Origin of the sequence: Arthrobacter sp. R4 (genome assembly GCF_051365025.1) — a bacterium.
Taxonomy (GTDB): Bacteria; Actinomycetota; Actinomycetes; order Actinomycetales; family Micrococcaceae; genus Arthrobacter.
This window is the reverse complement of the sequence record NZ_JBLWIJ010000026.1, coordinates 54,968-110,409: the sequence shown is the minus strand read 5'-3', so window position 1 is coordinate 110,409 and position 55,442 is coordinate 54,968. Positions and strand designations below refer to the sequence as shown.

The 55,442-nt window shown below is 64.9% G+C and carries 54 protein-coding genes and 1 tRNA gene (2 of these 55 running past the window's edge); 30 read left to right on the top strand and 25 right to left on the bottom strand.

The genetic code is table 11. The features are described 5' to 3' along the window. Both ACLKOZ_RS16570 and purU read right to left on the bottom strand, forming a co-directional pair. A protein-coding gene (locus ACLKOZ_RS16570; RefSeq protein WP_337352262.1) for a GcvT family protein crosses the window boundary here: on the bottom strand, positions 1–1,333 show its 5' portion. The gene continues 1,160 nt to the left of window position 1, outside the view; 1,333 of the gene's 2,493 nt are visible here — the first part of the coding sequence; it begins with the start codon at positions 1,331–1,333; its stop codon lies off the left edge, out of view. Between the two features lie 54 nt (positions 1,334–1,387). Beyond that, a complete protein-coding gene (gene purU, locus ACLKOZ_RS16565; protein WP_436476607.1) occupies positions 1,388–2,302 on the bottom strand; it encodes a formyltetrahydrofolate deformylase in 915 nt (304 codons plus the stop codon). Positions 2,303–2,440: 138 nt separating this feature from the next. Between purU and ACLKOZ_RS16560 the strand changes: the two genes are divergently transcribed. The 9 genes from ACLKOZ_RS16560 (at position 2,441) to ACLKOZ_RS16520 (ending at position 14,063) form a co-directional block, all read left to right on the top strand. Continuing rightward, a complete protein-coding gene (locus ACLKOZ_RS16560) occupies positions 2,441–3,118 on the top strand; it encodes a GntR family transcriptional regulator (protein WP_436476605.1) in 678 nt (225 codons plus the stop codon). 167 nt (positions 3,119–3,285) lie between these two features. Beyond that, positions 3,286–4,584, top strand: coding sequence for a serine hydroxymethyltransferase (gene glyA / locus ACLKOZ_RS16555; RefSeq protein WP_337352263.1), 1,299 nt, complete (start codon positions 3,286–3,288; stop codon positions 4,582–4,584). Beyond that, the gene (locus tag ACLKOZ_RS16550) at positions 4,581–5,801 is read left to right on the top strand and encodes a sarcosine oxidase subunit beta family protein (protein WP_436476603.1); all 1,221 of its coding nucleotides are present in this window, start codon (positions 4,581–4,583) and stop codon (positions 5,799–5,801) included. The genes glyA and ACLKOZ_RS16550 overlap by 4 nt, the downstream gene beginning before the upstream one ends. 14 nt (positions 5,802–5,815) lie before the next feature. Further along, the gene (locus ACLKOZ_RS16545) at positions 5,816–6,235 is read left to right on the top strand and encodes a sarcosine oxidase subunit delta (protein WP_337349136.1); all 420 of its coding nucleotides are present in this window, start codon (positions 5,816–5,818) and stop codon (positions 6,233–6,235) included. Continuing rightward, complete coding sequence (locus ACLKOZ_RS16540; protein ID WP_436476601.1) at positions 6,232–9,192, top strand: sarcosine oxidase subunit alpha family protein; 2,961 nt, start codon at positions 6,232–6,234, stop codon at positions 9,190–9,192. Before ACLKOZ_RS16545 ends, ACLKOZ_RS16540 begins: the two co-directional genes overlap by 4 nt. Further along, entirely contained in the window at positions 9,185–9,817 is a 633-nt protein-coding gene (locus ACLKOZ_RS16535; RefSeq protein WP_436476599.1) for a sarcosine oxidase subunit gamma, read from the top strand. The genes ACLKOZ_RS16540 and ACLKOZ_RS16535 overlap by 8 nt, the downstream gene beginning before the upstream one ends. Beyond that, positions 9,817–11,190, top strand: a complete 1,374-nt coding sequence (locus tag ACLKOZ_RS16530; protein ID WP_337349139.1) for an L-serine ammonia-lyase — start codon at positions 9,817–9,819, stop codon at positions 11,188–11,190. Before ACLKOZ_RS16535 ends, ACLKOZ_RS16530 begins: the two co-directional genes overlap by 1 nt. A 103-nt stretch (positions 11,191–11,293) precedes the next feature. Further along, positions 11,294–12,208 (top strand): pyridoxal 5'-phosphate synthase lyase subunit PdxS, encoded by a 915-nt coding sequence (gene pdxS / locus ACLKOZ_RS16525; protein WP_436476597.1) that lies wholly within the window; start codon positions 11,294–11,296, stop codon positions 12,206–12,208. Positions 12,209–12,341: 133 nt separating this feature from the next. Next, the gene (locus tag ACLKOZ_RS16520) at positions 12,342–14,063 is read left to right on the top strand and encodes an alkaline phosphatase D family protein (protein WP_436476595.1); all 1,722 of its coding nucleotides are present in this window, start codon (positions 12,342–12,344) and stop codon (positions 14,061–14,063) included. On the opposite strand, the gene ACLKOZ_RS16515 is transcribed toward ACLKOZ_RS16520, so the two are convergent. The 3 genes from ACLKOZ_RS16515 to ACLKOZ_RS16505 all read right to left on the bottom strand — a co-directional run bounded on the left by ACLKOZ_RS16515 (position 14,060) and on the right by ACLKOZ_RS16505 (position 16,538). Beyond that, complete coding sequence (locus ACLKOZ_RS16515) at positions 14,060–14,884, bottom strand: PhzF family phenazine biosynthesis protein (RefSeq protein ID WP_337352268.1); 825 nt, start codon at positions 14,882–14,884, stop codon at positions 14,060–14,062. The genes ACLKOZ_RS16520 and ACLKOZ_RS16515 overlap by 4 nt on opposite strands. 81 nt (positions 14,885–14,965) lie before the next feature. Then, positions 14,966–16,216: an NYN domain-containing protein gene (locus ACLKOZ_RS16510; protein WP_436476592.1), complete on the bottom strand. Its 1,251-nt coding sequence runs from the start codon at positions 16,214–16,216 to the stop codon at positions 14,966–14,968. A gap of 109 nt (positions 16,217–16,325) precedes the next feature. After that, positions 16,326–16,538 carry a hypothetical protein gene (locus ACLKOZ_RS16505; protein ID WP_436476665.1) on the bottom strand — a complete coding sequence of 71 codons (213 nt, stop codon included), beginning with the start codon at positions 16,536–16,538 and terminating at the stop codon, positions 16,326–16,328. A gap of 394 nt (positions 16,539–16,932) precedes the next feature. Between ACLKOZ_RS16505 and ACLKOZ_RS16500 the strand changes: the two genes are divergently transcribed. Then, positions 16,933–17,196, top strand: a complete 264-nt coding sequence (locus ACLKOZ_RS16500; RefSeq protein WP_337349168.1) for a hypothetical protein — start codon at positions 16,933–16,935, stop codon at positions 17,194–17,196. Between the two features lie 76 nt (positions 17,197–17,272). On the opposite strand, the gene ACLKOZ_RS16495 is transcribed toward ACLKOZ_RS16500, so the two are convergent. The 6 genes from ACLKOZ_RS16495 to ACLKOZ_RS16470 all read right to left on the bottom strand — a co-directional run bounded on the left by ACLKOZ_RS16495 (position 17,273) and on the right by ACLKOZ_RS16470 (position 25,137). After that, positions 17,273–19,762, bottom strand: coding sequence for a glycoside hydrolase family 2 TIM barrel-domain containing protein (locus ACLKOZ_RS16495; protein ID WP_436476591.1), 2,490 nt, complete (start codon positions 19,760–19,762; stop codon positions 17,273–17,275). Positions 19,763–19,988: 226 nt separating this feature from the next. After that, complete coding sequence (locus tag ACLKOZ_RS16490) at positions 19,989–20,285, bottom strand: winged helix-turn-helix domain-containing protein (protein WP_436476589.1); 297 nt, start codon at positions 20,283–20,285, stop codon at positions 19,989–19,991. Positions 20,286–20,298: 13 nt separating this feature from the next. Continuing rightward, the gene (locus ACLKOZ_RS16485) at positions 20,299–21,609 is read right to left on the bottom strand and encodes a dicarboxylate/amino acid:cation symporter (RefSeq protein ID WP_436476587.1); all 1,311 of its coding nucleotides are present in this window, start codon (positions 21,607–21,609) and stop codon (positions 20,299–20,301) included. 166 nt (positions 21,610–21,775) lie between these two features. Next, the gene (locus tag ACLKOZ_RS16480) at positions 21,776–23,221 is read right to left on the bottom strand and encodes an aspartate ammonia-lyase (protein ID WP_436476585.1); all 1,446 of its coding nucleotides are present in this window, start codon (positions 23,219–23,221) and stop codon (positions 21,776–21,778) included. A gap of 121 nt (positions 23,222–23,342) precedes the next feature. Next, positions 23,343–24,071: a FadR/GntR family transcriptional regulator gene (locus ACLKOZ_RS16475; protein WP_436476583.1), complete on the bottom strand. Its 729-nt coding sequence runs from the start codon at positions 24,069–24,071 to the stop codon at positions 23,343–23,345. 67 nt (positions 24,072–24,138) lie between these two features. Continuing rightward, complete coding sequence (locus ACLKOZ_RS16470; protein ID WP_436476581.1) at positions 24,139–25,137, bottom strand: LacI family DNA-binding transcriptional regulator; 999 nt, start codon at positions 25,135–25,137, stop codon at positions 24,139–24,141. A 126-nt stretch (positions 25,138–25,263) separates the two neighbouring features. Between ACLKOZ_RS16470 and ACLKOZ_RS16465 the strand changes: the two genes are divergently transcribed. The 3 genes from ACLKOZ_RS16465 to ACLKOZ_RS16455 all read left to right on the top strand — a co-directional run bounded on the left by ACLKOZ_RS16465 (position 25,264) and on the right by ACLKOZ_RS16455 (position 26,872). Continuing rightward, positions 25,264–25,596: an ArsR/SmtB family transcription factor gene (locus tag ACLKOZ_RS16465; protein WP_436476579.1), complete on the top strand. Its 333-nt coding sequence runs from the start codon at positions 25,264–25,266 to the stop codon at positions 25,594–25,596. 12 nt (positions 25,597–25,608) lie between these two features. Next, a complete protein-coding gene (locus ACLKOZ_RS16460) occupies positions 25,609–26,106 on the top strand; it encodes an SRPBCC family protein (protein WP_436476577.1) in 498 nt (165 codons plus the stop codon). A gap of 181 nt (positions 26,107–26,287) precedes the next feature. Continuing rightward, a complete protein-coding gene (locus tag ACLKOZ_RS16455; protein WP_436476663.1) occupies positions 26,288–26,872 on the top strand; it encodes an adenylate kinase in 585 nt (194 codons plus the stop codon). Positions 26,873–26,935: 63 nt separating this feature from the next. Here ACLKOZ_RS16455 and ACLKOZ_RS16450 read toward each other — a convergent pair whose 3' ends face one another. Further along, positions 26,936–27,667 carry a GntR family transcriptional regulator gene (locus ACLKOZ_RS16450; RefSeq protein WP_337349159.1) on the bottom strand — a complete coding sequence of 244 codons (732 nt, stop codon included), beginning with the start codon at positions 27,665–27,667 and terminating at the stop codon, positions 26,936–26,938. A 149-nt stretch (positions 27,668–27,816) separates the two neighbouring features. On the opposite strand from ACLKOZ_RS16450, the gene ACLKOZ_RS16445 reads away from it, so the two are divergent. The 6 genes from ACLKOZ_RS16445 to ACLKOZ_RS16420 all read left to right on the top strand — a co-directional run bounded on the left by ACLKOZ_RS16445 (position 27,817) and on the right by ACLKOZ_RS16420 (position 35,207). Continuing rightward, entirely contained in the window at positions 27,817–29,199 is a 1,383-nt protein-coding gene (locus ACLKOZ_RS16445) for an MFS transporter (protein ID WP_436476575.1), read from the top strand. Between the two features lie 12 nt (positions 29,200–29,211). Further along, complete coding sequence (manD, locus tag ACLKOZ_RS16440; RefSeq protein WP_436476573.1) at positions 29,212–30,423, top strand: D-mannonate dehydratase ManD; 1,212 nt, start codon at positions 29,212–29,214, stop codon at positions 30,421–30,423. A 44-nt stretch (positions 30,424–30,467) separates the two neighbouring features. Continuing rightward, on the top strand, positions 30,468–31,406 hold the full coding sequence (locus ACLKOZ_RS16435) for a PfkB family carbohydrate kinase (protein WP_436476661.1): 939 nt from the start codon (positions 30,468–30,470) through the stop codon (positions 31,404–31,406). After that, positions 31,394–32,863, top strand: coding sequence for a mannitol dehydrogenase family protein (locus ACLKOZ_RS16430; protein ID WP_436476659.1), 1,470 nt, complete (start codon positions 31,394–31,396; stop codon positions 32,861–32,863). Before ACLKOZ_RS16435 ends, ACLKOZ_RS16430 begins: the two co-directional genes overlap by 13 nt. Continuing rightward, positions 32,856–33,485: a bifunctional 4-hydroxy-2-oxoglutarate aldolase/2-dehydro-3-deoxy-phosphogluconate aldolase gene (eda, locus tag ACLKOZ_RS16425; protein WP_436476571.1), complete on the top strand. Its 630-nt coding sequence runs from the start codon at positions 32,856–32,858 to the stop codon at positions 33,483–33,485. Before ACLKOZ_RS16430 ends, eda begins: the two co-directional genes overlap by 8 nt. A gap of 168 nt (positions 33,486–33,653) precedes the next feature. Beyond that, on the top strand, positions 33,654–35,207 hold the full coding sequence (locus tag ACLKOZ_RS16420) for a DUF222 domain-containing protein (protein WP_436476569.1): 1,554 nt from the start codon (positions 33,654–33,656) through the stop codon (positions 35,205–35,207). Between the two features lie 20 nt (positions 35,208–35,227). On the opposite strand, the gene ACLKOZ_RS16415 is transcribed toward ACLKOZ_RS16420, so the two are convergent. After that, a tRNA-Cys gene (locus tag ACLKOZ_RS16415) sits at positions 35,228–35,301 on the bottom strand. 305 nt (positions 35,302–35,606) lie between these two features. On the opposite strand from ACLKOZ_RS16415, the gene ACLKOZ_RS16410 reads away from it, so the two are divergent. The 3 genes from ACLKOZ_RS16410 to ACLKOZ_RS16400 all read left to right on the top strand — a co-directional run bounded on the left by ACLKOZ_RS16410 (position 35,607) and on the right by ACLKOZ_RS16400 (position 37,812). Then, the gene (locus ACLKOZ_RS16410) at positions 35,607–36,125 is read left to right on the top strand and encodes a flavin reductase family protein (protein WP_436476567.1); all 519 of its coding nucleotides are present in this window, start codon (positions 35,607–35,609) and stop codon (positions 36,123–36,125) included. Between the two features lie 343 nt (positions 36,126–36,468). Continuing rightward, a complete protein-coding gene (locus ACLKOZ_RS16405; protein ID WP_436476565.1) occupies positions 36,469–37,068 on the top strand; it encodes a DUF1992 domain-containing protein in 600 nt (199 codons plus the stop codon). Positions 37,069–37,200: 132 nt separating this feature from the next. Beyond that, positions 37,201–37,812 (top strand): PadR family transcriptional regulator, encoded by a 612-nt coding sequence (locus ACLKOZ_RS16400; RefSeq protein WP_436476563.1) that lies wholly within the window; start codon positions 37,201–37,203, stop codon positions 37,810–37,812. A gap of 52 nt (positions 37,813–37,864) precedes the next feature. Here ACLKOZ_RS16400 and ACLKOZ_RS16395 read toward each other — a convergent pair whose 3' ends face one another. From ACLKOZ_RS16395 to ACLKOZ_RS16380, 4 genes are all read right to left on the bottom strand, one after another. Beyond that, positions 37,865–38,404, bottom strand: coding sequence for a GNAT family N-acetyltransferase (locus ACLKOZ_RS16395; RefSeq protein ID WP_436476561.1), 540 nt, complete (start codon positions 38,402–38,404; stop codon positions 37,865–37,867). Between the two features lie 41 nt (positions 38,405–38,445). Continuing rightward, positions 38,446–40,620 (bottom strand): transglycosylase domain-containing protein, encoded by a 2,175-nt coding sequence (locus ACLKOZ_RS16390; protein WP_337348814.1) that lies wholly within the window; start codon positions 40,618–40,620, stop codon positions 38,446–38,448. Between the two features lie 129 nt (positions 40,621–40,749). Beyond that, a complete protein-coding gene (locus ACLKOZ_RS16385) occupies positions 40,750–42,069 on the bottom strand; it encodes an ammonium transporter (RefSeq protein WP_436476559.1) in 1,320 nt (439 codons plus the stop codon). A gap of 616 nt (positions 42,070–42,685) precedes the next feature. Continuing rightward, positions 42,686–43,480, bottom strand: a complete 795-nt coding sequence (locus tag ACLKOZ_RS16380) for a carbon-nitrogen hydrolase family protein (protein WP_436476557.1) — start codon at positions 43,478–43,480, stop codon at positions 42,686–42,688. Positions 43,481–43,511: 31 nt separating this feature from the next. On the opposite strand from ACLKOZ_RS16380, the gene ACLKOZ_RS16375 reads away from it, so the two are divergent. Beyond that, on the top strand, positions 43,512–44,168 hold the full coding sequence (locus ACLKOZ_RS16375; RefSeq protein WP_376048484.1) for a GntR family transcriptional regulator: 657 nt from the start codon (positions 43,512–43,514) through the stop codon (positions 44,166–44,168). 69 nt (positions 44,169–44,237) lie between these two features. Here the strand turns inward: ACLKOZ_RS16375 and ACLKOZ_RS16370 are convergent, their stop codons facing one another. Further along, positions 44,238–45,629: an MFS transporter gene (locus tag ACLKOZ_RS16370; RefSeq protein WP_436476554.1), complete on the bottom strand. Its 1,392-nt coding sequence runs from the start codon at positions 45,627–45,629 to the stop codon at positions 44,238–44,240. A 150-nt stretch (positions 45,630–45,779) separates the two neighbouring features. Here ACLKOZ_RS16370 and ACLKOZ_RS16365 point away from each other — a divergent pair, with 150 nt between their 5' ends. Together ACLKOZ_RS16365 and ACLKOZ_RS16360 are read left to right on the top strand one after the other, a co-directional pair. Beyond that, positions 45,780–46,466 (top strand): DUF2848 domain-containing protein, encoded by a 687-nt coding sequence (locus ACLKOZ_RS16365; protein ID WP_337348820.1) that lies wholly within the window; start codon positions 45,780–45,782, stop codon positions 46,464–46,466. A gap of 33 nt (positions 46,467–46,499) precedes the next feature. After that, positions 46,500–46,898: a DUF3592 domain-containing protein gene (locus ACLKOZ_RS16360; RefSeq protein WP_337348821.1), complete on the top strand. Its 399-nt coding sequence runs from the start codon at positions 46,500–46,502 to the stop codon at positions 46,896–46,898. A gap of 19 nt (positions 46,899–46,917) precedes the next feature. On the opposite strand, the gene ACLKOZ_RS16355 is transcribed toward ACLKOZ_RS16360, so the two are convergent. From ACLKOZ_RS16355 to ACLKOZ_RS16345, 3 genes are all read right to left on the bottom strand, one after another. Next, positions 46,918–47,256, bottom strand: a complete 339-nt coding sequence (locus tag ACLKOZ_RS16355; RefSeq protein ID WP_337348822.1) for a DUF202 domain-containing protein — start codon at positions 47,254–47,256, stop codon at positions 46,918–46,920. 3 nt (positions 47,257–47,259) lie between these two features. After that, complete coding sequence (locus ACLKOZ_RS16350) at positions 47,260–47,664, bottom strand: YidH family protein (protein ID WP_337348823.1); 405 nt, start codon at positions 47,662–47,664, stop codon at positions 47,260–47,262. Positions 47,665–47,746: 82 nt separating this feature from the next. Beyond that, positions 47,747–48,106: a YnfA family protein gene (locus ACLKOZ_RS16345; RefSeq protein ID WP_436476552.1), complete on the bottom strand. Its 360-nt coding sequence runs from the start codon at positions 48,104–48,106 to the stop codon at positions 47,747–47,749. Positions 48,107–48,160: 54 nt separating this feature from the next. Between ACLKOZ_RS16345 and ACLKOZ_RS16340 the strand changes: the two genes are divergently transcribed. The 4 genes from ACLKOZ_RS16340 (at position 48,161) to ACLKOZ_RS16325 (ending at position 52,001) form a co-directional block, all read left to right on the top strand. Next, positions 48,161–49,195: an LLM class flavin-dependent oxidoreductase gene (locus ACLKOZ_RS16340; protein ID WP_436476657.1), complete on the top strand. Its 1,035-nt coding sequence runs from the start codon at positions 48,161–48,163 to the stop codon at positions 49,193–49,195. A gap of 100 nt (positions 49,196–49,295) precedes the next feature. Beyond that, complete coding sequence (locus ACLKOZ_RS16335) at positions 49,296–49,499, top strand: hypothetical protein (RefSeq protein ID WP_436476550.1); 204 nt, start codon at positions 49,296–49,298, stop codon at positions 49,497–49,499. Positions 49,500–49,720: 221 nt separating this feature from the next. Then, the gene (locus ACLKOZ_RS16330; protein ID WP_436476548.1) at positions 49,721–50,818 is read left to right on the top strand and encodes a ferredoxin reductase; all 1,098 of its coding nucleotides are present in this window, start codon (positions 49,721–49,723) and stop codon (positions 50,816–50,818) included. 13 nt (positions 50,819–50,831) lie between these two features. After that, positions 50,832–52,001, top strand: a complete 1,170-nt coding sequence (locus ACLKOZ_RS16325; protein ID WP_337348827.1) for a fatty acid desaturase family protein — start codon at positions 50,832–50,834, stop codon at positions 51,999–52,001. 79 nt (positions 52,002–52,080) lie between these two features. Here ACLKOZ_RS16325 and ACLKOZ_RS16320 read toward each other — a convergent pair whose 3' ends face one another. Together ACLKOZ_RS16320 and ACLKOZ_RS16315 are read right to left on the bottom strand one after the other, a co-directional pair. Then, positions 52,081–52,917, bottom strand: a complete 837-nt coding sequence (locus ACLKOZ_RS16320; protein ID WP_436476546.1) for an alpha/beta fold hydrolase — start codon at positions 52,915–52,917, stop codon at positions 52,081–52,083. 107 nt (positions 52,918–53,024) lie between these two features. After that, positions 53,025–53,222, bottom strand: a complete 198-nt coding sequence (locus ACLKOZ_RS16315) for a hypothetical protein (protein ID WP_337348829.1) — start codon at positions 53,220–53,222, stop codon at positions 53,025–53,027. A 144-nt stretch (positions 53,223–53,366) separates the two neighbouring features. Here ACLKOZ_RS16315 and ACLKOZ_RS16310 point away from each other — a divergent pair, with 144 nt between their 5' ends. Continuing rightward, entirely contained in the window at positions 53,367–53,915 is a 549-nt protein-coding gene (locus tag ACLKOZ_RS16310) for a DUF488 domain-containing protein (protein ID WP_436476543.1), read from the top strand. A gap of 88 nt (positions 53,916–54,003) precedes the next feature. On the opposite strand, the gene ACLKOZ_RS16305 is transcribed toward ACLKOZ_RS16310, so the two are convergent. Together ACLKOZ_RS16305 and ACLKOZ_RS16300 are read right to left on the bottom strand one after the other, a co-directional pair. Continuing rightward, the gene (locus tag ACLKOZ_RS16305; RefSeq protein WP_376048469.1) at positions 54,004–54,639 is read right to left on the bottom strand and encodes a methyltransferase; all 636 of its coding nucleotides are present in this window, start codon (positions 54,637–54,639) and stop codon (positions 54,004–54,006) included. 2 nt (positions 54,640–54,641) lie between these two features. Continuing rightward, positions 54,642–55,442: the 3' portion of a Bug family tripartite tricarboxylate transporter substrate binding protein gene (locus ACLKOZ_RS16300; RefSeq protein WP_337348831.1), read on the bottom strand. 210 nt of this gene lie beyond the right edge of the window; the window shows 801 of its 1,011 coding nt (coding positions 211–1,011); its start codon lies off the right edge, out of view — the gene reads right to left on this strand; it ends in the stop codon at positions 54,642–54,644.

Sequence of the window (55,442 nt, the reverse complement as noted above, 5' to 3'; positions counted from 1 at the left end):
AGCCGCCCAGCTGCTTGTGGCGGGCGTGGAAGGGGCTGACGCGAAGGTTGCGCGGAGAGAGCTTTGGCTGCAGTGGGTGCAGGACATCGTAGATTTCCACGAAGTTCTGCTGGGAGGTCTCGCTGACGTACTCGGGGGTCAGCTGGACCTCTTCGAAGCGGTGGATATCGCAGTCGCCGAGGTCAATCTGCGACTTTCCGTCCACGAGGAGCTCTGCCACGGCGCGGGCGATGCCGGCGGAGTGGGTGACCCACACGGCCTCGGCAACGAAGAAGCCGTCCACTTCCTTGGACTCGCCCACCAGGGAGCCGCCGTCCGGGGTGAAGGAGAAGATGCCGTTGAAGCCATCCTCGATTTCGCTTTCACGCAGTGCCGGCAGGATCTGCTTGGTTGCTTCCCACGCGGGAAGGAAGTCCTCCAGGGTGAAGTCCAGGCGGGAAGGCATGTTGTGTTCGCTGATGCTGCTGGGCTCGTAGCTGCCCAGTTCGTCCAGGTCCACGGGCATGGGTCGGTGTGCGTAGGAGCCGATGCCGTAGCGCTCGCCGTGCTCGCGGTAGTAGAGGTCCTGGTCCTGGTGGCGCAGGATGGGGAGCTGAGCGCCGTTGGGCAGTTCGTTCTTTCCCTTCTGGGCGGGAACCGGCGTGGTCTTGACGTACTGGTGGGCCAGCGGGAGGAGCGGGACGGACATCCCGATCAGCTCGCCCACCTTGGCGCCCCAGAAGCCTGCGCAGGAAACCACGATGTCCGCCGGGATCACGCCGTCGGCGGTTTCGACGCCGGTGACGCGGCGGTTGGATTGTTCGATACCGGTCACTTCGGTGTTGCCGATGTACTTTACGCCGGCCGCTTCGGTGCGCTTGATGAGCAACTGGACTGCGCGGGCAGCCAGGGCCAGGCCGTCGGTAGGTACATGGAGGCCGCCCAGGATGTCTTCCTCGTTGATCAGCGGGTAGAGTTCCTTGCACTCTTCGCGGGAGAGGATTTTGCCGTCGATGCCCCACGCCTGCGCGTAACCGAGCTTGCGCTTGAGGTCTGCCAGACGGGTTTCCGTGGTGGCAACTTCAAGGCCGCCCACCTGGTTGAAGCAGCTTTGGCCGTCCTCCGTGAGGGACAGGAGCTTTTCCACCGTGTACTTGGCGAAAAGTGCCATGGACTTTGAGGGGTTCGTCTGGAAAACGAGGCCGGGGGCGTGGGACGTGGAGCCTCCGGGCATATTCAGGGGGCCCTGGTCCAGGACAGTGATGTTGTTCCAACCCCGCGTGACCAGTTCATCGGCCAGGTTCGTGCCGACGATTCCTGCTCCAATAATGACAATGCTTGGCGTCGAAGCCATGTGGTTTCTCCTGCTGATTTTCGTGTGTTGTCTGTGCTGATGTGGTGGTCGTGCTTACCGGAACACGACAGTGCTGGTTTGGTCCAGCAACACACGGTGCTCGCAGTGCCAGCGCACGGCGCGGGACAGTGCCAGCGCTTCCGCGTCCCGCCCGACCGTGGACAGTGCGGTGGGGCCGTAGCTGTGATCGACCCGGATGACTTCCTGTTCGATGATTGGCCCCTCATCCAGCTCCGCAGTCACGTAGTGGGCTGTGGCGCCTACCAGCTTGACGCCGCGGTCGTACGCCTGGTGGTACGGGCGTGCTCCCTTGAAGCCAGGAAGGAAGGAGTGGTGGATGTTGATGGCCCGGCCCTCAAGGGAGCGGCAGAGGTCATCGGAGAGCACCTGCATGTACCGGGCGAGCACCACGAGGTCGATGTCATATTCGTCGATGAGGTCCAGCAGGCGCTGTTCGGCGTCGGCCTTCGTCTCGGGCGTCACCGGAACATAGAGGAAGGGGAGGCCTGCAGCCTCGGCCATCGCCCGGTGGGTTTCGTGATTGGAAACGATCAGGACAATATCGCCGCCGAGGCTGCCGCCGCGCCAGCGGAAGAGCAGGTCATTCAGGCAATGGCCGAACTTGGACACCATCACCAGGATGCGCTGCTTGGTCTGGTCATGGAAGCTGAATTTCATCTCGAAGCGGTCCGCAATGGCGCTGAACTCCTCCTGGAGCCGCTCCGGCGTGTACTCGGGGGAACCAGAGAATGCGGTGCGCAGGTGCAGCGTCTCGCGGAGCCCGTCGTCGAATTGCTGGTGCTCCTCAATGTTGAAGCCACGTTCGAAGAGAAAGGTGGTGACCGCCTGGACAATACCGGCACGTTCGACGCACGACAGTGTGAGTACGAACTTCTGGGCCTTGTCCTTCGCGCGGGGGTCGTTCTGGGTCAGCGTGCTGGTTGATGAGTCTGTTGCCACTAGGGTCATGTCTCCTCCTTTAGGGTATCTTCCCGTTAGATATATTCTCAGATCATGAACTGATATATTAGGGCTGGGAATCAGCGTATACTGGTCAGTGGGCGAGGTCAATAGCCTGTTTGGCTTGAATGGAAAGGGGTCCAGGTTATGGCAGTTGAGGCTTTGGCGATCGTGGATGATGCAGTCAAGAAGTCGTTGGCGGACGTGGCGTACGAGCGCATCCGCGACCGGCTGCTCATACTTGACATCAAACCCGGCGATCTCCTTAACGACGACCACCTCGCCAGGGACCTCGGCATGGGGCGGACTCCGGTGCGGGAAGCGTTGAAGCGGCTTGAGCTTGACCGCCTGGTGGTTTCGTATCCGCGCAGGGGCACCTTTGCCACCCGCGTGGAGGTGACAGACCTGGCTTTCATTTCGGAAATCCGGACGCAGCTTGAACCGCTCGCAGCGTCCCGTGCCGCCCGGGTGGCCACGGAACGGCAGCGCGAGCAACTGCGGGCCGTGATGCGGGCTGTTGAATCGTTCGATACCCAGGCGGCCTCCGTCGTCGAAACCCTGCGCCTTGACGCGCGCGTCCACCAAGGCATCTATGCAGCTGCGGCAAATCCCCACCTCGAGGACGTCCTGATCCGGTACGACAACCTCGCCACCCGCATCTGGTGCATGGTGCTGGATCGCCTTCCGGATCTTTCCCGCCACGTACATGAGCACCTGGACCTTCTCGGCGCAGTGATTGACGGCGATGAGGCGCGGGCCGCTGACTTGGCGAGGAGCCATGTCAGTGGCTTCGAGGATGCCGTCCGCAAGGCGCTCTTCGCCTGATCTGAGCCCCTCCTCCCGATGTGTCACCAAAAGCGCGGCCCTTGCAGCCGCGCTTTTGGCGCCTCTGGGGCGGCCTGAAAAATCTGTTGACACCCACAGGCCCGGATAGCATACTTGAGTCACGAAACTAATATATCAACAGGATATTAGATAGCAGAGGAGAAAAGATGGTCGACGTTCTGACCCGTACGCTCGCAGAGACCGATCCTGCGATCCACGCAGCCGTTCAGCAGGAGCTCCTGCGCCAGCAGGGCACGCTGGAGATGATCGCCTCCGAAAACTTTGCGCCGACTGCCGTCATGGAGGCACAGGGATCCGTCCTGACCAACAAGTACGCCGAAGGCTACCCGGGCAAGCGTTACTACGGCGGCTGCGAACACGTTGATGTGGTCGAGCAGCTCGCCATCGACCGTCTTAAGTCCTTGTTCGGCTCCGAATTCGCCAATGTGCAGCCCCACTCAGGCGCCCAGGCCAACGCAGCGGCGATGTTCGCCCTGATCCAGCCCGGCGACACCATCCTGGGGTTGAACCTCGCCCACGGTGGCCACTTGACGCACGGGATGCGAATCAACTTCTCCGGCAAGCTCTACAAAGTGGTCCCGTACGGAGTCGGCGAAGACACCATGCTGATTGACATGGCTGAAGTCGAGCGCCTGGCGGTTGAAAACAAGCCGAAGCTGATCGTCGCCGGCTGGTCCGCCTACTCCCGTCAGCTGGACTTCGCCGAATTCCGCCGGATCGCTGACCTGGTAGGCGCCTACCTGATGGTGGACATGGCCCATTTCGCAGGCTTGGTAGCCGCAGGGCTGCACCCCAACCCCGTGCCTCACGCCCACATCGTCACAAGCACCACCCACAAGACCCTTGGCGGCCCGCGCGGCGGTGTGATCCTGACCAACGACGCCGACATCGCCAAAAAGGTCAACTCCGCGGTGTTCCCCGGACAGCAGGGTGGCCCGCTGGAGCACGTCATTGCCGCCAAGGCTGTGGCATTCAAGCTCGCCGCTGAGCCGGCGTTCCGCGAGCGCCAGGAACGCACCCTGGAAGGCGCCCGCATCATCGCAGACCGCATGCTGTCTGCCGATGTTGCAGAGTCCGGCGTGACGGTCGTCAGCGGTGGTACCGACGTGCACCTGGTCCTGGTGGATCTGCGCAACTCGGAACTGGACGGCCAGCAGGGCGAAGACCGCCTGCACCGGATCGGCATCACCGTCAACCGCAACGCCGTGCCGTTCGACCCGCGTCCCCCGATGGTCTCTTCCGGCCTTCGAATCGGCACGCCGGCACTGGCCACCCGTGGGTTCGGAAAGGCAGAGTTCACCGAGGTTGCGGACATAATCGCCGCAGCACTCAAGCGCGAGTTCAGCGACGAGACCGTGGCGGAACTGCGGCAGCGGGTTGAAATCCTGGCCGGAAAGTTCCCGCTCTACCCCAACCTCTCCTCTGACACGAACGAGGTGGCATGATGGCCGATCTGCTTCCGGAGCACCCGGAATTCCTCTGGCACAACCCGGACCCGAAGCCTTCCTATGACGCAGTCATCGTTGGTGGCGGCGGGCATGGCCTGGCCACCGCCTACTTCCTGGCCAAAAACCACGGCATGACCAACATCGCCGTCCTCGAAAAGGGCTGGCTGGCCGGCGGCAACATGGCCCGGAACACCACCATCATCCGGTCCAACTACCTCTGGGACGAGAGCGCGGCTATCTATGAGCACGCCCTTAAGCTCTGGGAAGTCCTGCCGGAGGAGCTCGAATACGACTTCCTCTTCAGCCAGCGCGGCGTGATGAACCTCGCCCACACGCTGGGTGATGTCCGTGAAAGCATGCGGCGCGTGGGTGCGAACAAACTCAACGGAGTGGACGCCGAGTGGCTGGACCCGCAGCAGGTCAAGGAACTCTGCCCCATCCTGAACATCAACGACAACATCCGCTACCCCGTCATGGGCGCCACGTACCAGCCGCGGGCCGGTATCGCCAAGCACGACCACGTGGCCTGGGCCTTCGCCCGCAAGTGCGACGAACTGGGCGTGGACATCATCCAGAACTGTGAAGTCACCGGCTTCGTCAAGGACGGCAACCGCGTGGTGGGTGTCCAGACCAACCGAGGAACCATCAACACCGAAAAGGTGGGCCTGTGCGCCGCCGGGCACAGCTCGGTCCTGGCCGAAATGGCCGGCTTCCGGCTCCCTATCCAGTCCCACCCGCTGCAGGCGCTGGTTTCCGAATTGCATGAACCGGTCCACCCCACAGTCGTCATGTCCAACCATGTGCACGTGTACGTTTCCCAGGCCCACAAGGGCGAGCTGGTCATGGGCGCCGGAGTGGACTCCTACAACGGTTACGGCCAGCGCGGCTCGTTCCATGTGATCGAGCACCAGATGGCGGCCGCCGTCGAGCTCTTCCCGATCTTTGCCCGTGCGCACGTGCTCAGGACGTGGGGCGGCATCGTTGACACCACCCTGGACGCCTCTCCGATCGTGGGCACCACCCCGGTGGAGAACATGTTCGTGAACTGTGGCTGGGGCACCGGCGGCTTCAAGGGCACGCCGGCCGCGGGCCTTACCTTTGCGCACACCATCGCCACGGGAACGCCGCACGAACTGAACAAGCCGTTTGCGCTGGAGCGGTTCGAAACCGGCGCCCTGATCGACGAACACGGCGCAGCCGCCGTGGCCCACTAGAAGAGAGTCCGGACATGCTCCTCATTTCATGCCCCAACTGCGGCTCCCGCGACGAGACCGAGTTCCACTACGGCGGCCAGGCCCACGTGGCCTATCCGGAAAACCCGAACGAACTGAACGACCGCGAATGGGCCGAGTTCCTGTTCTACCGGGACAACACCAAGGGCGCCTTTGCCGAACGCTGGCTCCACAGCACTGGCTGCCGCCAGTGGTTCAACATGCTCCGCGACACGGTCACCTACGAGATCCAGGCGATCTACCCCATGGGCGCGCCCCGGCCTGACAAAGCTGCCCCGGCGCCTGAGTCCGGCACTGCCAGCACCGCCCCGGACAGCACCACCACCGGCACCGCGGCTCCCAGCATCGCTGCAACCAGCATTGCCCCAAGCACCGCCCCCGCCAGCACCACCGCCCCGGAAGGAGCAACCAAGTGACTTCCCAGAACGCCCGCCTCGCCGCCGGCGGACGCATCGACCGCACCATCTCCTGGCGTTTCACCGTGGACGGCGAGGAATTCACGGGCCACCCCGGTGACACGCTGGCCTCCGCCCTGCTCGCCAACGGCCGGATCGCCGTCGGCAACTCGCTCTACGAGGGCCGGGCCCGCGGCATCATGTCCGCCGGCGTAGAGGAAGCCAACGCGCTGGTGAAAATCGCGCCACGGTTCCCGGGCCACGTGGCTGAGTCCATGCTCCCCGCAACCACCGTCACACTGGTGGACGGCCTGAAGGCTGAACTGCTTAACGGCCTGGGCCGCCTGGATCCCGAGGAGGACCGCGCGGAGTACGACAAGAAGTACGTCCACACCGACGTCCTGGTGATCGGCGGCGGCCCCGCCGGCCTGGCCGCAGCCCGCGAAGCCGTCCGCACCGGCGCCCGCGTCATGCTGCTGGACGATCAGCCCGAACTGGGCGGATCCCTGCTGTCCGGTTCCACGGCCCCCGAGCTCGCGCAGACCATCGAAGGCAAGCCTGCCCTGGAATGGGTGGCGGATATCGAAGCTGAGCTCGTCTCCGGCGCGGAATCCACGGTCCTGAACCGCACCACCGCCTTCGGCGCCTATGACTCCAACTACGTCATCGCCGTCCAGAACCGCACCGACCACCTGTCCACCCCGGCAGCGTCCGGCGTGTCCAGGCAGCGTATTTGGCACATCCGTGCCAACCAGGTGGTGCTGGCTCCTGGCGCCCACGAACGCCCTCTGGTCTTCGAAAACAACGACCGGCCCGGCATCATGCTCGCCTCGGCAGTCCGCAGCTACCTGAACCGCTATGCGGTAGCCCCCGGACAGCGTGTTGTCATCAGCACCACCAACGACAGCGCCTACGCCCTGGCCGCGGACCTGCGCGCCGCCGGTGTCAAGGTCGCCGCCGTCGTCGACGCCCGCCCCAAGCTGACCGAGGTGGCCGCTGCCGCCGTCGAAGCCGGCACCCGGGTACTGGTCGGCAGCGCGGTGGCCAACACCGCCGCCGGAACCGATGCCGCCGGAACGGACGACGGCCGGCTGAACGCCGTCACCGTCCGCAGCATCAACGACGACGGCGAACTCACCTCTGGCATCGAAGAGATCGCCTGCGACCTGCTGGCTGTCTCCGGCGGCTGGAGCCCGCTGGTGCACCTCCACTCCCAGCGCCAGGGCAAGCTGCGCTGGGACGATGACCTGGCGGCCTTCGTGCCAAGCACCGTGGTCCCCAACCAGCAGACCATCGGCTCCGGTCGGGGCAGCTTCGAACTCGCCGACTGCCTCGCCGAAGGCATCTCGGCCGGGGCTGCGGCTGCCATCGCCGCCGGCTTCACCTCGGAAACCGAACCCGCCGTCATCGGCGAGCCGAAGGCGTCCGCCCCAACCCGCCAGCTGTGGCTGGTGCCCGGGCAGACCGGAACTCCGGACGACTGGCACCACCATTTCGTCGACTTCCAGCGGGACCAGAGCGTGGCAGACGTCCTTCGGTCCACCGGAGCCGGCATGCGTTCCGTGGAGCACATCAAGCGCTACACCTCCATCAGCACCGCGAACGACCAGGGCAAGACCTCCGGCGTCAACGCGATCGGCGTCATCGCCGCCGCGCTCCGCCAGGCAGGCGAAGCGTCCCGGGGTATCGGCGACATCGGCACCACCACCTACCGGGCTCCGTTCACTCCCGTAGCGTTCGCGGCTCTCGCCGGACGCCAGCGCGGCGAACTGTTCGACCCCGCCCGCGTCACCTCCATCCACCCCTGGCACGTTGCCAAGGGTGCCCTGTTCGAGGACGTCGGACAGTGGAAGCGTCCCTGGTACTACCCGCAGGGCAGCGAGGACATGGACGAGGCCGTGCTGCGTGAATGCGCTGCCGTCCGCGAATCGGTTGGCTTCATGGACGCCACCACGCTCGGCAAGATCGAAATCCGGGGCAAGGACGCCGGTGAGTTCCTCAACCGGATCTACACCAACGCCTTCAAGAAGCTCGCGCCCGGTTCCGCCCGCTATGGCGTGATGTGCCAGGCAGACGGCATGATTTTCGACGACGGCGTGACCCTGCGCCTGGACGAGGACCGCTTCTTCATGACCACCACCACCGGCGGCGCCGCGAAGGTGCTGGACTGGCTGGAGGAGTGGCTCCAGACGGAGTGGCCGGAACTGGATGTGCACTGCACTTCGGTGACCGAACAGTGGAGCACCATTGCCGTCGTCGGGCCTAAATCCCGCGCGGTCCTGGCCAAGGTGGCACCGGAGCTCGCCGCCAACGGCGGCCTGGAAACCGAAGCCTTCCCGTTCATGACCTTCCGCGAAACCACCCTCGCCTCGGGCGTCCGTGCCCGGGTCTGCCGGATCTCCTTCTCCGGTGAACTGGCCTACGAGATCAACGTGCCTGCCTGGTACGGGCTGAACACCTGGGAAGCTGTTGCCGCGGCCGGCGCCGAATTCAACATCACCCCGTACGGCACCGAGACCATGCACGTGCTCCGCGCCGAGAAGGGCTACCCGATCGTTGGCCAGGACACGGATGGCACCGTCACCCCGCAGGACGCAGGGATGGAATGGATCGTCTCCAAGGCCAAGGAATTCATCGGCAAGCGCTCCTACGCCCGTGCCGATGCCCAGCGCGGTGACCGTAAGCACCTGGTCAGCGTGCTGCCCATCGACGGCACCATCAGGTTGCCGGAAGGAACCCAACTGGTGGAAAAGGGCATCCCGGTGAACTCCGCCTACGGCCCGGTGCCCATGCAGGGTTTTGTCACCTCGAGCTACCACAGCGCCGCACTGGGCCGCTCCTTCGGCCTGGCACTGATCAAGAACGGCCGCAACCGGATCGGCGAGACCCTGGTGGCCGTCGCAGGAAACCAGGTGGTTGACGTTGTTGTCGCAGAAACCGTACTTTTTGACCCCGAAGGGACCCGCAAAGATGGCTGAAACAGCAGCACCCGCAACCAAGAAGAACCTCTCCCTCCGGACCAGCCCGGCTGCACTGCTCCGGGCGGCATTTGAAAGCGGCTCCGTCCGCGGCACCGTGGAACTGAGCGAAATCACGTTCCTGACCATGGTGGGCATTCGGGTTGGCCGGAACACCGAAGCCGGGCAGCGGATCGCCTCTGTCACGGGCGGCCTGCCCGCAACGTGCGGTGACGTGAGCGGTGCCGGAGACACCTCCGTGCTGTGGCTCGGGCCCGAGGAATTCCTGGTGGTGGCACCCCTGGAAGCCCACGAATCCCTCGGCGGTGACCTTCTCCAGGCGCTCCGGGAAGCCCTCGCGGACGGCGAAGGCCAGGTAGTGGACCTCTCCGCCAACCGCACCACGTTCGAACTCACCGGGCCGCGGTCCCGGGCCGTCCTGGAAAAGGGCTGCTCGCTGGACCTCCACCCCCGCGCGTTCAAAACCGGAACCGCGCTTTCCACGGAAATCGGAAACATCCCGGTGGTCCTGTGGAAAACCGGCGACGAGAGCTACCGGATTTTCCCGCGGGCCTCCTTCGCAGAGTTCCTGGGCCGCTGGCTCCTCGATGCCATGCGGGAATACGCCTCCCCTGAGGTCCCTTAATGGCACTTAGCGTCCTGGATCTGTTTTCCGTTGGCATTGGGCCGTCGTCGTCACACACGGTCGGCCCGATGCGGGCAGCGAAGCTGTTCGCCGACGGGCTCAAAAGCGAAGGACACCTGAGTTCCACCAGGCGCGTGCAGGCCGAACTGTTCGGCTCCCTCGGGGCCACCGGGCGGGGCCACGGCTCGGATAAGGCCGTGGTCCTGGGCTTTAAGGGGCTGGACCCCGAAACCGTGGATACCACAACAGCTGATGACCAGGTGGCCGCAGCGGCCCTCGACGCCGAACTTTGGGTGGGCGGGGTCCACCGCGTGGATTTCAATTGGGACGAAGACGTGGTGCTGCACCGGCGCAAGTCCCTCCCTGCGCACCCCAACGGCATGACATTCCGCGCCCTGGACCACGCCGGGACCGTCCTCAGCGAGCGGAGCTTCTATTCGATTGGGGGCGGCTTCGTCGTTGACGGCGACGCCGACGCCAGCGACCGGGTGGTGGCCGACGCCACCGTCCTGCCCTACGAGTTCAGTACGGCCGACGAACTCCTGGCGATCTGCCGCCGGGAAGGCATGTCCATCTCAGACGTCATGCTCGCCAACGAGCTGACCTGGCGCACCGAAGCGGAGCTCCGGGAGAAGTTGCTGGGCCTCTGGGCGGTGATGCGCGAATGCGTGGACAACGGCTGTGCGGCGGAAGGGATTCTTCCAGGCGGTCTGAACGTGAGGCGCCGGGCGCCGTCGTTATTCCAGACCCTCACGGCGGACACCGGGGTGACCGACCCGCTCCGGGCGATGGAGTGGGTCAACCTGTTCGCCCTTGCCGTCAACGAGGAAAATGCTGCCGGCGGCCGGATCGTCACCGCACCCACTAACGGCGCGGCCGGCATCGTCCCCGCGGTGTTGCACTACTACGTGAAGTTCGTTCCCGGCGCCAACGACGACGGCGTGATTCGCTTCCTGCTGGCGGCTGCCGCCGTCGGAATCCTGTTCAAGATCAACGCCTCCATTTCCGGAGCCGAAGTAGGATGCCAGGGTGAGGTGGGTTCCGCCTGCTCCATGGCCGCCGCCGGCCTCTGTGAAGTGCTGGGCGGCACGCCTGCGCAGGTGGAGAACGCCGCCGAAGTGGGGATCGAACACAACCTCGGCCTGACCTGCGACCCCGTGGGCGGGCTGGTGCAGATCCCCTGCATCGAACGGAACGCGATCGCCAGCGTGAAAGCCATCAACGCCGCCCGCCTTGCACTGCACGGCGACGGCAGTCACAAGGTATCCCTCGACAAGGCCATCAAGACCATGAGGGAGACCGGCGCCGACATGATGTCCAAATACAAGGAGACCTCACGGGGCGGCCTCGCGGTAAACGTCATCGAATGCTGACTCGGTGAAGTACCTCTAGCCCCGGGTGTGCACACGCACCCGGGGCCTATCCCATTACTCGAATGCCTGGCTTCACAGGCGCCCTGTCTCTTTGGAGCAAGAAGTGACCCTAAAACGACTCCCTTACGAAAATGTCGCCGTCGCGGGCAGCAGCCGTGTGAAGCGCGGCATGGCTGAGATGCTCAAGGGCGGCGTCATCATGGACGTCGTCAACGTCGAACAGGCCCGCATCGCCGAAGACGCCGGTGCCGTGGCAGTGATGGCGCTGGAACGCGTTCCGGCCGATATCCGTGCCCAGGGCGGCGTGTCCCGCATGTCCGATCCTGACATGATCGAGGCGATCATTGACGCCGTGTCCGTGCCGGTCATGGCCAAGGCCCGGATCGGCCACTTCGTCGAAGCCCAGGTCCTGCAGTCCCTGGGCGTGGACTACATTGACGAGTCCGAGGTCCTGACCCCGGCCGACTACATCAACCACATCGACAAGTGGAACTTCACCGTTCCCTTCGTCTGTGGCGCCACGAACCTGGGTGAGGCGCTGCGCCGCATCAACGAGGGCGCGGCAATGATCCGGTCCAAGGGCGAGGCCGGCACCGGAGACGTCTCCAACGCCACCGGGCACATGCGCCAGATCCGCGCCGAAATCGCCAAGCTCGCTGCCCTGCCCGAGGATGAGCTGTACGTCGCGGCCAAGGAACTGCAGGCCCCGTACGAACTGGTCAAGGAAATCGCGACCACCGGCAAGCTTCCGGTGGTGCTCTTCACCGCCGGCGGCATCGCCACCCCGGCGGACGCGGCGATGATGATGCAGCTCGGCGCCGACGGCGTGTTCGTCGGTTCCGGCATCTTCAAGTCCGGCAACCCGGCCCAGCGCGCCGCCGCCGTCGTCAGGGCTACTGCCTACTATGACGACCCCGACGTCATCGCCAAGGTCTCCCGCGGGCTCGGCGAAGCCATGGTGGGCATCAACGTGGACGACATCCCGCAGCCCCACCGCCTCGCAGAGCGCGGCTGGTAACGCTCCGTTCACGCGACGCCGGTCCCTCACCTCTCTTGGGTGGGGGACCGGCGTCGTGCTTTAACTTGAGTTATATCCTCGGCTCCTGGCGGCCCGTGTGGTTGGCGCGGTCCGGAACGGGTACAACTAAGGCATGACGACTTCCCTGGTGCTTGGTCCCATGATGCGGTACGTGGATGAGACCTCCGCCAGCATCTGGTTGGAGACCCGGAACGATTCCCGCGTCACCGTCCGGGCCGGCCATCGCAGCTGGGAGGCCCGCACCTTCGCCGTTCACGGCCACCACTACGCCCTGGTGGAGGCCGATGGGATTGAGCCAGGGTCCGTGCTTCCCTACACTGCTGAAATCGACGGCGTCCAAGTCTGGCCCGAGCCAGCATCCGGGTTTCCGCCCCCGGTGATCGCCACCTTGAAACCCGGCAAGCCACTGCGCATGGCCTACGGCTCCTGCCGCACCAGCGTCCCGCACGATGCGACCGGCAACCGGACACACGGCGTCGACTCGCTCCGCGCCTACTCACTGGCGATGGCCTCCCGTGGAGGCGTGGCATGGCCGGACCTGGTGGTTTTCCTGGGCGACCAGGTGTACGCCGACCTGACGAGCGAGCAGATGCAGGATTTCATCCGGAGTCGCCGGGACATGGAGGAACCGCCGGGGGAGGAGCTGAAGGACTATGAGGAGTATGCCCACCTCTACAACCTCGCCTGGTCCGACCCTGCGAACAGGTGGCTGCTGTCCACCCTGCCCAGTGCCATGATCTTCGATGACCACGACATCCGCGACGACTGGAACGCCTCACTGAGCTGGAAGAAGGAAATGGAAGCCACCTCATGGTGGCATCAGCGGATTGTCGCCGGACTGGCCTCCTACTGGGTCTACCAGCACCTGGGCAACCTCTCGCCCCAGGAGCGGCTGGGCGATGCCATCTGGCAGCGGATCATCCGGCACCGGGATGAAGCCGAACTCGACCTCAGCGCCGACCTGGACAGTTTCGCGGATCGTGCCGATCAGGAGCCGGAATCCTACCGGTGGAGTTTCTGCCGGGACTTCGGAGACACCAGGCTGATCGTAGTTGACTCCCGTGCCGCCCGGAACCTGGCACCGGAGGACCGCGCCCTGCTCGATGGTGCGGAAATGGCCTGGCTTGACGGCCAGATGCGCGGCGGATTCCGTCATCTGCTGGTGGCTACGTCACTGCCTTTCCTGCTGCCGATGGGCCTGCACCACGTCGAGTCGTGGAATGAAGCTGTCTCCGAGGGCGCGTGGGGAAAGCGCCCAGCCCGGGCCGGCGAGAAGCTGCGCCAAGCGGTGGATCTCGAACACTGGGCCGCGTTCCAAAAAAGCTTCCGGGAGGTGGCATCCATGGCGGCCGAGGTTGCCGATGGCGAGCGCGGTGCGTCCCCGGACACCGTCATGTTCCTGTCCGGGGACGTGCACTTCTCCTACGTCGCGGAGGTTGAACGTTCCTCGGGCAGCCGGATCATGCAGGCGGTCTGTTCCCCGATCCGCAATCCCCTTCCCCGGCTGATGAGATACTTCGGGGCCATCATGGCCTACGGACTCGCTGCCCCGGTAGGGGCACTGGTAGCGCGATCAGCGCGCGTGCCGGAGCCGCCTTTCCGCTGGAAACGCGTCAAGGGGCCCTGGTTCAACAACAACCTTGCCAGCCTGGAGGTCGCGCCTGACGGCCTGAAACTGTGGTGGCAAACGGGGGTCGTGGAAGAAGGCGACGAACTGCACCCACGGCTCGAGACGGTGGCAGCCCTTACCGTGGCTCCCCGGAGCTCCCGGGATCGCGCGGCGGAAAGCGGACGAACATTGCCTAAAAGCCGTGTGCCGCCGGAGCGTGGCTAGGCCGCGAGCCAGACAGTGCCCTCGAGGTACCGGACGCACGTGCCGGAGAGCAGGGTGCGCTCCCCTTCCACACGGCAGAGCACAGTTCCGCCGCGGGCCGAGAGCTGGCGGGCAGAAAGGACGTTAGTGCCCAACCTGCCGGCCCACAGAGGTGCCAGTTGGGAGTGTGCCGAGCCGGTTACCGGGTCCTCGTCGATGCCCGCCCGGGCACCAAAGAACCGGGAGACGAAGTCGTGGCCGGTTCCGTCACCCGCAGCGGTGACGACGACGCCGCGAACCGGCAGCTTTGCAATGGCCCCAAAGTCGGGGGTCAGGGTGCGCACCGTCTCGGCATCCTTCACGATATGGATGAGGTCCGTTGCCAGGAAGGCCTCGAGTGCCCGAACGCCGAGGGCTTGGGCGACCGAGGGGTCCACGGCCACCGGTTGGGGCATTTCGGAAGGGAAGTCCAGGATGAAGCCGTCGCCGTCGCGCTCGACAAAAAGCCAGCCGCTGCGGCTCCAGAACTGCAGCCGCTTGGCGTCCGGGTGGACATCGGTGAAGAGGTACGACGCCGTGGCCAAGGTCGCGTGTCCGCAGAGGTCAACCTCAATGGCCGGCGTGAACCAGCGGAGGTGGTACGCGGGTTGCGAGGAGTCGAAGGGTGGGGCCTCAGCCGGGATCTCGGCAACAACGAAGGCTGTCTCGGAAAGGTTGTTCTCCTCGGCGAGCTGCTGGAGGACGTCGTCTTCCAGCCAGGCCTGCAGAGGCATCACGGCTGCCGGATTCCCTTCGAACAGCTGTGTGGCGAAGGCATCGATGTGGATCAGTGGTATGTGCATACCTCTCACCGTAGTGGCAAACTGGACTGGAAAAACAGAGCCAGTTAGAGAAAATGGCCTGCTGGGCGGCGGCTCAAACCCTTAAGCGCTCAGGAAGCCGCCGCTTGCCCAGCGCCGCAGCGACTGCCGCTCGCCGTCGTCGAACTCCATCAGTGCCACCCGGCACAGCTCTTCGACGTCGTCGGTCCAGGCCGCTGCCAGCGCTTCCGCCGTGGCGGTCTCATCCAACTGGAAATTGACATAGCCCAGGCCCTGGATCACGAAGTTCACCGCACCACGCGATACCGGTTGGCCTGCCGTGACACAGTCATCCCTGACCAGCCGGGAAAGGTCGCTGCGGTTGACGGGCTGCTCCTGAAGCCTTGCCGCCATCGCCTGGAACAACTGCCGGAACTGGGCTTCCGAGAGCGCGGGCACGTCGGTCACCCTCGTCACCCGCTCCTCGATGCCGGGCTCGGCCTCGGCTTCGACGGGCAGGTCGTCACTGGAGAACCGTTGCCCGTCCCACACCCAGCCGCCGCGTGAAGGCGAGTATTCAACGCCTTGGCCGATCTGCGCCACCCACGTCCCGAATTTCCCAAAGCCGCCCCAGTCAGTCTTCAGTGAAGGATCCACCGTGAGAGCCCTATGGGCGACCATGGCCCCCACAACCGGGCCGGGTGCGGTGCGGACGAGGTCGCAGACTTCCCGAATCGCGGCGGAAACGGGCTTGGATTTTGTTTTCGGCTTTGTCTTCGCCGCTCCTTGCGCCTCACGCTGGGGCTGGACGGAGGCCACGGCGTGGATGGGCTCCGCGGTGGTGCCGTTGAGGATCGCCACAAAGTCGTGGGACTCCACCACGCTGTCCGCCATCTCGCGGTACGCGAAGGCCACGGCGCCGGCGGCAATGACTGTGGTCAGCTTGTCCGCGGCCCGGAAACGCTGGATCAGGGACGTGAAATCGGCGTCGGCCGAAGCGATGAAGAACTCATCGATTTCGCTGACACCCGTCAGTGTGTCCATCGCGTCCAGTACGAGGTTGATATCCGTGCTGCTCTTGCCCCGCTGCGTCAGCGACGGGCAGTCGATGACCCGAAAGCCCGCCCGGGTCCAATAGGTGCGGTACTTCGAGAACGCCACTGGGTTCAGGTAGCAGTTGCGGATCAGGAAGCGGCGCGAATCCTCTCCGGGTCCGCCGGCGGACAGCGCATCAGCCCAGTGCTTGGGGTCTTCGGCAAACCTCCTCGCCGCCTGCGGATCCAGTGCCTGCAGGCCCAGGTAGACGTTGTCGAAATCGACAAACATGGCTGCCCGGAGCCCTGGCCGACGGGTGGTGGTGCGTGCCTCATCCATTGGCTTAGTGTGCCAGCAATTTGCGGCCCTGTGGCGTTTTTGGGGGACATCAGGCTTAACGCAAGAGGTCGACGGCGGGTGGTCCCGCCGTCGACCCCTGCCTTGGTTCCTAGCGGGTGACTTCCTCGAACGTGGCTCCCTGCGGAACGTTGCGGCTCAGGCCAACCGTGAAGGTGTTGGGTCCGCTGCGGGTGACGGCGATTCCGCATTTGGCGGCCTTGGCGCGGGGAGTCAGGTCCTGGATGGCGGCGTCGATGGTGTGATCGATGGCCGAGCGGTCCCAGATTTTCAGCGTTACGGAATCAGTGGTTTCAAACATCATTGTCAGTACTTTCACTCATGCAGTCGACGGCCCCACGTCGTTGTTTGGAGCCGCATCCTCGTCGGTGAGGATTGCTGGTTCAGGTAGGCGGGAAACGAATTCCCTCATTCATGGTTCACGGTTGCAAGAGGGGTTGACAACCGAAATGCCCAAAGTGTGACCGATTACACGCCCGCCATGGACGCAAAAATTCAACGGCGGTAATCTTTCCCAAGGGCACGCCGAACCGGTGCCCTGTCTGCAAAGGCGCCGCCGTAGCGGCGGGCGCCGCGTTTCGGCCCACGCCCTGGGGGCAACGGTCAGGCCATCCTGCGCCGAGCCGGCGAAGCCGCGGCCCGGCCGCACAAACTGCCACACATCCTTTGATGGAAACCGATCTTTCCAGGGGCAAACAATGAACACTTACGTCCGTCGATTCGCCATGTTGTCAGCAGCGACGCTTGTCGCCCTCACGATGGGGCTGCCGGCAGCGCAGGCAGCCAACCACCACGCCAGTTGTGTAGGGCTCATCGTCTCTGCGGAGGCCACCGCCGGTGTGCTCGACGTCAACACCTACAAGGCCATCGCCGAAGCTGGCGGGTTCGCCACATTCGGGGAGTTCGTCAAAGGCGGAGCGCAAATCCACCTCGGCTCCGCGGAGGCCTGCTTCCCGCAGTAGGCCCTCCCATGGAGATTGACGACGGCGGGAATATCCCGCCGTCGTCCCGTTCCGGTTCGCCTAGTGGCCCGGTTTCTCAGGCGAGGGCGCCCACCTCGTCGCCGAGGACGGCGGCTTCGCCGGCGTCAGCTGCGGAGGCAAGCAGGCTGACGGTGACGGGCTCAAATCCATCTGCGCTGACGTGCACGGTAATCGCGCCCGCCATCGTGGGCCGGACGACGGCGAGCAGCCGGCCGTCGAATGACGTGTGGCTCGTCCCGGTGTAGGTTTCGGTAGTGTCGGGCCGGGCGCTGCCCAGCCCCTGCAGCACGCCGGCGCCCTCCACCGTCACAGCGACTCGATGTTCAACGTTCGTGGCCAGGATCCCGTTGGCATCACGGAACTCGATGGCCACATAGCTGAGGTCCGAGTGATCGGCGCGGAGCTCGGTGCGGTCGGCATTGGCGGTCAGGCGGACATCCGCGGTGGCCGTGCAAAGCATGGTGCGGCCCTGCTCGGCACCGCCGACGTAGCCGACTGCCACCAGTTCGCCGGGCTCATATGTGAGCTCGAAGTGCGCCCGGAACCGGTGGTCCGGTCCGGCCGGGACGCGGCCCACGGGGCTTCCGTTCAGGAGCAGCTCCACCTCGTCGGCATCGCTGTAGACCTCCACCTTGACGGGTGAGCCCGCCGGGACATCCCAGCTCCAGCTGGAGATGCTGTCCGTCCACGTCCAGGGGCCCATGCCGTGTTCGCGGGCGTAGTTCCCGGGGCGCTGGACGGCAATGTAGGGCTCGTGGCGCAACCCAAAGACCGTCTGGCGGTAATAGGAGGCGGGCCGGCGGTAGCCGGTGATGTCGATGTCACCGCACCAGGCCAGCAGCCACGGATAGGGCGCTCCCAATGCGGGTGCCCCCGCGCTCTCATCGGTGTACTGCACCCGGCCGATGCCTGCTTCGCCGAGGTAGTCCCAACCGGTCCAGGTGTAGTCGCCGATCACGTGCGGGTTCTCCTCCACAAGCTTCCAGAGGACGTCGATGCGGTCCGGGAACGTTTCGGTTCCAACGATGATCCTGTTGGGGAAGAGTTCCTTGTCCTGGACATAGCGCCCGTCGCCGTAGTTGATGCCGGCAACATCCACCGCCGCGTGCGATTCCGCGGTCCGTTCCGAGACGAGGGCAGAGGCGCTGATGCGGCCCATCGCTTCGCCGGCCTCGCTCATCATGGCGTTAACGCCCTGGCTGTCGTCTCCTGCTCCAGCCTGCTTCATCATCTCCGCAGCATCCGCGATGACCGATACGAAACCGTTGATGCCGTTGGTGGTGTACCGGGTGGGATCGAGGGACCTGATCTTCTCGGCGATCCGGCGTCCCCAGCCGGAGCCCAGTCCGCTGCCGGTTTCCGGGATCTCGTTGCCGATGGAGTAGAGCACCACGGACGGGTGGTTGAAGTCTTTGGCCACCATGGCCTCGACGTCGCGTTCCCACCATTCGGGGAAGGATAGCGAGTAATCGAAGGAGGACTTTCCTTCGGTCCACACGTCGAAGGATTCGTCCATGACCAGCATGCCGTGCTTGTCGCAGGCGTCCAGCATCGCTTGGCTGACCGGGTTGTGGGCGCTCCGGATGGAGTTGAAGCCGGCCTCCTTGAGCAGCTGGATCCGGCGCTCCTCCGCGCGGGCGATGGTGGCCGCGCCGAGGACGCCGTTGTCGTGGTGGATGCAGGCGCCGCGCAGTTTGACGGTCTCGCCGTTGATCTGGAGGCCGTTGAACGGGTCAAGCTGGAGGGACCGGATGCCGAAGATGGTGGTGTCTTCCTGCAGCACCTCCAGGACGTCGCGCAGTTTGGTCCGCGCCGAATAAAGATGCGGGGTGTCCACGCCCCACAGTTTTGGTTCGGTGACGTAGAGGCGTTGGCGGACGACGGCGGTGCTGCCCGCCTTCAGCGTCACGGGTGCGGAGCCGACGGCGACCACCTTGCCGTCGCCGTCGTGCACTTCCGTTCCCACCGTCACGGTGGCGGTAGACAGTCCCTCGTTCTCCACCGTGGTGGCGACCTCGACGACGGCACGCCCGGCCGTGATGTCCGGCGTCGCGATCCGGACCCCGTTAGGCGCGAGGTGCACCAGTTCGGTCACTGACAGGAACGTGTCCCGGTAGATGCCGGCGCCGGAGTACCAGCGTGAGTCCTGGTGGACGCGCGCATCAACGCGGATGGTGTTGGGCTGGCCGTACCTCAGGAAAGGGTCCAGCCGGATATTGAACGTGGAGTAGCCGAAGGGGCGCTGGCCGGCGAAGTCCCCGTTGACGAAGACCATCGCATCCCGGTAAACGCCCTGAAACTCGAGGGCGATGCGCTTTCCCCGGTAGTCCTCGGGCACGTCGAAAGTCTTGGAGTACTCGAAGGTGCCGTCAGGGAAGTAGCCGGTGTGCGAACCCTGGGCGGAATCGGCCGAACGCGGCAGCCCGATCAGCGCATCGTGCGGCAGCGTGACAGGCTGCGGCGGGGCGAGGGGGCCCGAAAACTCAGCGAAGAGGCTGACCTTCGGCCGTACGGCCCATCCTGCATTGAACGAAGCGCGGGTCATCGGTTTCTCCCTTGTAAGCGATGTGGGTCCAGCCCGCGGGAAGCAGGTGGAGGTCCAAAGTCTGTTTCGGTGATTCCTGGATTTAGTATCACGTGTCAATGAAGAAGATCATTGATTGGTATCACGTGTCAACCATCCGGAAAGAGAGTCTGGCGTTTCGGGACATACCTCCGGCGGTCCCCAAATCAGATGAGCTGCCAGCAACCGCTGGCAGCTCATCTGGGGTCTAGGTGGACGTCTTGTCCGCAACCCGGTTTCCCGGGACCAGCGCGTAAAAGGGGGTGCAGCCCTCCCGGGTCCCGGGGGAGATGTTGGAACGGACGATGGCTGCGCGTTCCAGCGCGGCCAGGTGGTACCTGACGCAGTTCCGCGAAGCCGTGACTGCGGCGCTGATATCGGCCACCTTGCTGGCCCCGTTGCTTGCAAGGTAGTCGATGATGAGGGATCTGACCGTGGCGCGCCGCCCATCGTTGCTGCTGTCGGCGGGGCGTACCAGTGTTCGGGTCTGAACTTCGAGGGACATGTGCCGCAGCCTTTCAGCGAACTGTCGCGTGCTCGCGTTCCTGGTGCTCTGCCGCCGTATCGGTGGGAGGGGCGCCGCCGGCGGATGCCGCCGTCGTGCTGTCCACGAGTGCGGATTCCCGATCATGGTTCCGGCCGATCACCGCTGTGGCGATCGCGTTGCCCAGGATGTTGGTGGCCGTGCGGCCCATGTCCAGGAGCTGGTCGATCACCAGCAGGACGCCGATGCCTGCTGCGGGAATGCCAAAGGCGGGCACGACGGCGGCAACCACCACGAGTGAGCCGCGCGGCACGCCGGCCATCCCCTTGCTGCTGAGCAGCAGCATGGCGGTCATCGCGATCTGCTGGCCCAGGTCCATGTCGATGCCGTAGGCGTTGATCAGGAAGACCGACGCGAACGTCATGTACATCATGGAACCGTCCACGTTGAAGGAGTAGCCCAGGGGCAGCACAAAGCCGGTAGTGCGCTTCTCGATGCCAAACCTGGTGAGGCCCTCGATGAGCTTAGGCAGGGCGGCCTCGCTGCTGGAGGTGGCGAACGCGATGACCATCGGTTCGCGAACAATTCGGACCAGCCGGAAGGCGGCCTTACCCAGGAAGCCGACTGCCACGGCGATCATGACCACCCAGAGTGCGGAGAGCGACACGTAGAAGCCGCCGATGAACGACGCGTACGTGGCGAAAGCGTCCAGGCCCTCGGCGGTGAAGGCCGCTGCGATACCGGCGAAGACACCCACAGGGGCCGCCTTCATCACGTAGCCGGTGACCTTGAGCATGACGCCCATCAGTTCATCGATGGCATCCGCGATCGAGGAGCGGCCCTTCTTCCGGAGGTTCAGCAGGGCGATGCCAAAGAGCGCGCCGAACACCAGGATCTGCAGGGGGTTGTTGGCCGTCAGGGCCGCGAAGACGCTCGTGGGGATGATGTTGGTGACGAACTCCGCGTAATCGAGGGTCTTCGTTTCCATCCCGGCATCGCCGCCCGCCACGAGGTTGAGGCCGTGGCCCACATTGAGCACGTGCGCGGTGATGAAACCGAAGGCGCCCACCAGGACGGAGGCGGAGAGGAACCAGATCATCGACCGGCCGAAGAGCTTCCCCACTCCGGCGGACTTGGCAGCGCCTGCGATGCCGGAGACCAGGGTGGCGAAGATCAGCGGGGCGATGATCATCTTGATCAGGTTCAGGAACATGTGGGTCACGGTGTCCAGGACAGACACCACCGATTCGCGGGTGGCATCCGGCAGTAGCCAGTGGAACACGAGCCCGGTGATGATTCCGATAACGAGTGCTGCCAGGATCCACATGGTTGATTTGTTTTTCATGATCACTCCTTGGGTGAGGCCGGGCTGGTGGCCCGGTAGCGGAACGGCCTTCATCATTGAGTGCCGCTTTCTCTCTGGCCGGTCCGGGAATCCGGGCACGTCGGTGTGCCCCTGCTCCCTGGACGGGCGGGTGGTGATGGGTGTTGTTCCTAAGCGGGCCTGCGGGTTAGCGGGCGGTTGGGGACTCTTTGCTCAGGTTGGCGAGGCGTTCGGGGCTGAGGAGTTCCAGAAGTTGGGTGTGGGTGAGGAGGCCGTGTTCGAGGACGAGTTCGGCGACGCCTTTGCCGGTGGCAAGGGCTTCCTGGGCGATCGCTGTGGCGGTGGCGTAGCCGAGGTGGGGGTTCAGGGCGGTGACCAAGCCGATGGATTGTTCGACCGTGCGGCGGAGGTGATCGGTGTTGGCGGTGATGCCGCGGATGCAGCGTGCGGTGAGGGTGCGGCTGGCTGCTTCCAGGTGCGAGATGCTCTTGTGGAGGCTGTGGACGATGATGGGTTCGAAGGCGTTGAGCTGGAGCTGCCCGGCTTCGGCGGCCATCGTGATGGTGACGTCGTTGCCGATTACCTCGTAGGCCACCTGGGAGACCACTTCCGGGATGACCGGGTTGATCTTGCCGGGCATGATCGAGGAGCCTGACTGCACGGCCGGGAGGTTGATTTCGCCGAAACCGGCGCGGGGGCCGGAGGAGAGCAGGCGCAGGTCGTTGCAGATTTTGGAGAGCTTCACGGCGACGCGTTTGAGGACTCCGGAGAGGTGGACGAAGGCGCCGACGTCCTGGGTGGCTTCGATCAGGTCCGGGGCGGTGAGCAGCGGCAGGCCGGTGATGTGGGCCAGGTGCCGGCAGGCGGTTTCGGCGTAGCCGGCGGGGGCGTTCAGGCCGGTGCCGATGGCGGTGGCGCCAAGGTTGATCTCATGGATAAGGAGCTCGGCTTCGGCGAGGCGCAGGCGGTCTTCGCCGATAGTGACGGCGTACGTACCGAATTCCTGGCCCAGGGTCATCGGGACGGCGTCCTGGAGCTGGGTGCGGCCCATCTTGACGACAGTGCGGAATTCCAGGGCCTTTGAGGCACAAGCTTCCTCAAGTTCCGCGAGGGCGTCGAGCAGTTCCCGGGCGGCGAAAATGGTGCCCAGTTTCACGGCGGTCGGGTAGACGTCGTTGGTGGACTGGGAGAGGTTGACGTGGTCGTTGGGGTGCAGGCGTGCGTAGTCGCCTTTGGGGTGGCCAAGGATTTCCAGGGCGCGGTTGGCGATGACCTCGTTGGCGTTCATGTTCGAGGAGGTGCCGGCGCCGCCTTGGATGACGTCGACGACGAATTGGTCGGCCAGGTGCCCGTTCATCACGTCCGTGCAGGCGGCTTCGATGGCGGTGGCCCGTTCGGTGTCGAGGAGGCCAAGTTCGTGGTTGGTGCGGGCGGCTGCAAGTTTGACGGCGGCAAGGCCGCGGACCAGGTGCATGTTGGAGGACAGCGGCTGGCCGGTGATGGGGAAGTTTTCGACGGCGCGCAGGGTGTGGACACCCCAGTAGGCGGTGGCGGGGATATTGCGGTCACCGAGGAGATCGTGTTCGGAGCGGGTCTCCGGAACGGCATCAAGGGTGGGCAGGTCGGTGGTCATGGGGGTCCTCACAGGGCTTCGTTGACGGGCGTGGACGGCATGGCGGGAGCCGTTTTGGGGCGTAGTTGATGGCACCGCGGGATGGCGGAGGCACGGGTGGACTGCGGAATAGCGGGCGAATTTAGCCGGTACGGCCTGCCCCGGTGGGACCACCGCCAGGGACGATGGTGCCGAGGGCACACTCCACCCCGTGCAGGTGCATGGTCATGGCCTGGGACGCATCTTCGGCGGAGCCGCGCTCAATGGCCTCGAAGATTCGGGCGTGTTCATCGCCTGATTCCTTGCGCCGGTCGGCAACGAGGTTGAGGGTGTTGGACTGGTTCGCCATCGCCTCACAGATGTCCGAGAGGAATGATTCGAAGACGCCGTTGCCGCTGGACCGGGCGATGGTGACATGGAATTCGGTGTTAAGCTGCACCCACTGTTGCAGGTTCTCAGCTTCCGACATTTCGCGGAGAATTTCCCGGAGGGCTTCCAGGTCCTCGTTGGTGCGGCGTTGGGCGGCCAGGCCTGCGGCCGGAACCTCTACATGGGGGCGGGCCTCAACGAGGGCGCTGGCGGAGTACTTGCCGAGCTTGAGGTCCTGGGCCACTTTGTCGGCGATGACAAAGGTGCCCTTGCCGGTGTGGGTGGCGGTCAGTCCGAGGGCTGTGCAGGAACGCAGGGCCTCGCGGACCATGGTGCGGCTGACTCCGTATTGCTTGGCCAGGGAGGCCTCTGAGTCCAACCGCGTACCGACAGGGATTTTGCCGCCTTCGATGGCACCGCGGAGCGAAGCAAAAACCGCTTCGGCCGCACCGACGCGTACCACCCGGTCTTGTCTAGCTGTCCAGCTGTCCAACAGGTCCATGTAACGAGCATGTCACTAGTAACACTGCGTGTCAACGCACCGCCGGAGTGTTGCCGAAAATAAGGCCTCAGGTGGTCTCGCCCTGGACGATCCTGACCATCGGCCGCGGGTCATGCACCTGCTGCGTTGCCTCTTTCTGGTGCAGCTCAGCCAGGTCTGCCGCGATCTGCTCCATGAGTGCGTCGTCCTGCATGAGCACAGTCGTCAGTCGGGGGGAGACGAGCTGTCCCACCTCCGTTGCATCCACGCCAACCACCGAGAGATCGCCCGGGGTCTTGAGCCCGAGAGCCCGGCCGGCGGCCAGAACGGCGATGGCAACGTCGTCGTTGTAGCAGCCAACCCCCATCGGCGTGCCCTGCGCTGCGAAGGCTTCGAGGGCCGCCTTCGCCCCTGCCAGCTTGAGTGGAATGTCCAGCCGTTCCGGCGTTGGCAGTCCCCGGGCGCGCACCGCAGCTTTCATCCCCGCATAACGTGGTGGCCCGAAGGGGTCCTGCCGTTCGTCAACCAAGGCGGCGAAGGCCAGCCGGCGGGGTCCGTCGCGAAGCAGTTCCTCCGCCATGGCCCTGCCCACGAGGAAGTTGAGGTCCCCTTCAGGTTCCCGTGAGTGCCTGTACCGCGGAATGGCCACCGCTCCGGTCGCCTCCAGCGTTTCGCGGTCTTCGGGGGTCAGGACTCCAATGTCCACCACGGCCACCGGCCGGAAGTGCAGGATGGCGGCAAGGGTTTCCGCCGCATCGCGCCCGGCGAAGCGCACCACCACGCTCAGGCCGTGGCGGGCAGCCTGGGCGCTGACGCCGTCCACGAGATCCTGCAAGTTGGTACCGAACGTCGCGTTGGGGATGAGTACCACAAGGATGTCGCTGCGTCCGGTCACCAGGGCTCGTCCGGCGGGCGACGGTTTGTACTGAAGCTCAGCTGCGGCCTTGAGTACTTTTTGCTGGGTCTGCTCCGGGAAGCGGGAACCCTGGCCGTTCAGCACGTGGCTGACTGTAGCGCGGGAAACCCCGGCCCTCTTGGCGACATCAAAGCTGGTGGGTCGCTTGGTGGGTTTCGTCTCCGCGGTCACAGTCCGATCATCGCACAGATCCCATTGACACGTGATACTCGCGCATGCCGCTGCCGGAGCCAGGTTCCACCACGGAACAAAAACATCCGTTGACACCCCTCAGCGGCCGGCGTATCGTACAACCAAATGGTTGTAGATCAGATGAGTGATGCCGACGTCGACCGCCTCTTCCAGGCGTTCGCGGACTCCACCCGCCGGGACATTGTCCGCAGGGTCACGGTGGCGGAGTATTCGGTGTCCGGCCTCGCGGCCCTCTACGCCATGAGTTTCGCCGCCGTCCAAAAGCATGTGGCGGTGTTGGAGCGCGCTTCCCTGGTCACCAAGGAGAAGCGCGGAAGGGAGCAGATCGTGCGGGGTAATCACGAAGGTTTGGCAAAGGCCCGCCGGCTGCTAGATGAGTACGAGACGATCTGGCGGCAGCGTGCCGAACGGATCGCGGACATCCTGGCTGAAGGATAGGAAGGTACGGTAATGCCTGTTATCAGTTCCACCACGAATCTCGAGGCACTCAGCCTCACCCTCGTTGCCGAGTTCGATGCCGCCGTCAAACGCGTCTGGCAGATCTGGGAAGACCCCCGGCAGCTCGAGCGCTGGTGGGGGCCTCCCGGCTACCCCGCCACGTTCGAGGGCTTTGATTTCCAGCCCGGCGGGAAGGCCAGCTATTACATGACCACTCCTGAAGGGGAGAAGCCCAGGGGCTGGTGGAAATTCACCGCCATCGACGCGCCCCGGAAGCTTCAGTTCGATGACGGTTTTGCCGACGAGTCCGGCGCTCCGATAGATGCCCTGGGCAGCGCCCATGCCAGCGTTGACCTCGAAGACATCGGCGGCCGCACGCGGATGACCATCATGTCCACCTTCGAATCCGAAGAGCAGATGGAAGAAATGATCAAGATGGGCATGGAGGAAGGCATGAAGGAGGCAGTCGGCCAGATCGATGCCGTCCTCGCCGAGCACGCCCGGACCTGACCGCCCACTGCGCCAGGACTACCGGTAACAGCACAAAAGGAAAGAGTACGACGGCGGGTGCGTCCCGCCGTCGTACTCTGCTCTCAGGTGCCGATGCAGCCCGTTCGCAACCTTTGGATCCGTAGCATCGGGCCAGGACGACGACGTCCCATAACCCAGTGAGGGGTACTGAATGACGAGAATGCTGATTATCGGGCCGCCCGGTTCGGGCAAGGGAACGCAGGCCGAAAGGATCTCCGAGCGCCTTGGTGTTGCCGCGATCTCCACCGGCGATATCTTCCGCGCCCACGTCAAGGGCGGGACCCCGCTCGGGATCGAGGCTATGAAGTACATGGACAATGGCGATTTCGTACCGGACAGCGTCACCAACGAAATGGTCCGAAACCGCCTTTGCCAGGACGACGTCGGGAGCGGCTTCCTACTGGACGGCTACCCGCGCACAACCGCCCAGGTGGACTACCTCGACGGGCTCCTGGCCGCCCGCGAGCAGGAACTGGGCGTAGTGCTCCAGCTGACGGCCGACGACGAGGAACTCGTCCAGCGACTCCTGTTCCGGGCCAAGGAAGCTGGCCGGAGCGACGACAACGAAAGCGTCATCCGCCACCGGCTGGACCTGTATCACCAGCAGACCGAAGCTGTGGTGGCCAGGTATGCCGGGCGCGGGATCCTGGCCCAGGTGGACGGAATTGGCGGAATCGAGGAGGTTACGGACAGGATCCTTGGTGCCCTGGCGAAAATGCTTGGCGTGCCCGTCAACGGACGGTAAGCAACGGCAACTGCAACAGCGCACGGCTGAAGGACGACGGCGGGACTTCCCGCCGTCGTCCTCTTACGTCAGGCGGGCGACGCTCCGCCGCGTGGGGCGACGTACTGCGCCGTCGGAAAAGAGCTCCGGAGTTTTCTCCTGGATGCGCTGAACGTCCTCGAAGACGCCCCGCAGGTGGAGGCGCAATGAGCTGTCCGCGTCCGTCAGGTTGTTGGCTTCCAGCGCGTCCACCACGGCCGTATGCTGCTCAATCAACGTGGCCACAGGCCTGGTATCCAGTAGGCTCAAGCGCCGCGCGCGGTCCAGGTGGGCCTTGGCCGAGTTGACGGCTGCCCAGGCGGACTCATGACCCGCCAGTCGCAGGAGTTCGCGGTGGAAGTCCTCGTCCAGGCGGAAGAATTCCTCAACATCTCCGCTGGCTTCTGCATCTGATTGGCTCCGCAGTATTTCGCGGAGGCCCGCGAGGCCGGCCGCATCCACGGCAACGTCCTTGAGGGACGCACATTCGATAGCCTCCCGGACGAACTGGGCCTCCGAGACCCGTCCAAGATCCACCAGCGAGACGAATGAGCCGATCTGGGGGAAGACCTGAACCAGCCCTTCCTCCCGAAGGAGTATGAGGCTTTCCCGCACCGGGGTCCGGCTCACGCCCAGTTCCTGCGCCAGTTCATTCTCTGAGAGCGGCTCACCCGGAGGGAGTTGCAGGGAAATGATGCGACGCCGAAGTGTTTCCAGGGTCTGATCCCTGACGGACAGTCGCGGTTGCTGTTCCTTGCCGCGTTTCTCGGTTGCCATGGCTTCAGTCTATTACTGTTGACACACTAGAATGGTAGTGCTTGTATGGTAGTAGTAACGAGGTGCAGCCGCGAGTCAAGAAGAGCGCCGGCTCTCCCTCGTTTTCTCCCCTCCCCTTTCATTCTTCATCGCCTGCAAAGGAGCAACTGATGAGCGCAAGCATCGCGCCGCCGTCATACGATTTGAAGAAGGTCCGCAAGACTGCGGGTGCCTCCTTCATTGGGACTATGGCTGAGTATTATGACTTCTTCATTTACGGGACAGCCTCGGCCCTGGTTTTCAACAAGATCTTCTTCCCGGACATCGATCCGCTGCTGGGCACGCTTGCCGCGTTCTCCACGTACGCCGTGGGATTCTTCGCCCGTCCGCTCGGCGGGATTGTCTGGGGACACATCGGTGACAGGATCGGCCGCAAGAAAGCCCTCGTCTGGACGCTCCTGCTAACGGGGCTCGGGACCTTTGCCATCGGCCTCATGCCGACCTACGAAACCATCGGCCTGTGGGCCGCGGTCATCCTGGTGTTCGTCAGGCTCATCCAAGGATTCGGCGTCGGCGGTGAACAGGGCGGTGCTGTGCTGTTGACGGCGGAGGCAGCTCCGCCCAACAGGCGCGGATTCTTTGCCAGCCTCGTCCAAATGGGCTCGCCGGCTGCCTACCTTGTGCCCTCCGCGCTCTTTGCCTACCTGACCACCGCGCTCTCCGAAGAACAGTTCCTTGCCTGGGGCTGGCGCGTGCCCTTCCTGCTGAGCATCGTGGTCGTCGCCGTCGGGCTCTGGATCCGCCTTCGGATTGACGAATCGGACGTATTCAAGGAAGTGAAGGAGAATGCCAAGGCCCAGCAGGCGCCCGTCAAGGTGGTCTTCCGTGAAAGCCGCCGCGAAGTCTTCCTCGGAATGGGCTCCAAGTTTGTCGAAGCCGCAGTTTTCCCGTTCTACACCGTCTTCCTGGTGGCCTACTCCAAGAACCTTGGAAACGACTCTGCCTTTGTGCTGCAGGCGATCATCATTGCCATCCTTGTCGAGCTGGCCATGATCCCGGTCTGGGGCTGGTTGACGGACAAGATCGGCCGCAAGAAGGTCTTCCTGGGCGCCGCGATCCTCAACCTCGTCCTCATCTGGCCGGCCTTCGCTGCCATCGCCAGCGGCGACACCCTTCCCATCGTTGCCATCCTCGTTGCTGGCCTGGCTCTGGGGCACGCCGGAACGTACGCTCCGCAGGCTTCCTTCTACCCCGAGCTCTTCCCGGTCCGTGGCCGTTACACCGGTGTCTCGATCGTCTGGCAGTTCGGCGCCATGATCGCCAGCGGTCCGTTCACGGTGGTTGCGACCGCGTTGCTCGTCGCAGCAGGTGGATCAATTACGGGAGTCGCAATCTACGTCTCAGCCCTGATCCTCATCAGCATTGTTTGCCTCGCCCTCCTGCCGGAAACGGCGCCGGGACAGCGCGGCGGTAAGGAATACGCCGAATGGCACACCCATGAGAGCGTTTCCACCGGTGCCAGCGCAGACCCCAGCCACACTTCGCGGAAGTAAGAAGGACCCACAGTGAAGATCACCGACGCACGGGTGGTGGTTTCGTCGCCCGGACGGAATTACGTCACGCTCGTTATTGAAACCGAGGACGGCATCACCGGCATCGGCGACGCCACACTCAACGGCCGCGAGCTGGCCGTGGCGTCATACCTGTCCGAGCACCTCTGCCCGCTGCTGATCGGCCGCGACGCGCGCCGGATCGAGGACGCCTGGCAGTACTTCTACAAGGGCGCCTACTGGCGCCGCGGACCGGTGACCATGACAGCGATCGCGGCCATCGACGTCGCACTTTGGGACATCAAGGGCAAGGCCGCCGGCATGCCGGTGTACGAGCTCCTCGGCGGGGCCGCCCGCGAGGGCGTGATGGTCTACGGCCATGCAAGCGGGTCCACGCTGGCGGACCTCAGTGCCGACTTCCAGCACCACCTGGACCTTGGCTACAAGGCCATTCGCGCCCAGGCGGCTGTCCCGGGCCTGGAAAAGACCTACGGAATCGCACCGGTGGACGGGAAGATGTACGAGCCCGCCAGCGGCAACGTCCCTCAGGAGGACACCTGGGAGACTTCGGCGTACCTGGACTTTGCGCCGAAGATGATGGCCCATGTCCGCGAAGAGTTCGGCTATGGGGTGCACGTCCTCCACGACGTGCACCACCGCCTTTCGCCGATCGAGGCGGGCCGGTTGGGCGCTTCGCTGGAGCAGTACCGGCCGTTCTGGATCGAGGATCCGACGCCGGCTGAGGATCAGTCGGCGTTCCGCCTGATCCGCCAGCACACCACCACCCCCATCGCCGTGGGCGAGGTGTTCAACTCGATTTGGGACTGCCAGCAGTTGATCACCGAGCGGCTCATCGATTACATCCGCACCTCCGTTTCGCATTCGGGCGGCATCACGCACCTGCGCCGGATTTTCTCCCTGGCGGACCTGTACGGAGTGCGTTCCGGGTCGCACGGCGCGGGCGATCTCTCGCCGGCCTCGTTCGCGGCAGCCCTGCACGTGGACATGAGCATCCCCAACTTCGGCATCCAGGAATATATGGGCCACCGGGAGCCGGCGAACGAGGTTTTTACCGCGTCTTACAGCTTTAACGACGGGTACATGCACCCCGGTGACGCCCCCGGCATCGGCGTAGAGTTCAACGAGGAAGCCGCCGCCCGCTTCCCGTTCGACCCGAAATACCTGCCCATTAACCGGCGGCTCGACGGATCGGTGCATGACTGGTGAGCAACACGGACCACAAACCTTCCGCCCCGTTCGACGTTGTGGTGATGGGCGAGATCCTCGTTGAAGTTGCCACGGACGTGGCCTTCGCCCATGGCGTGCCGGCCCAGCTCGGCATTTCCGGCGACGCCCTCAACGTGGCGGCGGCCGCGGCTGCCGCCGGCGCCCGCGTTGGCCTGCTGTCCGTGCTGACCGACGACGACCTCGGCAAGGCGATCGCCGCCCGAATCGTTGAACTCGGCGTTTCCCCCGATCTGTTGGCGTTCCGGACCGGACAGCAGGGCGTTTACCTGGTGCACTGCGACCCCGACGGGCAGCGCGAGTTCTCCTACGCCCGCAGCGGCAGCGTTGGATCCAGCCTTGGCCCCGACGACGTCGACCCGGCAGTGTTCTCGGCGGCCGGTGCCGTGGTGGCCGGCGGCATCGCGTGCGCCATCTCGGAGTCGTCCCGCGCCGCAGTCATGAAGGCAGCCGCGCTGGCTAAACGCTTTGTGTTCGATCCCAACTTCCGCCCCCGGCTCACGTCCGTAGAGGATGCGACGGCGGCACTGCTGCAGCTCGCGCCGCGCACCTTCCTGGCCACACCGTCGTTTCCCGGCGAAACCTCCGCACTCCTGGGCTGCGGCACGGCGGCGGAGGCTGCGGCCAAGTTGCGCAGCCTCGGCGCCGTGAACGTTGCGGTGACGTGCGGAGCAGACGGGATCCAGCTGGAAGGCAAAGGCCAGGACAGCACCTGGATTAAATCCATCCCGGCACCCGCGGTTGTGGACCAAACCGGGGCAGGCGACGCGTTCGTCGGCACCCTGACGGCCCGGATGGTCCTGGGTGACACCCTCCCCGTGGCTGCCCGCTATGGCGCCGCGGCGGCGTCGCTGGTCGTCGGCGGTAAGGGCGGCACCGGCTTCATCCCCACGCTGGAGCAGACCCGAGCCCATGCGGGTGCCTCCGGACTTTCCCCCGAAGGAGTGCAGCCATCGCACGCCTAAGCGCAGCATCTCTCGCGGCGAACGGCAAACACCGCCCCCTGCTGGCCCCCGGAACGCTACGTCCCGGCATCGTCCATCTTGGCCTGGGCGCCTTCGTCCGCGCCCACACGGCGGTGTTCACCGAAAACGCCATGCTCGCCACAGGTTCCCAGGACTGGGGCATTGTGGGGGTTACCCAGCGTTCGGACACGGTCGCACGCCAGCTGACGCCGCAGGATGGACTGTTCACCGTAACGGAACGGGGCAGCGGAGCCGCGCCGCTTCGGGTGGTCTCCAGCGTTGTGGAAGCCATCTCCGGCAGGGACCACCCGGAAAGCGTCGTGAACCGGATCGCCGCCGCCACCACTCAGGTGGTGACGCTAACGGTCACTGAGAAGGGCTACCGGATTGATCCGCACACAGGATCCCTCAACATCGGCGATCCGCAGGTGCAGGCCGACCTCGCCGGCCACCCGCCGCAGACCGCCATTGGACAGATCACCCGGGGAATCCAGCAACGTGCCCGTACTGGCGCTGGACCGCTTACCGTTGTTTCGTGCGACAACCTGCCGGGCAACGGGGAGCTGACCGGAACCCTGGTCCGCGCGTTCGCCACCGCCCTCCCTTCCGCCGAGTCCGGGCAGCTCTTGGCCTGGCTGGATGCAAACGTGACGTTCCCGTCCACCATGGTTGACCGTATGGTGCCAGCCACTACCGACGGCGACCTTGCCGCCGTCGAACATGAACTGGGACTGCGCGATGATGCCGCCGTGGTGGCGGAACCGTTTATGCAGTGGGTCATCGAGGACAACTTCGCCGCGGACCGCCCAGCCTGGGAGGAAGCCGGCGCGCTGTTCAGCACCGACGTCGCCGCATGGGAGGCGGCCAAGCTCCGCCTGCTTAACGCCAGCCATTCGATGCTCGCTTACCTTGGCCTGGCCACGGGCAAGGAGACCATCAGCGACGCCGTGGGGGAGGACGCCTTCCGCACGGCTTGCAGCCTCATGCTGGCCCACGATGCCCTCCCCACCATTAGCCTGCCCGCTGGCTTGGACGGTGCATCGTACTGCGCCCAGATCCTGGAGCGTTTCGCCAACCCCGCCCTGGGACACACCACGGCCAAAGTGGGCAGCGACGGATCGCAGAAGGTCGGGCTGCGCCTGCTGACCACCATCCGCGCAAACCTCGACGCCGGACGCGAACCAAAGTGGGCCGCGCTCGCCGTGGCCGCATGGATGCACCACGTAGCCACCACACCCGCGGCCGGACTGAACGATCCGCTGGCCGCCGAACTCCAGTCCGTCCTTCCGGCGGAGCGTACTGCCGCCACCGTCGTCCCGGCGATGCTCGGCGTGCGGAGCATTTTCGACGCCGGACTCGCGGCCAGCACCACCTTCGCGGGGCTGCTCATGCACTGGTACCGCACCATCGAAACCGACGGGCTGGACGGCCTGAGAAAAGAGATCACCCATGGCTGACGCAACCAGCGTGCTGCACGTTTCACCGGTCATCCCCGTCGTCACCATCGAGGACCCGCAGCATGCCGTCCCAGTGGCCAGGGCACTGGCCGACGGCGGCGTGCGGATTATCGAGCTGACGCTGCGCACGGACAGCGCCCTCGAATCGCTGAAGCTCATTGCCAACGAAGTGCCGGACATCCTTGTGGGCGCCGGCACCATCCTCACGCCCGGCCAGGCCGACGCCGCCGCGTCCGCAGGTGCCCAGTTCCTGGTGAGCCCCGGAATGACACCGTCCCTGCTGGACCACATGCTGCAAGTTGGCATCCCCGTGCTTCCAGGGGTGGCCACCGTCGGCGAAGTGATGGCGGTCCTGGAGCGGGGCCTGACGGCCATGAAGTTCTTCCCGGCCGGCCCGGCTGGCGGACCAGACTATCTCTCGGCCATCGGAGCGCCCATCCCGCAGGTGCAGTTTTGCCCGACGGGCGGGGTGACCCTTGACTCCGCGCCGGGCTACCTGTCGCTGGCGAATGTCACCTGTGTGGGTGGCAGTTGGCTTACTCCCCGCGCAGCCGTTGAAGCCGAGGACTGGCAGCGGATTACCCGCCTGGCCCAGGGGACAGCCTCGCTCCGCCAGCACTGAGGAGCCGGAATTCCGGCCCTGTGAAGGGGGCGGGGCATCTGGTCTTCGGCTGACCCGGTTCTCTGGCCCGGCCGGAAACATTCCCGAGGTTCGGGTAGCGGGTCGGGGTTATCCACATAGGCGATGTGCTGGGCTGTTTTTGTTGGCGGGTCGCTGGATGATGGGGGTATGGGGATCCCGGGTGTTGACGAGGCGGTTGAGGCTTTCGAGGCTGCTGCGGCGGAGTTTGCTGCCTTTGTGCGCCGGGGGCTGGATGGCCAGGGTTCCGGGACGGGTTCCGGGGGTGGTGATCCTTTGCGGGGGCAGGCCGATGCGTGCTTGGACGGGCTGGGCGGTTCGGTCCGGGTGGACGCGATGGTGGCGGCGTTCAGGGTGCGCCTGGCCGCCGCGTATGCGGGGAAGGCTGCGGCCCTGGACGGCCCGGTCAGGACCCCTGGGGAACACACGGCCCAGGAGATGGGTGTGGTGTCCGAGGTCGCGTGTGCGCTGACGGTGAGTGAGCGCTCGGCTTCGGCGCTGTTGGCGCAGGCGCATGAGCTGACCACTGCCTTGCCGCTGACGCTGGCTGCGCTGCAGTCCGGGGATCTGTCGTGGCAGCACGCGCGGGTCATGGTCGATGAAACGACCGGCCTGGATGCGGCCGGTGCGGCGGCGTTGGAGGCCCGTTTCCTGGGCCCGGACGTTCCGGACCGGGCCCGGGAGTGCCCGGTCGGGGAGCTGGTCCCGTCCCGGTTCCGGGCAAAGGCCCGGACGTGGCGCGAACGGCACCATCCGGTGAGTATTGAAAAGCGCCATGCCAGGAGTGTGTTGGACCGTCGGTTGGAGTACGTCCCGGACCGGGACGGCATGGCCTGGCTTTCGGCTTACCTGCCCGCGGACCGGGCGGCCGGGATCTGGAACGGCATCACCGCCACCGCCCGGGCACTCCAGGGCCCGGCCGAGACCCGCACCATGACCCAGCTCCGCGCCGACATCGCAGCCAAACTGCTCCTCAGCTCGGGCACCGCAGACGATACGTCAGTCGATGTATCAACGGCTGACGGCGTCTCCGCTGAAGAGTCGCCGGGCAACGACTTGATGGCGGGGCGGGTGCCGTCGCCGGCGGCGCAGGTCCTGGTGACCGTGCCGGTGTTCGCGCTGATGGGCCTCACCGACGAACCAGCCACCCTCGACGGGTACGGGCCGATCCCGGCGTCGATGGCCCGGAGCCTGGTCGCGGACGGCGCCGGCTCGTTCCACCGCGTGTTGACCGACCCCCGGAACGGGGCGCCGCTGGAGATCGGCCGCCAAAGCTACCGGGTTCCTGCCGCGATGCGCCAATGGCTGAGAATGCGGGACGGCAAATGTCCGTTCCCCGGCTGCAACAACCACTCCCTGGACAACGAAGCAGACCACCTCCTGGCCTGGGCCGACGGCGGCACCACCGGCATCAGCAACCTCGGACAGCCCTGCCCCAAACACCACCGGCTAAAACACACCACCGCCTGGACACCCACCGCAGCCAGCATCGACAAACCACCCGGCTGGACCTCACCCACCGGCCGCCACTACCAAAGCGAACACCAAGACTGGGAACCACCCCACTGGCCACCCCACATCATGGACGAACTGGCGCGCCACGAACCAGATCCGTCACCAGTTGACGGCAGGCTGCCCGGCGATGCTCTCCCTGATGACGCGCTGCGTCTGGGACCCTTTGCTGGACTACCCGCAGCCACCTGAGATCCCCGCGGCTTGCGGAGTGGACGTGATGGCGGGATTCGAACCCGCGTTAGCGGTTTTGCAGACCGCTCCCTAGCCTCTCGGGCACATCACGTAGCAGTAGCTTAAGTACCTGCCGTGGCATTGTCCCGCTCTGTTAACCAATCCTGCGGACCGTTGCGGTGCACGACGTTCCGCGACGTCGGATGAACTGGTCACCGCTCTCTCGGACGCGCTCAGGCCGCGAGTCCAAAACGGGGCCAAACGTGCTGGTCAGAGCCAGTAATACAGGCTCCTGCGTTACCCCATACTTCGGGCTGTGAAGCCAGGTTTCTCTGCGCGTCGGTGCGTTTCACCTGTGGTTGAAAGGGCTTTGGACGGGTGGTTGGTTTGAATTATCGGCCTTGAAAGGAAAAGAACATGACGGAACATTTTGATCTCACCCCCCAGCGCCTGCGTCACGTCCTGGGCCACTTCGCCTCCGGTTTGACGGTGATCACCGCGGCCACGGATAACGGCCCGGTCGGCTTCACTTGCCAGTCCTTCTCTTCCCTCTCGCTGGATCCGGCCCTGATCACATTCAGCCCTGCCCGCAGCTCCAGCACCTGGCCGCAACTCCGGAAAGCCGGACGGTTCACGGTGAACATCCTGCCCGCCGGGCACCAGCACCTCGCCGCGCAGTTTGCCCGCTCCGGAACCGACAAGTTTGCCGGCGTCGACTACACCGCCTCGCCGCTGGGCAGTCCGGTGCTGGATCAGGCCCTCGCATGGGTGGATTGCGAACTGCATGATGAATACGACGGCGGTGACCACACCATCGTGGTGGGCGCGGTGCGAGCACTAGGTGCCAGGGATGGCGCAGAGCCGCTGCTCTTCTTCAAAGGCGGCTACTTCGAGGGCGTGCTGTCCCGGGCCAAGTTGCTGGAGAGCGCTGCATGACGCCAATCAAGTCAGACACCCGTCGGCTGGGCCACGGGCCCCGAACGCGGACGGCCTGCGCCGGGCAGGGCCTGGACCCACAGCACGACGCCGCTCGGGACGGCGGCGGGCTCCCATTTGCGTCGAATGGTTCCGGGTGGAGTCACGCGGCAGGCAGGGAAACCCAACTGAAGGGTCTTCCACTACGCGCTGATCGAGACGGAGCATAACGCGGAACACTTCCCCAAGTGCATCACCGCTGATGGCGGCACACAGCACCCGTGCTCCGGACCCGTTGAAACCGGATGCGGACACTTGAATACTGGAAGTCAGGAGCGGCGCAGTTCAGGGGCGGTGACGGGACATGGGTGAAGCTGACAACGCTTTCAGGCGGCGGCTGGAACGCGGTGCGGAGCTGCGTTCCTACCGGGGCGCGGGCATTAGCGCCGAGGAAGAGGCACAACTGGAGGCCGCTGAGGAAAACGAGCGGCAAAAACGACGCAAGGTAGACGACGCCAAACGGGTGGAGTACCTCATCCGCGACGCCATGGCCCAAGGCAAGTTCGACAACCTCAAGTACTCGGGCAAGCCGATTCCCGGCCTGGGCGAGGCCTACGATCCAGACTGGTGGGTCAAGGGCCTGATCCAGCGCGAGAACATCAGTGGCCTGGGGCCCAAGGCCATCCTGCTGCGCACCGAGGACGCCGAACTGGATGCCCGCCTGGACACCCAGTTCATCGAAAAGCAGGTCCGGGACATCCTGAAGGACTTCAACTCTCGTGTCATCGACGCCCGGCGGCAGCTGCAGGGCGGCCCGCCCGTCGTCACCAAGACCCGGGACATCGACGTCGAAGTGGCGCGCTGGCACCAGCGCCGCACCGCCCGCGCGAAGGACGCCAGCCCTGAGCCGCAGCCGGAAGCGAAGCGCACGTGGTGGCAGCGGCTGTGGAACGGCACCGGTTAGCGGGATAACGACGGCGGCACCTTGCCGCCGTCGTCGGCTATTGCCAAGCGATACTCAGCGATATATCGTTAAGTATCGCTCACCGGTGTGGTGGGCGACTGGAAACTCCACAACCGGAAGGACAATGCCGCTATGAAAGGCATGTACGAAGACAACAAATATGAAGACAATGAGCCGCGCCGCGGACGCTTCGGACGCGGGCACGGGCGCCGCGGACCGCATGGCCACGGCGGCGGTGGCTTCGGGCCGCGCGGTTTCGGGCCCCGAGGTTTCGGCCCGGGCTTTGGGCCGGGGTTCGGACCGGGCGGTCCCAGGCGGGCCAACAGGGGTGATGTCAGATCAGCCATCCTGTCCCTCCTGGCGGAGGCGCCGTCGAACGGGTACGGGCTGATCAAGACGATCGCCGAAAAGACCTCCGGCGCGTGGCGCCCCAGCCCGGGCTCGGTCTATCCCACCCTTCAGCAGTTGGTTGACGAGGAACTCATCAGCCCTGTTGGCGAAGGCCGGCGTACCGAATTCGCGCTTACCGACGCAGGCAGGGAGTATGTGGCGGAGAACAGTGAGGAACTGGACAACGCCTGGAACGCCGCCGGAGACGCCACCGGACCCGCTTTTCACGAGAGCATCGGAAAACTCATGGGGGTCATCCACCAGTTCCGCGGCGCCACCGAGGAGCAACGCACTGCCGCCATCGAAAAACTCGATGAAACCCGGCGGGCGCTTTACCTCATCCTCGCTGACTGAAGCATCTCCTGAAACACCCGACAGTATCTGTTGAAATACACGACGACGGCGGCTACGGCTGCGGGGCAGTCGCCTCGAAAAGCTCGCAGAGCGAGTTGTAGTACCGGGGGGTCCGCCCCAGATGCCGCATACCGATCCTGATGCAGACTTTCTGGGAGGCAGCATTGGCCGGCGCCGTCACCGCCACCACCCGCCTGAGTCCGCTGGCAAAGGCGAAGTTCAGGGCAGCGGCCGCTGCCTCGGTCGCGAAACCGTGGCCCCAATGGTCGGGATGGAAGTGCCAGCCGATTTCCGTATCGCCGGACGGCTGCAGCGGCAGGGAGGGCCCGGACGCGGGAATGGATTTCAGGAGCAGGTTTCCCACCAGTTGGCCGGACCCCTTGAGCTGCACAACCCAGACCGCGTGCACAGGGTTGTCCATTTGCCGCCAGTCCCGGATCCGCACCTCCGCCTCGGCCCGCCCGGTCATCACGCGGGGAGGATTGCCGATGAACCGCTGCACTTCCCAGCGGGAGTACAGGTCGAAGGCGAAGTCAGCGTCCTCCGGCTCCCACGGTCGCAAGATCAGCCGGTTGGTCTCAAGGGTTGGCATCGGATCATTTTCGCACCCTTACCCGCGGTCAGGCCGGACTCCTAGGGTTTTGCTGAGGGAGCGGGTGAAGGGGACGACATCGAAGCAGGCGGCGGCGGGAACGGATTCGCAGGGTAGAGCTTCACCACTTGCAGCATGTAGTTGACCCACTGCGGGCCGGCGATCATGTAGCCGTCCAAGCGGGGGTAGAACACGCCGTTGATGGTGACGTTCTGGCCGGGCCGCTTCTGGCCCTCCAAAGCATCACCGAAGAAGGACGCGGTGGCCAGGCCTGACGTGTAGCCAACAATCCAGGTGGCGCCGTTGTTGTTCGAGGTTCCGGTCTTTGCCGCGGTGGGCACCACAGTGTGGATCTTGGGATTGATCCACACGCCGGAGCCCACTTTCAGGACGTCCTGGAGAACTGCGTTGACACCACGTGCCACTTCGGGTTTGACCGCGTTGCGGCATTCGCTGGCCTGGGCGGGAAGCTTGCCGCCGTTCACGTCCGTCACGTCCACCACTGCGATGGGGACGCAGTAACGGCCGTCATTGGCGAAGGTCGCAAAGGCATTCGCCAGGTGGAGCGGGGCCACGCCAATGGCGCCGAGCAGGTTGCCCAGCTGGTGCATGTTGATCTGCGCGCCGTCCAGGCCGCTGTGCAGCCCCACAGCGTCCACCATTTTCTGGATGCCGCAGAAATCAAGCTGGGCAGCGGAGGCGAACGTGGCGGTGTTGATGGAGTTGTAGAGGCCGTAGTTAACTGGCATGCGGCGGTAGTAGCCCTCGTCCGCGTTCTGCAGGTCGTCGGCGGCGCCCAGCTCGGGATTGTTCTGGGCCGTGCTGTACGCGCCCAGGACCCTGCCGCAGCTGGACCGCCAGGGGAATCCCAACGGATATACCCGCCGGGAAGCGTCCACTTCGGCCGTCATGGACTTGCCTTCATTGAGCCACTCAGCGAAGGTGAACGGTTTCATGGTGGATCCCGGTTGGAATCCGCCGGCACCATTGAGGTCATTGCCCTGCGGATCGCGGGCGTCCACGTTGAAATTCAGCTGCGTGTCGAATTTCCCTTCCTCCGGCAGGAACACAGTGTTCTGGGCCATCGCGAGGATGTTGCCGGTACCAGGCTGGATCGTCACCAGCGCCGCCCCCCACCTGTCGGGATTTGCACCCGCCGTGCTGTCCACCTGTGCCTGCGCCGCAGCCTGCAACCTTGGATCCAGCGTGGTCTTGATGGTCAGGCCGCCCCGGTAGAGCCTCCGTTCGCGTTCTATCAGGCTTGCCCCGTACGCCGGGTTGTTGAGGATGAGGTGGGAAATGTAGTCGCAGAAGTACGGCGCCATCGTGGCGTTGGCGCAGCCCTGCCTGCCGGGGTTCAGCTTCAGCTCGATGGGCGTTGCAACAGCCGCGTCATGCTCGGCCTGGGTGATTTTTTCCGTGGCAAGCATCTCGGAAAGCACCTGGTTGCGCCGGACGATCGATTTGTCCGGATTGACCGCGGGGTTATAGAAGCTAGGGCTGTTCACCAGTCCGGCCAGGAGCGCGGCCTGCGGCAGTGTGAGGTCCTTCGCCGAGGTACTGAAGAAGTACTGCGAAGCGGCCTCGATGCCGTATGCATCCCGGTTGAAGAACACGATGTTGAGGTAGCCCTCGAGGATCTGCTCCTTGCTGAACTTCTTCTCCAACGCGACGGCAAGCTTCATCTCCCGGAGCTTGTCAGCCATGCTTTTTTGGCCGCTGAGGATTACCTCGTCCGTCTTGTCCTGGGAGAGGTAGGCCTCGTTGATCACATTAGTGACGTACTGCTGGGTGATAGTGGACGCACCCTGCCTGCCGCCACTGGTCATGTTGGAGATCGCAGCGCGCAGGATCCCTTGGGGGTCGATTCCGGCGTGCTCGTAGTAGCGGCTGTCCTCGATGGCTACGACGGCGTCACGGATGTAGGGCGACATCTGGTCCAGCGGGACTTTGATCCGGTTCTCGGCATAGAACGTTGCAATGAGCTGGCCATCGGAGGCCAGGACCTTGGTGGATTGCGACGGCGGCGCGACCACAAGTTCCTCAGGCAGGCGGTCGAAGAAACTGATGGAACTGCTGACCCCGAAGCCTGCGGCTGCCACCGCCGGAACCACCAGGCTCGCAACAAGAACGCCGCATAATGCGCTCGCGGTGAAGAACCCGATGACCCTTCCGAGGGTCGCGACCAGACCGTGTCCGCGTTTCTTCTTCGCCATTTTTTCAGCTCTCAGGCTAGCGACGTGACATCAGCATACGCCGCCCGTCTTCGCATCCTCCAGAGCCGTTATCACATAGAAACCGATCCTTTTCGGCGCAACAAAGGCGCAACAGAATGGGTCGCAGTGTCAGGCGAAGCTGTCTTCCTTGGCGCGCTGGGAGGCGGACTCCCGGGCTGCCGGTTGCGCGGCAGCGAGGTGGCCGGACGGGTTGAAACGGCTGCCCAGTTCCCCAAAGGAGTAGGCGCTCTCGGCGTGCTCGGCGAGGTCCACGCCCACGGTCTCGGCCTCGTGGCTGACCCGGAAGCCGATGGTCTTGTTGATCGCGCGCCCAATCACCAGCGTCATGCCGCCGGAGAGGACCAGGGTGACCACCACTGCGGCGGTCTGGGCGATCAGCTGCTGCACGCCTCCGCCGTACAACAGTCCACCACCCACGCCGTCCACGGGAAGGGCGATGAATCCCAGGGCCAACGTCCCGATAAGGCCCGCGCCGAGGTGGACACCCACAACGTCGAGGGAATCGTCCAGGCCGAAGCGGTACTTCAGGTCCACAAACCAGCAGCAGGCTGCGCCGGCCACCAGGCCCAGGCCGATGGCGGCCACCGGGCTGATGTTGGCACAGGACGGGGTGATTGCCACCAGGCCTGCCACCACGCCGGAGGCAGCGCCGAGGGACGTCGGGTGGCCGTGCCGTACCTTTTCGACGACCAGCCAGCTGAGCATGGCTGCGGCGGGGGTGACCAGGGTGTTGACCCAGATGAGGCCGGCCTGTTCCGCCGTCGTCGCCGCGCCGCCGTTGAAGCCGAACCAACCGAACCACAGGATGGCGGCACCAAGCATGATGAAGGGGACGTTGTGCGGGCGGTGGTTGGGATCCTTGGCGAAGCCGTGCCGCTGGCCCACGATCAGGGCAAGGACCAGGGCAGCAGTGCCGGAGCTGATTTCTACTACTGCGCCGCCGGCGAAGTCGATGACTTGGCCGAAGATCGACGTCAGGGCGCCGCCGGCACTGAGGAGTCCGCCGCCCCAGATCATGTAGGCGAGCGGGCAGTAGACGAGCGTGATCCACACCGGAACGAAGACTGCCCAGGCGCTGAACCGGGCACGGTCCGCGATGGCGCCGCTGATCAGGGCCACGGTGATGATGGCAAAAGTGGCGCTGTAGCCTGCCTTGATGAGGTCGGGGGAGCCCATGAGGTTCTGCAGGCCGAAGTTGGCAAAGGGGTTGCCGAAGAGGCCCAGGATGCCTTCGCCAGTGGTCATCGAGTAGCCCCAGAGCACCCAGACCACACCGACGATTCCTGCAGAGATGAAGCTCATCAGGATCATGTTGAGGGCCGCCTTGGCGCGGGTCATGCCCCCATAGAAGAGGCCTAGCCCGGGGGTCATGAACAGTACCATTGCCGCTGAAATCATCAGCCAGACGTGTTGCGCAGTGATTTCCATCTGCGGGTCCCTTCCCGTTGAGCCTGCAATACGGGACTCTCCAGTTCGGCCCTCGCATTCCCCCTGGCCAATATTTGCCGCCGTGTGTTTCCGTTTCTGCTTCGCTAAGTTGCAGGAAGGTTACGCAAACCTCGCCTACGTGAAGATCGCATGACCGTTATGTTTCCGAAATGTTAACGGGGCTGTTGAGCTGTGCGGAGAACCCCGGATCAGCACGCTGGATGCCAACAGCGGCGCGAAACTGTGTCCGCGGAGGGTGAGAATCCGCCGTCGGACGTTAAAGGCCAGAAGGTTTCGTGAAAATGAACGGCAGCTCACCGGGCGCGCGGTGGGATTCACGTACGGTGAGGGGATGCCTCCGTCAATCCAGGGATTTACCGTTAGCGCCGGGCAGGGGGGAGTGGGAAAGCGTGGCTGTGCCCACCCTGGTGGCCTACGGGGAGGCCGGCATGTTTGACGAAGCGGACAAGGCCGGGTTTGTCCGGCGAGGCAGGGAATGCGACGCGGGTTGACCTCCCCGGGGCCTCCCATGACGCCCACCTGGATTGTTTCGGGCCGTGGATGGCCGCACTCAGGGGATTTGTGCTTCCGTGAACGCGGCCATCTCCCGCACGGCCTAGAAGGCCCGGGCGTTCTCCAGGACGGGCAATTTGCCGCGGACCTCGGCAACGACGGACGGGTCAATGTCGACGACGGCGAGTTCCGGTTCGCCGCCAAGCGCCACCAGGGCTGAACCCAAGGGAGAGATGACGGCACTGTGCCCGATGCCCGTGGGTGTATTGCCGGCGGTGGTGATGCCGACGCTGGCCGGATCACCCTGGCCGCAGGCCACCACGAACGTGGTGCTGTCCAGGGCCCGGGCCCGGACCAGAAGGTCCCACTGCTCCGCCTTGCCCTCGCCGGCGCCCCACGAGGCGCAGACGATGTTGACCTGGGCACCTGCCTTGGCGTTGGCGGTGAACAGGGCAGGAAAGCGGACGTCGTAGCAGGTGGCGAGGCCGAAGGTGGTGCCGTTCACCTCGAAGGTCACGGGACCGGTTCCGGCGTCCACGGTGTCTGACTCGGCGAAACCGAATGCGTCAAAGAGGTGGATCTTGTCGTAGGAGGTTTCCACATGAGGTCCAGTAACCAGCAGGGTGTTGCGGACGCGCCCGTCCCGCCCTGGAGTGAACATGCCCGCCACTACCGTGATGTCCAACTCCTTGGCGAGGCTGCGCACACTGCCGGCCCAGGCGCCGTCGACCGTTTCAGCGATATCCGTCAGCCGGTGGCCGAAGGCGCGCATGGCGGCTTCCGGGAACACCACGAGTTCCGCCCCGGCAGCTTTTGCGCGGGTGGCGTATTCTCGGATCAGTTCCAGGTTGGCGGCCAGATCGGCTCCGGTGATGATTTGGGCCACTGCTAAACGCATGAATTACTCCATTCTGTTGTATACATAATGTATGCGAAAAATGTCGGGAACGGCGGCGTCCGGCCGGGAAAAAGCGTACGCGTACCTCCGCGAAAACATCCTGACCGATCCGGACATGCAGGGCCGGTTCCTGAACGAACAGGAGCTTGCTGCCGAAATTGGCGTTTCGCGGACCCCTGTGCGTGAGGCCCTCCTGCTGCTCGTCTCCGACGGCCTGGTGGAACTGATCCCGCAGCGCGGCGCCTACGTTCCGCCGGTGACCGGCCGTGAGATGTCCGAACTCATGGAGCTGCGGGGTGTCCTGGAAAGCCATTCCGCCCGGCTGGTGATCGAACAGGGCGTGGTGCCCGCCCGGACCATGCAGGACACCCTCGACCAGCAGGCAGCCCTTCCTGATGAACTGAATCCTGAGGCTGCGCGCGAGTTCATCCGGCTGGACACCCTCTTCCACCAGCAGTTGATCGACGCCGCCGGCAACGAACTGATCTCCCGCACTTACAGCAAGCTGCATGTCCGCCAGATCCTGGTGGGCGTGTCCGCGCTGTTCCGCACCGGTGGCCGCCGGGAGCAGGTATGCGCCGAACACCAGGACATCCTCGATGCCCTGGTGTCCGGCGATTCCGCGAAGGCCCAGCAGGCCATTGACCATCATCTGGCTGTCACGCGGGACATCCTGCTCCGCAACTGAAGGAGTTCTTGTCCACGTGACTTCCAAGGCGCGTTTTGGGCGACTTCCCTGGACAAGAACTCCGGGCTTTCACTTGGTTTCGCGGATTCCGGACGGCTGCGGTGCGGCCCCGGTGCCTTCCAGCAGGAGCCGGTAGTCCTCGTCCTCCACGGTGTTCGAATCCCGGCCCAGGGCCAGTCCCACCAAGGTGACGGCACCTGCAACGGCAACGTAGATCGCCACGGGAATCCAGGTGCCGAACTGGGACAGCAGCACCGTGAACATCAGCGGTGCAATGGCGCCGCCGATCACGCCGGCAAAGGTGTAGGCCAGTGAGCTGCCGGTGGAGCGGAGCCGCGGCGAGAACTGCTCCACGATGAACGCGGCCTGCGGCCCGTACATAAAGGAGTGCGCCACAAGCCCCAGCACGATGCCAATGATCAGCATCGGCTCGTTGTCGCCGCCGAGGATCCCGAAGAAGACGAACGTCCACAGGGCGCCCAGGACCGCGGCGGTGCCGTAGACCACACGGCGGTTGAAGCGGTCGGACACGGCGCCGGCCAGGGGGATCATGAACAGCTGGAACGCCGAACCGATCAGGACTGCGGTGAGCACCTGGTTGCGCTCGTAGCCGAGGGTCTGGATGCCGTATGTCAGTGTGAATACCGTGAAGAGCGCATAAAGGACGTCGGGGCCGACGCGGCACAGGATGGCGGCGATCAGCGGGCGGAGCTCTTTGCTGAAGACTTCGCGGACCGGGGCGTTGGGCTGTTCGCCGTGCGCCTCGATGGCCTTGAAGATCGGAGTGTCCTCCAGCTTGAGCCGGATCCAGAGGCCGAATCCCACCAGTACGGCGGAGACGAGGAACGCGATCCGCCAGCCGAAGCTGAGGAACTGCTCCTCGGTCAGGGCCAGGGTCAGGATCGCCAGGGCGCCGTTGGCCAGCAGGTTGCCGGCCGGCGGGCCGACCTGCGCGGCCGAGGCCCAGAAGCCACGGCGGTGCGGGTCCCCGTATTCGCTGGAGAGCAGTACTGCGCCGCCCCATTCGCCGCCCACGCCTACGCCCTGGGCGAACCGCAGCAGCACCAGGATGATGGGCGCCGTGATGCCGATGCTGCCGTATCCGGGCAGGACGCCGATGAGGACGGTGGCCACACCGATGATCATCAGCGTGGTCACGAGGACCTTTTTGCGGCCGATCCGGTCGCCGAGCCGGCCGAAGATGATGCCGCCCACAGGGCGGGAAACGTAGCCCACCGCATAGGTGGAGAACGCGAGGATAGTGCCCGTCAGCGGATCCGAGGACGGGAAGAAAACGATGGGGAATACGACGGCGGCCGCGGCGGAGTAGACGGCGAAGTCGTACCACTCGAGTGCGGTGCCGGTGAGGCTGGCGGCGAAGGCCTTGTACAGGCCCTTGGGATGAATCGGCTTGTCCTGGCGCGGCGCTGCGCCGGAAACCGGAACTGGGACTCTAGCCATGGTGTTTGTCCTCCACGAGTAATTTCAGGGTGACGCCTGTCACGCTGGCGTTAAATGTATACATTACGCATACTGGATGTACATAGGCGACTGTTTCCGGTTTCCGGTTTGTAAATTTTCCCCGCAGCACACGCAAAGGATGGATCCACCATGACGGTTCTCAGCTTCGAACTTCCCGACGGCAGCACGCGGGATGTACAGGTCAATCACCTCCTCAACGCAGGCTACGCAGGGCGCGAGCAGGAAGAAGTGCAGGCCCATATTGCCGAACTGGCAGAACTTGGCGTGCCGGGACCTGCAACAACTCCGGCCCTCTACCCAGTGTCCCCCTACCTGGCCCAGCAGGTCACGGAAGTCCGGGTCCAGCATGCCCGAACGTCAGGGGAAGCCGAATGGGCGCTGGTCATCACCGACGACGGCGTGCTGCTGACGGTTGCCTGCGACCACACCGACCGCGAACTCGAGGTCCACGGCGTTGCCTGGAGCAAGAACGCCAGCCCGGATGTCCTGGGCCGTAAGGCATGGCGCCTGGAGGAAGTGCGCGGCCACCTGGACCAGATCACGCTGAAGGGCTGGGTGGGGGAGGGCGACACCCCGGACACCCTGATACAGGACAGTTCCCTGGGAGCCCTGCTGACCCCTGATTACTGGCTGGAAGTGCTCGCCGAACGCGGCCTGAACGAACCGGGAACGGTACTCATTTCGGGCACGGTCGCCATGACCAGCGGGGTGAACCAATTCGCCCGCAGCTGGAGGGTGGAAATGACGGACCCAGTCACAGGATCCACCGTGGACGCCCAGTACGTGGTGGAGCAGATGGCCGAACCAATCGGCTGATTCCGTTAACCCGTTCCCTGTAGCATCTTGACTATGCCAACTGCGCTCGAAATGGCAGGTCCCATCCTGGAAATGCTGACCTGGTTATGCCTGCCTGCCGGGCTGATGCTGCTGGTCTATGCCGGGTTCCTGCGGCGATTCGTGAACCCGTGGGTGGTCGCCGAGGGCGTGGTCTATTCAGATGCGAGCGGGACGGGCTTTCGGTGGTTTGACCACAAGTACCGGATCCATCATGCGCCCATGTCCCCGCACGACATCAAGGACATGGCAGTGGGCGACACCCTTCCCATCTACTACCACCCCAAACGTCCCACCCAGTGGCAGACCGCCGCACCGGAAGCGGCCGGGAAGACTGCCGTAGTGGTGGGGCGGATCCTTACCGGTGTCGGCACAGTGGCGTTTTTGGCGGGGTTCATCCTCCCCATGTTCTGATCCGGCGCCGGGGGGCGGACTAGGTGACAAGTACCACCAGGATGCCCAGGCCGCCCAGCGCAACTGCGGAGGCCGCGGTCCACAGCACAGCGGATGTGTCGGCGTCGACGGTTTCCTGCCTAATCCCGCGCGTGCTGGTGCGGTAGCGGCGGCGCTGCGTGAAGTAGATGGCACCGGCAGCGCCGGCCGAGACAGCAAAAAGCAGCAGGATGGGGAGCCCGTGGTGCGGGAGCCAGCGCAGGAAAATAGCGCTCACAGTCACCAGCGCCATCATGGTCCGGCCCCACGCCAGCGTGGTCCGCTCAGGCTGGAGGCCCGGATCATCATGTCCGGGCGGTGCCGCCCTGGTGCGGGCCACGGGTCAGCGCCAGAGGATAAAGATGAGGACGACGGCGGCGGCCAGCGCCCCAGCGCCGGCCAGCAGCGGCACGATGAGCGGCAGCGGGAGCGGGGTCTTGTTGCGCATGCTCCGTTCTACCCTGATCCAGCGCACCGCGGCACCGGCGCTCAGCAGCATGCCGAGAAGGAGCAGCAGGATTGCAAGGCCCTTGCGGACCGGTTCGAGGAACAGGTCCGAGGTGAAGGCCTCGATGGCGATTCCCCCGGCCAGGAGCGCCAGGGAGGTCCTGATCCAGGCCAGGAACGTGCGCTCGTTGGCCAGCGTGAAGCGGGGATCCGGCTCCGTGCCGCCTGGCAGCAGCCGTTCGGCGATTTTCCCCCGCTGCGGAGGCGCGGGATCGCCGGGCGGTGGCTGTTTGGTGGACACGGGGACAGTTTAGCCTTTGGCCGGGGCTGATCCGCCCGATCCGGCCGCCTGGGGCATGTCCGTCACCTGAGGCCAGGGGTGCTCAGCCCGCGTTCCTCGGGGCAAACATGATCACTGCCACGCCGAGCAGGCAGATGACGGAGCCGGCAATGTCCCAGCGGTCAGGCCGGAAACCGTCAAAGATCATTCCCCAGGCAAGGGAGCCAGCTACAAAGACACCGCCGTAAGCGGCAAGGATGCGGCCGAAATGGGCATCGGGCTGCAGCGTGGCCACAAAACCGTAAAGGCCCAGGGCAATGACGCCCGCCCCGGCCCACCACCAGTCCTTGCCCTCCCGGACGGATTGCCACACCAGCCACGCGCCGCCGATCTCAGCGGCCGCCGCCAGGGCGAACAGCACTACTGTCTTCGCAATCGAGGCGGTTTCAGCTGGAACATTCACAGCCCCATCATGCCAGCCGGGAATGCGGGCGCGTGCCGGGTGGTTGCCCCCTACATGCAGCGCATCGGATTCCTCTCCTTCGGCCATTGGGGCCCCGGCCAGGGCTCCCGCACCAGGAGCGCAGGGGATGCCCTGCTCCAGGGCATCGAGCTGGCTGTAGCTGCGGAGGAACTCGGAATCGACGGCGCCTTCTTCCGGGTACACCACTTCGCGCGTCAACAGGCGTCCCCCTTCCCGCTCCTGGCGGCCATCGCGGCCCGGACCAGTCGGCTAGAGCTGGGCACCGGCGTGATCGACATGCGCTACGAGAACCCGCTCTACATGGCCGAGGAAGCCGCCGCGACGGACCTGATCAGCGGCGGCCGGCTGCAGCTGGGCATCAGCCGCGGTTCACCCGAGCCGGCCCGCAACGGGGCCGCAGCGTTCGGTCACGTCCCGGAACCAGGGGAAACGGACGCGGACATGGCCCGCCGCCACACTGAGCTCTTTCGCCAGGCCATCAGCGGCGCCGGGGTGGCGGAGGCGGACCCACGCTACGCCGGCGGAACGCGGGGACTGTTGCCCGTCCAACCACAATCGCCCGGCCTTGCCGAACGCATCTGGTGGGGAGCCGGTAGCCGGAAGACGGCGGTCTGGGCCGCAGGATTGGGGATGAACCTGATGAGCTCCACTTTGCTGACCGAAGACACCGGCGTCCCCTTCGACCAGCTGCAGGCGGAGCAGATCCAGCTCTTCCGCGACGCCTGGGCTGCCGCCGGGCACAGCCATCAGCCGCGGGTGTCGGTCAGCCGCAGTATCCTGCCGATCGTGGATGAAGAGGACAACAGGTACTTTGCGGGCAGCGCCCTTCGCGACAGCAGGGACCAAGTAGGTGTCATCGACGGCCTGACAGCAAGGTTTGGGAAGACCTACGCCGGTGCCCCTGATCTGCTTGCCGAACAGTTGGCCGCCGACGCCGCTGTCCAGGCCGCAGATACGCTTCTGGTGACGGTTCCCAACCAGCTCGGCGTCGACTTCAACGCCAAGATGCTGGGCAACATCGCCCGTCATATTGCCCCCGCGATCGGATGGAGCCCTGCCCGTTCCTGATCCGGCGCAGATTCGGCTGTGTGATCTGACCGGGAGGGAATATCCTGAGAGTGTGCGGGCCACTGCAGCCCGGACATCCTGACAGCCCAGAGAGGCTCCCATGTCTGACAAACTCCACCTGTCGCCGGAAGACGACTTCCCCGAAGATCTCTCGGTTGTGCCGGACCAGGACCTGCAGGTCCTGGACAGCCAGGTCCAGCGCCAGCTGGACTACGAGTACGTGGTCGAGGGTGAGCCCAACCCGGAGACCGAATTCAGGCACTTCGACCTCGATGAGGAATTTCAGGAACGCGACGACCGCTGACACAGCAGTCCCTCTCCGTCGACCCCGGACCCTGGCGCGGCAGCCCTATTGGCTAATAATCAGTAACCTTACTAAAATCCCCATGGAACCATCCAACGACAGCAGCCGTTATTCTTGTAGCGGCTTGGGGGCTTAGCGTCCATCATCAGAAGCGTGACTGCGGGAAACGGTCATGTGACGGGAGAGAGAAAAATGGCTCGCGCCGCTTTAGGCTTGATCGCATGATCCGGCTACGTCAACTGGCCCAGGCGGCCTCTGTTTTGACCACGCCCTTGGCGCCCGAAGATATTCTGGCGCTGTTCAACCCTGTCTTCTCCGCGAGGCAGCTCCGCGGTGTGGTTACACGCGTGGTGCAGGAGACGGCCCAGTCGGCAACGATCTTCTTTCGGCCCGGCCGCGGCTGGCATTCACACCTGGCAGGCCAGTGGGCCCGCATCGGTGTTGAGCTAGATGGTGTGCGCCACTGGCGCTCCTACTCCCTCAGTGCACCCGCGGGCAAGGACCCTGCCATCACGGTCACCGACGTCGGAGCTGTTTCCGGGACACTGGTACGCACCACCCGGCCCGGCGACGTCCTGTTCCTGGCCCCGCCGCAGGGCGACTTCGTCCTGCCGGAGCACCCGCGCCCGCTGCTGATGGTCACCGCCGGGAGCGGCATCACCCCGGTGATGTCCATGATCCGTACGCTGGTGCCGCGTCGCCGGGATGCCGACGTCGTACTCATCCACTCGGCCCGCACCCCCTCGGACAGCCTCTTCCGCGAGGAACTCGACGAGCTGGCAGACCAGTTCCCCAACTTCCGGCTGGCGCACTGGTTCACCGGCCAGCAGGGCCGCTTGGACTTCACCGCCACCGCCGAGCTGGACGACCTCTGCCCGGACTGGAAGGAACGCGCGGCCTACGCCTGCGGTCCGGACAGCTTCCTGGACGATGCCGAGGCGCTCTGGAAGCAGGCTGCACTCACCGCCGGGGCCCCGGGCACCGCCGTCGCCATTGCCGGCGATCCCGGCAACCTCATGATTGAACGGTTCAACACCACCTTCGCCGGCGGTCTGGGACACGACGGCGGCCTGGTCACCTTTGAAGCGTCGGACCGGGAAGTGGACGCCGACGGCGACACCCCCCTGCTCGATGTGGGCGAGGACGCCGGGGTGCTGATGCCCAGCGGCTGCCGCATGGGTATCTGCCACAGCTGCCTGACCCCGCTCCTTGCCGGTCAGGTCCGCGACCTCCGCACGAACGAAGTCCATGGTGAACCCGGCCAACTGATCCAAACGTGTGTCTCGGCAGCCGCCGGACCCGTCAACCTCGAACTCTGAGGAGCAATACCGCATGTCAGTAGTTTCAGAAACCAAAACCGCCCCCACTGGAGCGGCAAAGACGCGCCCCGGCGCGCTGGCGGAATCCGGCAGCCCGTTGGTCCGTCCGCCCGCCGCAGCCCACCTTTCCGACGAACAGGTGGCCGAGCTGGGCCGTGAACTCGATGCGATCCGCGACGAGATACTGGCCAAGCGCGGCGCGTCGGACGCCGCCTATATCCGGCGCATGATCAAGATCCAGCGCGGGCTGGAGATCTCGGGCCGCGCGGCACTGCTGGTCAGCAAGAATAAGGCGGCCTGGGTTACGGGCACTACGCTCCTGAGCCTCGCCAAGATCCTGGAAAACATGGAACTGGGCCACAACATCCTGCACGGCCAGTGGGACTGGATGCGGGACCCGGACATCCACTCCACCACCTGGGAATGGGACTTCGTCACGCCCTCACGTTCCTGGCAGCACACCCACAACGACCTGCACCACCGCTGGACCAACGTGGTGGGCAAGGACAACGACGTCGGGTACAACCTCCTGCGCATGGACGAGAACCAGCCGTGGAAGCCCATCAACCTGGCCAACCCGCTGTTCAATGCCATCCTGGCGCCCATTTTCGAGTGGGGCATTGCCATCTATGACCTCGAGCTGACCGAGTACAAGGAAGGCAAGAAGTCCAAGGAGGCGTTGAACAAGGACCTCAAGGCCCTGGGCCGCAAGGTCATCACCCAGTTCACCAAGGACTATGCTGCTACCCCCGCCGTCGCCATGCTCACCGGCTCCGGCAAGCAAGCCCTCTACGGCACCCTGGCCGCCAACGCTGTACGCAACGTCTGGGCGCACGCTGTCATCTTCTGCGGTCACTTCCCCGAGGGCACCGACACCTTCACCGAGGAAATGGTGGAAGGCGAAACCCGCGGCGACTGGTACGTCCGCCAGATGATCGGCTCCGCCAACATCTCCGGTTCAAAGTTCATGCACCTCATGACCGGCAACCTGTCGCACCAGATCGAGCATCACCTCTTCCCGGACCTGCCGTCGAACCGGTACGCCGAGGTTGCTCCGCGGGTCCGCGAGATCTGCCAGCGCTACGGCCTGAAGTACACCACGGGGCCGCTGCTGAAGCAGGTGGGGTCGTCCTGGGCCAAGGTCTTCAAGCTGGCCCTGCCGGGCAAGGCTGCCAGGGCCTGACCAAGCGGTATCCGTACAGCACAGCGGAGGGGCCAGGCGTGATGCCTGGCCCCTCCGCTGTGCTGTTTACAACCGGCCTTTACTTCTTAAGGAAGGCGAGCAGGGCTTCGTTGACTTCCGCAGCGTGGGTCCAGAGCAGGCCGTGCGGGGCGCCGTCGATCTCCACGTAGTCGGCGCTGGGCAGGGCCTTGGCAAAGAGGCGCCCGGTGGAGTCAATCGGCAGGATGTTATCCGCCGTGCCGTGGACAATCAGGGCGGGAACATCGATGCGCGGGATGTCGGCGCGGAAATCGGTGAGCCAGGTGGGCTGGGCAGCGACCGAGGCGGTGGCTCCTGCTCCGGCGGCAAGGTTCCAGCTGGCGGTCAGGGCTTCCTGGCTGAGCCGCGGCGTGCCCAGGAACGTGTCGGTGTTGTAGAAGTTCTTGAAGAATTCCGTGAAGAACGCGTAGCGGTCAGCCGTGACCGCCTCCGTGAGTCCGTCGAAGACCTCCTGCGGAACGCCGTCGGGGTTGTCGTCCGTCTTCAGGAGGAACGGTTCCAGGGAACCCAGGAACGCGGCCCTGGCCACGCGCGCCGAACCGTAGGTGCTGAGGTAGCGGGCAACTTCGCCGGTACCCATGGAAAAGCCCACCAGCACGGCGTTGTTGACGTCCAGCGTGTTCAGGAGTGTATTGAGGTCGGCGGCGAAAGTGCCGTAGTCGTAGCCTCCGGTGGGCTTGCTGGACTTGCCGAAGCCGCGGCGGTCGTAGGTGATGACGCGGTAGCCTGCCTGCAGGAGGGCGGCCGTCTGCTTTTCCCAGGAGGAACCGTCCAGCGGGTAGCCATGGATCAGGACAACAGGCTGGCCGCTCCCGTGATCTTCGTAGTAGAGATCGATATTGGTGCTGTTCTCGGTTCCAACGGTGACGAATGCCATCTTGGCGGTCCTTTCGAGGCTTCGGAATCAGGTTCAGGGCGCAACCAAAAGGCCGCGCCAAGCATTCCCTACTCTAGGGAACGCCCGACGCGGCACCAAGGACCGGGTTACTGGGATGGCTGGGGCAGCTCGCACGCAACCTGCGGGTTGACCCCCATGTAGTTCAGGGGCCCCGCCACGATGGTCACGGCCACCGTCCCAACCTGGGCGCAGGACCCCGGAGCTCCGCCGAAGTAGCCTCGCTGCCAGGCGGCGATTCCTCCGATGATCAGCCAGATAATGATCAGTGCTCCGAGAAACTTCATGGTGTCCTCCGTTGGCATGGCCGCCTGTGCATTCAATTATGCGCCGTTAACCGGAATCCAGACAGCGTCGGTCAAATGCATCATTTCCAGGCAGCCAAGCTTCGATTTGCCGAGTATGTGCTGAGCCTGTGAAAGGCTGGGCCCATGGAGGACACGGGCGTGGCGGGCAGCGTGCCGCGGTTGCTGACGGTGGGCCACGGAACCGCAAGCCAGGATGAATTCGGGGAACTGTTGGCCGGTGCAGGAGTCCAGGCCCTTGTGGACGTCCGGATTGCTCCGGGCAGCCGCAAGTTCCCGCATTTCGGCAAGGACCTGCTCGCGGAATGGCTGCCCGGCGCGGGAATCGCGTACCGCTGGGAAAAGCGGCTGGGCGGGTTCCGGAAACTTCCCCCCGATTCACCGGACGTGGCGCTTCGCAACGACTCCTTCCGCGCGTATGCGGCCTATATGAGGTCCTCGGAGTTCCTGGACGCCCTCGATGGGTTGATCACGCAGGCCTCGCAGGAGAGTGTGGTGATCATGTGCAGCGAGACCGTCTGGTGGCGGTGCCATCGGCGGCTCATCGCCGACCACGCCGTGCTGCTGGACGGCGTAGACGTCCGGCACCTGATGCCCGGCGGGAGACTGGCTCCTCACCAGCGGACCTCTGGCGTGCGCGTCGCCGGAAACGGGCTCGTCTACGACCAGGTGTAGCTATGGCGCCGAGTTCGCGCCGGAAGGCTGTGGGAACACCGATCTACCAGTGTTCCCACAGCCTTCTGGCAAGTGAGGGCAGTGCGGGTCAGACGGAGGCGCCCTCGAAGGCGATGCGCTTGGCGGCTTCGCGTGCCTCGATTTTCCCTGCCTCCGCCAGGACCTGTTCCGCTTCCTCGCGACGCACCACAACTACGCCGTCAGCATCTGCCACGATGATGTCGCCCGGGGCAACCACGACGCCGTCGATCGCCACCGGGAGCTGCAGCCGGCCGGGGCCGAACTTGTAGGGTCCTGCCGGGGTGACCGAGCGGGCGAAGACCGGCAGGCCGCAGTCCGCGAGGGCATCGGCATCCCGGACGGCGCCGTCGATCACAAACCCCGCCAGCCCCAGGTTCTTGGCGCGAAGCCCGATCATGTCCCCGATCAGGGCACGGGACTGGTCCCCGCCGCCGTTGACCACGATCACGTCGCCCGGCTGCGCTTCGTCGAGGGCCTTGTGGATATAAAGGTTGTCTCCGGGGCGGGTCCACACCGTATATGCGGGCCCGGCGAGCTTGGCGCCAGGCCAACTGGGTGACAGGGCCGATGCCACGCCGATGCGTTCCTGGGCGTCGCCGATGTTGGCTGCCGGAATGGCTCCCAGGCGGCGCACGAGCTCAGCGGTGGAGAGAGTAGGGTCTTGTGCCTGCATAGTGTCGCCGGCCTTTCTGGACGTGTCCATGGCTACTGCTGCTTGAGGAGTTCGTCGATGACCGGCTTGATCAGGGTTTCGCGTTCTTCCCACATCTTGCTGACCTCGGCCGCCGGAACCCACGTAGGCTGAGTGGCCGCACCCTTGAGCTTTTCCTGCACGGCGGGCGTCTCGGCTGCGGTCTTCAGTGAGGCCTCGAGCTTCGCCACAACTTCCTTGGGCGTCTTGGACGGGACTGACAGGGCGAAGTTGCTGGCCATTGGCTTGACGTCGTAGCCGGCGCTCTTCATGGTGGGGACTTCCGGGACGAAGGGGCTTGGGTTGTCCTCGATCACGGTCAGGAGCTTGATGTCGCCGGACTTGTACTGGCCGAAGAAGCTGGACACGCCGCCCAGCGCGAAGTCCACCTCGCCCGAGACAATGGCTGCCACCTTGTCCGCACCGCTGTTGTAATGCACGATGTTGAAGTCCAGGCCCAGCTGGTCTTCCAGGAGGCGCAGGTTGATGTGGTCGTCACCGGCGCGTGAGTCGGTGCCCACGGTGACCTTCCCTGGCTCCGCCTTGACGGCGTCGAACAGTTCCTTGAGGGTCTTGTACTTGCTGTCCTTGTTCACGCCGATCACTACCGAGTTGGTGGCGAAGGAGCCGATCGGGGTGAAGCTGCTGCGGTCGAAGGCTGCCTTCTTGCTGGGGTCCAGGTAGCGGCCCAGGATGGACGGGATGTTGGTGTTTCCGAAAGTCAGGCCGTCCGCCTTGGACTGGGCGACGTAGTTCAGGCCTACCACCTGGCTGCCGCCTTCCTTGTTGACCACTTTGATGGTGGCGCCCAGGTC

Coding starts and splice junctions, on each gene's coding strand:
- ACLKOZ_RS16420 (WP_436476569.1), top strand. CDS start 33,654: ATGGGGATCCCGGGTGTTGACGAGGCGGTTGAGGCTTTCGAGGCTGCT.
- ACLKOZ_RS16405 (WP_436476565.1), top strand. CDS start 36,469: ATGGGTGAAGCTGACAACGCTTTCAGGCGGCGGCTGGAACGCGGTGCG.
- ACLKOZ_RS16305 (WP_376048469.1), bottom strand. CDS start 54,639: ATGGACACGTCCAGAAAGGCCGGCGACACTATGCAGGCACAAGACCCT.
- ACLKOZ_RS16315 (WP_337348829.1), bottom strand. CDS start 53,222: ATGAAGTTTCTCGGAGCACTGATCATTATCTGGCTGATCATCGGAGGA.
- ACLKOZ_RS16360 (WP_337348821.1), top strand. CDS start 46,500: ATGCCAACTGCGCTCGAAATGGCAGGTCCCATCCTGGAAATGCTGACC.
- ACLKOZ_RS16435 (WP_436476661.1), top strand. CDS start 30,468: ATGGGCGAGATCCTCGTTGAAGTTGCCACGGACGTGGCCTTCGCCCAT.
- ACLKOZ_RS16460 (WP_436476577.1), top strand. CDS start 25,609: ATGCCTGTTATCAGTTCCACCACGAATCTCGAGGCACTCAGCCTCACC.
- ACLKOZ_RS16480 (WP_436476585.1), bottom strand. CDS start 23,221: ATGACCACCGACCTGCCCACCCTTGATGCCGTTCCGGAGACCCGCTCC.
- ACLKOZ_RS16545 (WP_337349136.1), top strand. CDS start 5,816: ATGCTCCTCATTTCATGCCCCAACTGCGGCTCCCGCGACGAGACCGAG.
- ACLKOZ_RS16560 (WP_436476605.1), top strand. CDS start 2,441: ATGGCAGTTGAGGCTTTGGCGATCGTGGATGATGCAGTCAAGAAGTCG.
- ACLKOZ_RS16495 (WP_436476591.1), bottom strand. CDS start 19,762: ATGACCCGCGCTTCGTTCAATGCAGGATGGGCCGTACGGCCGAAGGTC.
- ACLKOZ_RS16385 (WP_436476559.1), bottom strand. CDS start 42,069: ATGGAAATCACTGCGCAACACGTCTGGCTGATGATTTCAGCGGCAATG.
- ACLKOZ_RS16365 (WP_337348820.1), top strand. CDS start 45,780: ATGACGGTTCTCAGCTTCGAACTTCCCGACGGCAGCACGCGGGATGTA.
- ACLKOZ_RS16395 (WP_436476561.1), bottom strand. CDS start 38,404: ATGCCAACCCTTGAGACCAACCGGCTGATCTTGCGACCGTGGGAGCCG.
- ACLKOZ_RS16330 (WP_436476548.1), top strand. CDS start 49,721: ATGATCCGGCTACGTCAACTGGCCCAGGCGGCCTCTGTTTTGACCACG.
- ACLKOZ_RS16510 (WP_436476592.1), bottom strand. CDS start 16,216: ATGGATGAGGCACGCACCACCACCCGTCGGCCAGGGCTCCGGGCAGCC.
- ACLKOZ_RS16505 (WP_436476665.1), bottom strand. CDS start 16,538: ATGATGTTTGAAACCACTGATTCCGTAACGCTGAAAATCTGGGACCGC.
- ACLKOZ_RS16335 (WP_436476550.1), top strand. CDS start 49,296: ATGTCTGACAAACTCCACCTGTCGCCGGAAGACGACTTCCCCGAAGAT.
- ACLKOZ_RS16485 (WP_436476587.1), bottom strand. CDS start 21,609: ATGAAAAACAAATCAACCATGTGGATCCTGGCAGCACTCGTTATCGGA.
- ACLKOZ_RS16500 (WP_337349168.1), top strand. CDS start 16,933: ATGAACACTTACGTCCGTCGATTCGCCATGTTGTCAGCAGCGACGCTT.
- ACLKOZ_RS16410 (WP_436476567.1), top strand. CDS start 35,607: ATGACGGAACATTTTGATCTCACCCCCCAGCGCCTGCGTCACGTCCTG.
- ACLKOZ_RS16310 (WP_436476543.1), top strand. CDS start 53,367: ATGGAGGACACGGGCGTGGCGGGCAGCGTGCCGCGGTTGCTGACGGTG.
- ACLKOZ_RS16535 (WP_436476599.1), top strand. CDS start 9,185: ATGGCTGAAACAGCAGCACCCGCAACCAAGAAGAACCTCTCCCTCCGG.
- ACLKOZ_RS16375 (WP_376048484.1), top strand. CDS start 43,512: ATGCGAAAAATGTCGGGAACGGCGGCGTCCGGCCGGGAAAAAGCGTAC.
- ACLKOZ_RS16490 (WP_436476589.1), bottom strand. CDS start 20,285: ATGTCCCTCGAAGTTCAGACCCGAACACTGGTACGCCCCGCCGACAGC.
- ACLKOZ_RS16370 (WP_436476554.1), bottom strand. CDS start 45,629: ATGGCTAGAGTCCCAGTTCCGGTTTCCGGCGCAGCGCCGCGCCAGGAC.
- purU (WP_436476607.1), bottom strand. CDS start 2,302: ATGACCCTAGTGGCAACAGACTCATCAACCAGCACGCTGACCCAGAAC.
- ACLKOZ_RS16445 (WP_436476575.1), top strand. CDS start 27,817: ATGAGCGCAAGCATCGCGCCGCCGTCATACGATTTGAAGAAGGTCCGC.
- glyA (WP_337352263.1), top strand. CDS start 3,286: ATGGTCGACGTTCTGACCCGTACGCTCGCAGAGACCGATCCTGCGATC.
- ACLKOZ_RS16515 (WP_337352268.1), bottom strand. CDS start 14,884: ATGCACATACCACTGATCCACATCGATGCCTTCGCCACACAGCTGTTC.
- ACLKOZ_RS16550 (WP_436476603.1), top strand. CDS start 4,581: ATGATGGCCGATCTGCTTCCGGAGCACCCGGAATTCCTCTGGCACAAC.
- ACLKOZ_RS16455 (WP_436476663.1), top strand. CDS start 26,288: ATGCTGATTATCGGGCCGCCCGGTTCGGGCAAGGGAACGCAGGCCGAA.
- eda (WP_436476571.1), top strand. CDS start 32,856: ATGGCTGACGCAACCAGCGTGCTGCACGTTTCACCGGTCATCCCCGTC.
- ACLKOZ_RS16320 (WP_436476546.1), bottom strand. CDS start 52,917: ATGGCATTCGTCACCGTTGGAACCGAGAACAGCACCAATATCGATCTC.
- ACLKOZ_RS16475 (WP_436476583.1), bottom strand. CDS start 24,071: ATGGACCTGTTGGACAGCTGGACAGCTAGACAAGACCGGGTGGTACGC.
- ACLKOZ_RS16400 (WP_436476563.1), top strand. CDS start 37,201: ATGAAAGGCATGTACGAAGACAACAAATATGAAGACAATGAGCCGCGC.
- ACLKOZ_RS16530 (WP_337349139.1), top strand. CDS start 9,817: ATGGCACTTAGCGTCCTGGATCTGTTTTCCGTTGGCATTGGGCCGTCG.
- ACLKOZ_RS16390 (WP_337348814.1), bottom strand. CDS start 40,620: ATGGCGAAGAAGAAACGCGGACACGGTCTGGTCGCGACCCTCGGAAGG.
- ACLKOZ_RS16340 (WP_436476657.1), top strand. CDS start 48,161: ATGCAGCGCATCGGATTCCTCTCCTTCGGCCATTGGGGCCCCGGCCAG.
- ACLKOZ_RS16465 (WP_436476579.1), top strand. CDS start 25,264: ATGGTTGTAGATCAGATGAGTGATGCCGACGTCGACCGCCTCTTCCAG.
- ACLKOZ_RS16450 (WP_337349159.1), bottom strand. CDS start 27,667: ATGGCAACCGAGAAACGCGGCAAGGAACAGCAACCGCGACTGTCCGTC.
- ACLKOZ_RS16380 (WP_436476557.1), bottom strand. CDS start 43,480: ATGCGTTTAGCAGTGGCCCAAATCATCACCGGAGCCGATCTGGCCGCC.
- ACLKOZ_RS16325 (WP_337348827.1), top strand. CDS start 50,832: ATGTCAGTAGTTTCAGAAACCAAAACCGCCCCCACTGGAGCGGCAAAG.
- ACLKOZ_RS16520 (WP_436476595.1), top strand. CDS start 12,342: ATGACGACTTCCCTGGTGCTTGGTCCCATGATGCGGTACGTGGATGAG.